The 56,731-nt window shown below is 69.0% G+C and carries 49 protein-coding genes and 1 riboswitch (1 of these 50 running past the window's edge); of the genes, 31 read left to right on the forward strand and 18 right to left on the reverse strand.

Features of this window, described 5'->3' with window-relative positions:
- Positions 1-96 precede the first annotated feature (96 nt).
- Genes V5F63_RS21530 through denD form a run of 4 tightly spaced genes read left to right on the forward strand, consistent with a single transcriptional unit; the run spans position 97 to position 3,401 of the window.
- Entirely contained in the window at positions 97-927 is an 831-nt protein-coding gene (locus tag V5F63_RS21530) for an isocitrate lyase/PEP mutase family protein (protein WP_394101141.1), read from the forward strand.
- Positions 927-1,628: a GNAT family N-acetyltransferase gene (locus V5F63_RS21535; protein WP_394101140.1), complete on the forward strand. Its 702-nt coding sequence runs from the start codon at positions 927-929 to the stop codon at positions 1,626-1,628. The genes V5F63_RS21530 and V5F63_RS21535 overlap by 1 nt, the downstream gene beginning before the upstream one ends.
- A gap of 28 nt (positions 1,629-1,656) precedes the next feature.
- On the forward strand, positions 1,657-2,403 hold the full coding sequence (locus tag V5F63_RS21540; protein ID WP_394101139.1) for an SDR family oxidoreductase: 747 nt from the start codon (positions 1,657-1,659) through the stop codon (positions 2,401-2,403).
- A 20-nt stretch (positions 2,404-2,423) separates the two neighbouring features.
- Complete coding sequence (gene denD, locus V5F63_RS21545) at positions 2,424-3,401, forward strand: D-erythronate dehydrogenase (RefSeq protein WP_394101138.1); 978 nt, start codon at positions 2,424-2,426, stop codon at positions 3,399-3,401.
- Positions 3,402-3,532: 131 nt separating this feature from the next.
- Here denD and V5F63_RS21550 read toward each other — a convergent pair whose 3' ends face one another.
- Positions 3,533-3,991 carry an arsenate reductase/protein-tyrosine-phosphatase family protein gene (locus V5F63_RS21550; protein WP_209485545.1) on the reverse strand — a complete coding sequence of 153 codons (459 nt, stop codon included), beginning with the start codon at positions 3,989-3,991 and terminating at the stop codon, positions 3,533-3,535.
- A 261-nt stretch (positions 3,992-4,252) separates the two neighbouring features.
- Between V5F63_RS21550 and V5F63_RS21555 the strand changes: the two genes are divergently transcribed.
- Complete coding sequence (locus V5F63_RS21555) at positions 4,253-5,056, forward strand: hypothetical protein (RefSeq protein WP_394101137.1); 804 nt, start codon at positions 4,253-4,255, stop codon at positions 5,054-5,056.
- Positions 5,057-5,152: 96 nt separating this feature from the next.
- On the opposite strand, the gene V5F63_RS21560 is transcribed toward V5F63_RS21555, so the two are convergent.
- The 4 genes from V5F63_RS21560 to V5F63_RS21575 form a co-directional block, all read right to left on the reverse strand.
- The gene (locus V5F63_RS21560; RefSeq protein WP_394101136.1) at positions 5,153-5,758 is read right to left on the reverse strand and encodes an OmpA family protein; all 606 of its coding nucleotides are present in this window, start codon (positions 5,756-5,758) and stop codon (positions 5,153-5,155) included.
- Between the two features lie 14 nt (positions 5,759-5,772).
- Positions 5,773-6,213 carry a hypothetical protein gene (locus V5F63_RS21565; protein WP_209485551.1) on the reverse strand — a complete coding sequence of 147 codons (441 nt, stop codon included), beginning with the start codon at positions 6,211-6,213 and terminating at the stop codon, positions 5,773-5,775.
- A 208-nt stretch (positions 6,214-6,421) separates the two neighbouring features.
- The gene (locus tag V5F63_RS21570) at positions 6,422-7,765 is read right to left on the reverse strand and encodes a multidrug effflux MFS transporter (protein WP_394101135.1); all 1,344 of its coding nucleotides are present in this window, start codon (positions 7,763-7,765) and stop codon (positions 6,422-6,424) included.
- Positions 7,762-8,262: a MarR family winged helix-turn-helix transcriptional regulator gene (locus tag V5F63_RS21575; protein ID WP_209485555.1), complete on the reverse strand. Its 501-nt coding sequence runs from the start codon at positions 8,260-8,262 to the stop codon at positions 7,762-7,764. The genes V5F63_RS21570 and V5F63_RS21575 overlap by 4 nt, the downstream gene beginning before the upstream one ends.
- Positions 8,263-8,379: 117 nt before the next feature.
- Here V5F63_RS21575 and V5F63_RS21580 point away from each other — a divergent pair, with 117 nt between their 5' ends.
- Positions 8,380-9,507 (forward strand): site-2 protease family protein, encoded by a 1,128-nt coding sequence (locus V5F63_RS21580; RefSeq protein WP_209485557.1) that lies wholly within the window; start codon positions 8,380-8,382, stop codon positions 9,505-9,507.
- A 9-nt stretch (positions 9,508-9,516) separates the two neighbouring features.
- Here V5F63_RS21580 and V5F63_RS21585 read toward each other — a convergent pair whose 3' ends face one another.
- A complete protein-coding gene (locus V5F63_RS21585; RefSeq protein WP_169124659.1) occupies positions 9,517-9,912 on the reverse strand; it encodes a DUF4189 domain-containing protein in 396 nt (131 codons plus the stop codon).
- Between the two features lie 137 nt (positions 9,913-10,049).
- Entirely contained in the window at positions 10,050-10,754 is a 705-nt protein-coding gene (locus V5F63_RS21590) for an SDR family oxidoreductase (RefSeq protein WP_394101134.1), read from the reverse strand.
- Between the two features lie 153 nt (positions 10,755-10,907).
- On the opposite strand from V5F63_RS21590, the gene V5F63_RS21595 reads away from it, so the two are divergent.
- The 11 genes from V5F63_RS21595 to cysN all read left to right on the forward strand — a co-directional run bounded on the left by V5F63_RS21595 (position 10,908) and on the right by cysN (position 26,775).
- Complete coding sequence (locus V5F63_RS21595; RefSeq protein ID WP_394101133.1) at positions 10,908-12,041, forward strand: efflux RND transporter periplasmic adaptor subunit; 1,134 nt, start codon at positions 10,908-10,910, stop codon at positions 12,039-12,041.
- Entirely contained in the window at positions 12,038-15,127 is a 3,090-nt protein-coding gene (locus V5F63_RS21600; protein WP_394101132.1) for an efflux RND transporter permease subunit, read from the forward strand. The genes V5F63_RS21595 and V5F63_RS21600 overlap by 4 nt, the downstream gene beginning before the upstream one ends.
- A gap of 124 nt (positions 15,128-15,251) precedes the next feature.
- Positions 15,252-16,277: a patatin-like phospholipase family protein gene (locus tag V5F63_RS21605; protein ID WP_209485562.1), complete on the forward strand. Its 1,026-nt coding sequence runs from the start codon at positions 15,252-15,254 to the stop codon at positions 16,275-16,277.
- Positions 16,278-16,279: 2 nt separating this feature from the next.
- A complete protein-coding gene (locus V5F63_RS21610; RefSeq protein WP_209485564.1) occupies positions 16,280-17,743 on the forward strand; it encodes a GntP family permease in 1,464 nt (487 codons plus the stop codon).
- An 18-nt stretch (positions 17,744-17,761) separates the two neighbouring features.
- A complete protein-coding gene (locus tag V5F63_RS21615) occupies positions 17,762-18,265 on the forward strand; it encodes a YqhA family protein (RefSeq protein ID WP_209485566.1) in 504 nt (167 codons plus the stop codon).
- 416 nt (positions 18,266-18,681) lie between these two features.
- The gene (gene serA / locus V5F63_RS21620; protein ID WP_348634261.1) at positions 18,682-19,941 is read left to right on the forward strand and encodes a phosphoglycerate dehydrogenase; all 1,260 of its coding nucleotides are present in this window, start codon (positions 18,682-18,684) and stop codon (positions 19,939-19,941) included.
- Between the two features lie 120 nt (positions 19,942-20,061).
- Positions 20,062-21,300 carry a serine hydrolase domain-containing protein gene (locus V5F63_RS21625; RefSeq protein WP_394101131.1) on the forward strand — a complete coding sequence of 413 codons (1,239 nt, stop codon included), beginning with the start codon at positions 20,062-20,064 and terminating at the stop codon, positions 21,298-21,300.
- A gap of 426 nt (positions 21,301-21,726) precedes the next feature.
- The gene (gene ppk2, locus V5F63_RS21630) at positions 21,727-22,791 is read left to right on the forward strand and encodes a polyphosphate kinase 2 (protein WP_445328717.1); all 1,065 of its coding nucleotides are present in this window, start codon (positions 21,727-21,729) and stop codon (positions 22,789-22,791) included.
- Between the two features lie 120 nt (positions 22,792-22,911).
- The gene (locus V5F63_RS21635) at positions 22,912-23,511 is read left to right on the forward strand and encodes a TetR/AcrR family transcriptional regulator (RefSeq protein ID WP_209485574.1); all 600 of its coding nucleotides are present in this window, start codon (positions 22,912-22,914) and stop codon (positions 23,509-23,511) included.
- 454 nt (positions 23,512-23,965) lie between these two features.
- Positions 23,966-24,865, forward strand: a complete 900-nt coding sequence (gene cysD, locus V5F63_RS21640; protein ID WP_394101130.1) for a sulfate adenylyltransferase subunit CysD — start codon at positions 23,966-23,968, stop codon at positions 24,863-24,865.
- Complete coding sequence (gene cysN, locus V5F63_RS21645; RefSeq protein ID WP_394101129.1) at positions 24,865-26,775, forward strand: sulfate adenylyltransferase subunit CysN; 1,911 nt, start codon at positions 24,865-24,867, stop codon at positions 26,773-26,775. Before cysD ends, cysN begins: the two co-directional genes overlap by 1 nt.
- Before the next feature lie 114 nt (positions 26,776-26,889).
- On the opposite strand, the gene V5F63_RS21650 is transcribed toward cysN, so the two are convergent.
- A complete protein-coding gene (locus V5F63_RS21650) occupies positions 26,890-28,188 on the reverse strand; it encodes an NAD(P)/FAD-dependent oxidoreductase (RefSeq protein ID WP_394101128.1) in 1,299 nt (432 codons plus the stop codon).
- 169 nt (positions 28,189-28,357) lie between these two features.
- Between V5F63_RS21650 and V5F63_RS21655 the strand changes: the two genes are divergently transcribed.
- From V5F63_RS21655 to V5F63_RS21670, 4 genes are all read left to right on the forward strand, one after another.
- Positions 28,358-28,921 (forward strand): YeeE/YedE thiosulfate transporter family protein, encoded by a 564-nt coding sequence (locus V5F63_RS21655; RefSeq protein WP_394028805.1) that lies wholly within the window; start codon positions 28,358-28,360, stop codon positions 28,919-28,921.
- Between the two features lie 27 nt (positions 28,922-28,948).
- Positions 28,949-29,572, forward strand: coding sequence for a YeeE/YedE thiosulfate transporter family protein (locus V5F63_RS21660; RefSeq protein ID WP_394028806.1), 624 nt, complete (start codon positions 28,949-28,951; stop codon positions 29,570-29,572).
- Between the two features lie 4 nt (positions 29,573-29,576).
- The gene (locus tag V5F63_RS21665) at positions 29,577-30,716 is read left to right on the forward strand and encodes an NAD(P)/FAD-dependent oxidoreductase (protein ID WP_394101127.1); all 1,140 of its coding nucleotides are present in this window, start codon (positions 29,577-29,579) and stop codon (positions 30,714-30,716) included.
- A 95-nt stretch (positions 30,717-30,811) separates the two neighbouring features.
- Positions 30,812-32,434 (forward strand): ABC-F family ATP-binding cassette domain-containing protein, encoded by a 1,623-nt coding sequence (locus V5F63_RS21670; protein ID WP_394101126.1) that lies wholly within the window; start codon positions 30,812-30,814, stop codon positions 32,432-32,434.
- 128 nt (positions 32,435-32,562) lie between these two features.
- On the opposite strand, the gene V5F63_RS21675 is transcribed toward V5F63_RS21670, so the two are convergent.
- Positions 32,563-33,861, reverse strand: a complete 1,299-nt coding sequence (locus V5F63_RS21675; RefSeq protein WP_394101125.1) for an NAD(P)/FAD-dependent oxidoreductase — start codon at positions 33,859-33,861, stop codon at positions 32,563-32,565.
- A gap of 281 nt (positions 33,862-34,142) precedes the next feature.
- On the opposite strand from V5F63_RS21675, the gene V5F63_RS21680 reads away from it, so the two are divergent.
- On the forward strand, positions 34,143-34,709 hold the full coding sequence (locus V5F63_RS21680; RefSeq protein ID WP_394101124.1) for a hypothetical protein: 567 nt from the start codon (positions 34,143-34,145) through the stop codon (positions 34,707-34,709).
- A 406-nt stretch (positions 34,710-35,115) separates the two neighbouring features.
- Positions 35,116-37,992, forward strand: a complete 2,877-nt coding sequence (locus tag V5F63_RS21685) for an EAL domain-containing protein (protein ID WP_394101205.1) — start codon at positions 35,116-35,118, stop codon at positions 37,990-37,992.
- 6 nt (positions 37,993-37,998) lie between these two features.
- Here V5F63_RS21685 and V5F63_RS21690 read toward each other — a convergent pair whose 3' ends face one another.
- From V5F63_RS21690 to V5F63_RS21710, 5 genes are all read right to left on the reverse strand, one after another.
- A complete protein-coding gene (locus tag V5F63_RS21690) occupies positions 37,999-38,586 on the reverse strand; it encodes a YcgN family cysteine cluster protein (protein ID WP_394101123.1) in 588 nt (195 codons plus the stop codon).
- Between the two features lie 35 nt (positions 38,587-38,621).
- On the reverse strand, positions 38,622-39,242 hold the full coding sequence (locus V5F63_RS21695) for a hypothetical protein (RefSeq protein WP_394101122.1): 621 nt from the start codon (positions 39,240-39,242) through the stop codon (positions 38,622-38,624).
- Positions 39,227-39,733: a hypothetical protein gene (locus V5F63_RS21700; RefSeq protein WP_394101121.1), complete on the reverse strand. Its 507-nt coding sequence runs from the start codon at positions 39,731-39,733 to the stop codon at positions 39,227-39,229. The genes V5F63_RS21695 and V5F63_RS21700 overlap by 16 nt, the downstream gene beginning before the upstream one ends.
- A gap of 247 nt (positions 39,734-39,980) precedes the next feature.
- Positions 39,981-41,216 carry a GGDEF domain-containing protein gene (locus V5F63_RS21705; RefSeq protein ID WP_394101120.1) on the reverse strand — a complete coding sequence of 412 codons (1,236 nt, stop codon included), beginning with the start codon at positions 41,214-41,216 and terminating at the stop codon, positions 39,981-39,983.
- A gap of 174 nt (positions 41,217-41,390) precedes the next feature.
- Entirely contained in the window at positions 41,391-41,792 is a 402-nt protein-coding gene (locus tag V5F63_RS21710; RefSeq protein WP_209485602.1) for a hypothetical protein, read from the reverse strand.
- Between the two features lie 105 nt (positions 41,793-41,897).
- Between V5F63_RS21710 and V5F63_RS21715 the strand changes: the two genes are divergently transcribed.
- A complete protein-coding gene (locus V5F63_RS21715; RefSeq protein WP_394101119.1) occupies positions 41,898-42,824 on the forward strand; it encodes a diacylglycerol/lipid kinase family protein in 927 nt (308 codons plus the stop codon).
- Here V5F63_RS21715 and V5F63_RS21720 read toward each other — a convergent pair.
- Positions 42,821-43,651 carry an alkaline phosphatase family protein gene (locus V5F63_RS21720; RefSeq protein WP_209485606.1) on the reverse strand — a complete coding sequence of 277 codons (831 nt, stop codon included), beginning with the start codon at positions 43,649-43,651 and terminating at the stop codon, positions 42,821-42,823. The two genes, V5F63_RS21715 and V5F63_RS21720, sit on opposite strands and share 4 nt — an antisense overlap.
- A gap of 30 nt (positions 43,652-43,681) precedes the next feature.
- The gene (locus tag V5F63_RS21725; protein WP_209485609.1) at positions 43,682-44,119 is read right to left on the reverse strand and encodes a hypothetical protein; all 438 of its coding nucleotides are present in this window, start codon (positions 44,117-44,119) and stop codon (positions 43,682-43,684) included.
- Between the two features lie 249 nt (positions 44,120-44,368).
- Between V5F63_RS21725 and V5F63_RS21730 the strand changes: the two genes are divergently transcribed.
- Positions 44,369-45,850 carry a replicative DNA helicase gene (locus V5F63_RS21730; RefSeq protein WP_209485611.1) on the forward strand — a complete coding sequence of 494 codons (1,482 nt, stop codon included), beginning with the start codon at positions 44,369-44,371 and terminating at the stop codon, positions 45,848-45,850.
- A 74-nt stretch (positions 45,851-45,924) separates the two neighbouring features.
- On the forward strand, positions 45,925-47,007 hold the full coding sequence (gene alr, locus V5F63_RS21735; protein ID WP_509210841.1) for an alanine racemase: 1,083 nt from the start codon (positions 45,925-45,927) through the stop codon (positions 47,005-47,007).
- Here the strand turns inward: alr and V5F63_RS21740 are convergent.
- Positions 46,992-48,179, reverse strand: coding sequence for an aromatic ring-hydroxylating oxygenase subunit alpha (locus V5F63_RS21740; protein ID WP_394101118.1), 1,188 nt, complete (start codon positions 48,177-48,179; stop codon positions 46,992-46,994). The two genes, alr and V5F63_RS21740, sit on opposite strands and share 16 nt — an antisense overlap.
- A 228-nt stretch (positions 48,180-48,407) precedes the next feature.
- Here V5F63_RS21740 and radA point away from each other — a divergent pair, with 228 nt between their 5' ends.
- From radA to V5F63_RS21760, 4 genes are all read left to right on the forward strand, one after another.
- Positions 48,408-49,901 carry a DNA repair protein RadA gene (radA, locus tag V5F63_RS21745; RefSeq protein WP_394028926.1) on the forward strand — a complete coding sequence of 498 codons (1,494 nt, stop codon included), beginning with the start codon at positions 48,408-48,410 and terminating at the stop codon, positions 49,899-49,901.
- Positions 49,902-50,009: 108 nt separating this feature from the next.
- Complete coding sequence (locus V5F63_RS21750) at positions 50,010-50,585, forward strand: CvpA family protein (RefSeq protein WP_245327250.1); 576 nt, start codon at positions 50,010-50,012, stop codon at positions 50,583-50,585.
- 146 nt (positions 50,586-50,731) lie between these two features.
- Entirely contained in the window at positions 50,732-52,267 is a 1,536-nt protein-coding gene (gene purF, locus V5F63_RS21755) for an amidophosphoribosyltransferase (protein ID WP_394028814.1), read from the forward strand.
- A gap of 54 nt (positions 52,268-52,321) precedes the next feature.
- Entirely contained in the window at positions 52,322-53,065 is a 744-nt protein-coding gene (locus tag V5F63_RS21760; protein ID WP_394028815.1) for an SDR family NAD(P)-dependent oxidoreductase, read from the forward strand.
- Between the two features lie 498 nt (positions 53,066-53,563).
- On the opposite strand, the gene V5F63_RS21765 is transcribed toward V5F63_RS21760, so the two are convergent.
- Positions 53,564-55,240, reverse strand: coding sequence for a lysine--tRNA ligase (locus tag V5F63_RS21765; RefSeq protein WP_394101117.1), 1,677 nt, complete (start codon positions 55,238-55,240; stop codon positions 53,564-53,566).
- Positions 55,241-55,397: 157 nt separating this feature from the next.
- A riboswitch (glycine riboswitch) is annotated at positions 55,398-55,500 on the forward strand.
- Between the two features lie 198 nt (positions 55,501-55,698).
- On the opposite strand from V5F63_RS21765, the gene gcvT reads away from it, so the two are divergent.
- A protein-coding gene (gene gcvT / locus V5F63_RS21770; RefSeq protein WP_394101116.1) for a glycine cleavage system aminomethyltransferase GcvT crosses the window boundary here: on the forward strand, positions 55,699-56,731 show its 5' portion. It continues 134 nt past the right edge of the window; 1,033 of the gene's 1,167 nt are visible here — the first part of the coding sequence; its start codon is at positions 55,699-55,701; its stop codon lies off the right edge, out of view.

A 56,731-nucleotide genomic window follows, 5' to 3' on the forward strand; every position in this document is an offset into this window, starting at 1 on the left:
CGCGATGCGGACGGGTGGACGGACCTTTCCCGTCCGCCCGCCCCGGCCCTAATCTCCCCCCGCCGCCATGCCCCGGCGGTGCACGGGATTGCTCTCATGACCTCGCCCACAGACAAGCGCCGCGCCTTCCGCACGCTCCACGAGAGCGGCTGCTTCGTGCTGCCGAACCCGTGGGACGTGGGCACCACGCGCTATCTGGAGGCGGCCGGCTTCAAGGCGCTCGCCACCACCAGCGCCGGCTACGCCTTCTCCACCGGCCGCCCGGATGGCGCCGTGGGGCGGGACGAGATGCTGGCCCACATCGCCGATCTCGTCGCGGCCACCTCCCTGCCGATGAATGCGGATTTCGAGGCGGGCTATGCGCCCGATCCGGCCGGGGTCGCCGAGAGCGTCACCCTGTGCGTCGGAACCGGCGTCTCCGGCCTCTCCATAGAGGATGCGACGGGGGATGCGGCGCATCCGCTCTATGATCTGGATGAGGCGGTCGCCCGGGTGCGCGCGGCGCGCACGGCCATCGACGCCTCAGGCGCGGACGTGATCCTCACCGCCCGCGCGGAATGCTTCCTGGTGGGCCGGCCCGACCTCGCCGAGGTCATCACCCGCCTGAAGGCCTATGCGGCGGCGGGGGCGGATTGCCTCTATGCACCGGGCATTCGCACGCGGGAGGACATCTCCGCCGTGGTGGAGGCGGTGGCGCCGCTGCCGGTGAACGTGCTGATGCCGGGTTCGACGGGGCTCGGTGTCGCCGACCTCGCGGGGCTCGGCGTGCGCCGCATCAGCGTGGGCAGCACCTTGAGCCGCGTCGCCTGGGGCGCCTTCATCGCCTCGGTGGAGGAGATCCGCGACGCGGGCACATTCCAGACGTTCGCGGGCGCCGTGCCCTTCGCCGAGATCAACCGATTCTTCCGCGCGGGGGGTGACAAGTGATGTCCGGCGATCCGTCCATCCCCCTCGGCGCGCCCGTGGACACCGCCCCCGCCCGCCGGCCCGAGCCGACGACGCTGGAGGGCCGCCACGTCCGCCTGGTGCCATTCGATGCGGCCAGGCATTCGACCTCGCTTTTCGCATTGTCCCACGGGCCGGAGAAGGAGGCGCTCTGGGCCTACCTCTCCCCTGCCCCCTTCCCGGATGAAGCCGCCTTCGCCGCCTTCTATGGCGAGGCCGCGAAGAAGGCGGACCCGCTGCTCTTCGCCATCGAGGAAGCGGACACCGGCCGAGCGGTTGGCCATGCCACCTACATGCGCATCGAGCCGGCGCAAAAGGTGATCGAGGTGGGCAACATCCTCTACACCCCGGCGCTCCAGCGCACGCGCGGCGCTACGGAAGCCATGTATCTCATGGCCCGCCACGCCTTCGAGGACCTCGGCTATCGCCGCTACGAATGGAAGTGCAACGCGCTGAACGCCCCCTCCCGGCAGGCGGCGGCGCGGCTCGGCTTCACCTTCGAGGGGCTGTTCCGCCAGCACATGATCGTCAAGGGCCGCAACCGGGACACCGCCTGGTTCTCTCTGCTCGACACCGAATGGCCGCGCGCCAAAGCGGCCTTCGAGGCGTGGCTGGCCCCGGAGAATGTCGATGAAAACGGCCGCCAGCTCCGGCGGCTGGAGGACATTCGCGCCGGCCTGTGACCGCGCGCGACAACACAAGAGGAACGTCATGGGTGGACGACTTCAGGGCAAGACCGCGCTGGTGACGGCGGCGGGACAGGGCATCGGCCGCGCCATCGCGGAAACCTTCGTGCGCGAGGGCGCGCGCGTCATCGCCACCGATCTCGACGCCGGCAAGCTGGCCGGCCTCGAAGGCGGTGAGACGCGGTCGCTGGACGTGCTCTCCACCGATGCCGTGACGGCGCTGGCCAAGGAGATCGGCCCGGTCAACGTGCTGGTGAATGCCGCCGGCTATGTGCACCAGGGCACCATCTTCGAGACCAGCGAGAAGGACTGGGACTTCTCCTTCGACCTCAATGTGAAGTCGATGCACCGCACCATCTCGGCCTTCCTGCCGGGGATGCTGGAGACGGGCGCGGGCTCCATCGTCAACATCGCCTCGGCGGCCTCCTCCATCCGCGGTGTGCCGAACCGCTATGCCTATGGCACCACCAAGGCGGCGGTGATCGGCCTCACCAAGGCGGTGGCGGCGGACTTCATCCTGAAGGGCGTGCGCGCCAACGCCATCTGCCCCGGCACCATCCAGTCGCCCTCGCTGGACGAGCGCATCGCCGCCGTCTCGGCCCAGACCGGCCGTTCGCTGGAGCAGGTGCGCGCCGATTTCGTCGGCCGCCAGCCCATGGGGCGCCTCGGCACGCCGGAGGAGATCGCCGCGCTCGCCCTCTATCTCGCCTCAGATGAAAGCGCCTTCACCACCGGGCAGATCCACATCATCGACGGCGGCTGGGCGCTCTGAGCGCGAGGGGATTTTCCAAGATGCACATTCTGGTCATCGGCGGCGCCGGCATGGTCGGCCGCAAGCTCATCGAGCGCCTCGCCCGCGACGGCCGCCTCGGCGGCAAACCCATCACCCGCATCACCGCCCACGACGTGGTGACACCCAAGCCGCCCGAAGCGCCCTTTCCCATCGACACCCGCGTCTCCGACCTCTCCGTTCCTGGCGAGGCGGCGGCGCTGGTGGCGGACCAGCCGGACGTGATCCTGCACCTCGCCGCCATCGTCTCGGGCGAAGCGGAGGCGGATTTCGACAAGGGCTACCGCATCAACCTCGACGGCACGCGCCATCTGTTCGACGCGGTGCGGCTGATCGAGGGCTATACGCCGCGCCTCGTCTTCACCTCGTCCATCGCGGTGTTCGGCGCGCCCTTCCCGGAGGCGATCCCGGACGAGTATTTCCACACCCCGCTCACCTCCTACGGCACGCAGAAGGCCATGGGCGAGCTGCTGCTGGCGGACTATACGCGGCGCGGCTTCTTCGACGGCATCGGCATCCGCCTGCCCACCATCTGCGTGCGGCCGGGCCTGCCCAACAAGGCGGCCTCCGGCTTCTTCTCCGGCATCATCCGCGAGCCCTTGGCCGGGCAGGAGGCGATCCTGCCCGTGTCGGAAGATGTCATGCACTGGCACGCTTCGCCGCGCTCGGCGGTGGGCTTCCTCATCCATGCCGCAACCCTCGACGGGGCCAGCGTGGGCACCCGCCGCAACCTCACCATGCCCGGCCTCGCCGTGACCGTGGGCGAGCAGATCGAGGCGCTGCGCAAGGTGGCCGGCGACAAGGCGGTGGCGCGCATCAGGAAGGTGCCCGACCCGGTGATCGAGACCATCGTCTCCGGCTGGCCCCGCAAGTTCGACGCCGCCCGCGCGACCGCGCTGGGCTTCAAGGCGGAAAGCTCCTTCGAGGAGATCATCCGCATCCATATCGAGGACGAGCTGGGCGGCAAGATCGCCGACTGAGGTCCGCGTTGCGCGGGCCTCTCAAAGCCCGCGCGGCGCCTGAGCCGAAGCAACGCGAAAAGCCCGCGCGGCGCCGAGCGAAAGCAACGCAAAACCCCCGCGCGGCGCCGGAGCGGAAGCAACGTCAACCTCTACGCCGCGACCCCTGACAGGCGGAGCGCGATGCGCTCCTCCAGCCGCGCGATGGCGGCGCCGATTTCCGGCAGGAGGCGGCGATAGGCCAAGCGGCGGGCAGGCGCGGGCAGGCTGCGCACGACTTCGGCGAGCCCCCAGGTCTCCAGCCGGAGCAGGCCGAGGAAAGGCTGGCGGCGGACGGCCCTGCGGCTCGCCTCGCCCAGCGCCACCACCACGTCGAGGCGCGGCGCGCCCGAGAGCAGGAAGACCCCCGCCGGCTTGGCTGAAAGTCCGTCGGCGGGGATGTCCTCGGCCTCCAGCGCGGCGACGAGGGCGGGGTCGACCTGGCCCGGCGTCGCGGCGGCGGCGCTGAACGGGCGCAGATCGGGATGGCGATGGAGCGCCACCGCTTCCGCCATCAGGCTGAGCGCCCCGTTGTCGGGGCACAGGAAGAGCACGGTCGGACGGCCGGGCATGCGAACCCCTTCATTTATAACAGGAATCAGCGAGCGACGCGCCCCCGCGCCCGCTTTTGATTCGGCACCCTAGACGGAGGGTGGGACGAGGGTGTGACAGCGGCGCGGGGCCCTCTGGAGGCCGGACGCGAGCCAATGGGAACGTCCTGATAAGACTGGCGTTAACCATTCCGAAAATTTTCCGGGGGATGGATCACATGCTGGCGATCGTCGTGATTCGACAATGAATTCGCGCCGGCGCGTAGAATTCGGAGAAGAGTCATGGCCAAGAAGCCGGAAGTCACCAGTGACGAAGTGAGCACCCTCGCCGCGAAGGCCCTTCGCGATCCGGGCAGCCTCACCCACGCGGAGATCAAATCCCTCGCGGCTTCGGCTCTGACCCAGTCCCCCGACAAGCCCAAGGCCCCCGCCAAGACCGCCCCCGCCAAGACGGCGCCGGCGAAGGTGGCCCCCGCCAAGAAGGCTGCTCCCGTGAAGGCGGCCGCTCCGAAGGCGGCGCCCAAGGCTGTGGCGCCCAAGGCTGCTGCAAAGACCACTGCCCCGAAGGCGGCCGCCAAGGCTCCGGCGGCGAAGGAAGCCGCGCCGAAGGCTGCGGCCGAAGCGCCCGCGAAGGCGACGAAGGCCAAGGCCACCGCGCCCAAGGCCACCGCGCCCAAGGCATCTGCGCCCGAGGCGGCTCCGAAGGCTGCACCCAAGGCGACCAAGAAGGCTGCCGCCCCGAAGGCTGCGGCGACCAAGGCGGAAGTGAAGTCCGCGCCCGAGACCAAGGCCGTCGAGACCAAGGCCGCCGAAGCCAAGGCGCCTGCCAAGGCTTCCAAGCCCGCCGCCCCGAAGGCGCCCAAGGCCACCGCTCCGAAGGCTGCTGCGCCCAAGGCCCCGAAGGCCGCTCCCGCTGCCAAGACTGCTGCTCCCAAGACCCCCGCTCCCAAGACTCCCGCTGCCAAGACTTCCGCTCCGAAGACCCCCGCCCCGAAGGCGGCCCGCGCCAAGGTGGCGGCGGTGAAGACCGCGCCCGCTCCGGCCCCGAAGGCCGCCGCCAAGCCGGCCCGCGCCAAGAAGGCGTGAGACAGGCCTGAGATCGCCCCATCACGGGGCCCGAAAACAGGAACGCCGCCGTCGGGGATGCCCGGCGGCGGCGTTCTCGCGTTCAGCGGTGGGGGATCAGGGGGTGAGGACGCCCGTGCTCCCGAGATTGAAGATCTGGACGCGCCGGTTGATGGCGGCATGCGGATTCTTCACGTCCTGCAGGTTTTCCTCGCCGAGGCCGACGGCCTGGAGCCGGCGTGGATCCACCCGGAAGGTGGTGGCGAGCGCCTGCATCACCGCGTCGGCCCGCTCCTGGCTGAGCTTGAGATTGATCTCGCGGGTGCCGGTGGTGTCGGTGTTGCCCACCACGAGGAACTTGTAGCCGAGCAGGATGGGGTTGTGCATGGCATCGGCGACGGAGCCGAGCGTGCGGTAGGACGAGGGCTTGATCATCGCGGAATTGAGATCGAACTCGATCTCCACGTTGATCTGCGCCAGCTGGTCGAGCTGGATGGCCAGCGGAGGGCGGCTCTCGGGCGGCCCGGTGTACTTCATGTGCGCGACGGCAAGGCCGCGCAGCGCCTCGGCCGAGACGTTCGGCACGTTGGCAACGCTGGCCTGGAGGCCCTGGACGATCTGGGCATCGGAGGTGACCACCTGGGCCGAGGCGGGCGCGGCGAGGAGCACCGGCGCCATCAGCGCGGCGGACAGCAGCAGGGCGGAACGCATCTGGAATTTCATCTGTCCCTCCCCCTTCACTGCTGATTGTAGCCGGCGTTGATGAGGGCACCCGTGCAGGCCTGGCTCACCACCTTGGAGGCTTCGAGCAGGCAGGAGACGATGTTGCCGTCGCCAGGCACGAGGCCGGGGCAATATTGCGCGCGGTCGCGATCGCACACCTTGTAGGCCTCGCGCTGCGCCGCGGCGCGGGCCTCGGTCATCGCGCGGATGCCTTCGTGGTTGGCGGCGCAGGCCGGCGAGAGCTTGCTCGCGTTCTGCGCGAGACAGTTGTGGATGGCGCCGTTGCCGAGGTTCTGGCCCCGGCAAAGCTTCATGATGTCCTCGCCGCAATGCTGCGCCAGAAGGCCGGCGGCCTGGGCGTAGCTCACGGTCTGCGCCTGCGCGCCCGCGCTGTGGCCGACCGTTCCCGCCCCCAGCGCGATCAGCGCCGCGAGGGCCAGTCCTCGAAGTTTCATAGATTTCCCCCATAGAGCGCGATCCGATCAAATTGAATCAATTTGATCGGTGAATCGCCCTCTAACTTGATGATAGAGAACGCGTTATCCGATCTGATTGCAGTGCAATCAGATCGGCGCGTGCTCTAGCCCGGAATCGCGAGCGTGAGGGGAATTGACCACTGCGCCTCCCGTTCGGTCAACCGGCGGGAGCGCGGCCGTGGCGTGCTCAGGATGCGCGGCGGTAGGTGCCGGCCTCGATTTCGTCGCCGGCCGCGCCCACAAGGCCAAGGGGATCGGCGGCGAGCTCCAGATCCGGCGCCTCGGGCGCCTCCGCCGCCGGCGCGGGCTCCGGAACCCGGCGCGGCGCGAGCGCGAGGTGGACGGTGAGCGCCGCCACCGCCATCGCGGGCACGAGGATCGTCATGGCCACCAGCGGCGAGGGCAGCAGCGCCGAGACGGAGGTGCCGAGGAAGCCGCTGCCGATCTGCACGAATCCGGTGAGCGCGGAGGCGGAGCCGGCGATGGAGCCGAAGCCGGCCAGCGCATTGGTGGTGCAGCCGGGCAGCAGCAGCGCGCAGCCGCAGGCCCAGAAGGAGATGGGCAGCATCACGCTGACGGTGGAGAGCGCCACCGTATGGGGGCCGACCGCCATCGCCACCGCGCCGGCGAGCACCAGCAGGAGGCCGGGCAGGATGAGCTGCTGCGCCTTGAAGCGGTTGAGCAGCGGCCGGGCGATGAGCGTGCCCGCCATGAAGGCGCCGGTCTGCATCATCATGGCGAGGCCGAACTGGGTGGGCGAGAGTCCCACCCGGTCGATCAGCACGAAGGGCAGCGCCGCCGCCAGCGTGTAGATGCCGCCCAGCGCGCAGCCGGCGGTGAGGGCGGCGCGCATGAAGCCACGGTCGGTGAGCAGGCGGCGATAGCTGGCCGCGACCGCGCGCGGCGCGGCGAGGCGCGCGTCCGGCGCGCGGTTGGTTTCCGGCACGCGCAACAGCAGCAGCGTCATGAGGGCGAGGCCGAAGCCGGTCATGGCGACGAACACCGAATGCCAGCCGAAGGCGCCGAGCAGCAAGCCGCCGATGGTGGGCGAGATGGCCGGGCCGATGGCAAGGATGGTGCCGATGAGGTTCATCACCCGCGCCGAGGCCTGCCCGGTATATTGGTCGCGCACCAGCGCGCGGGACAGGGCGATGCCCGCCGCCGCGCCGATGCCCTGCAGGATGCGCCCGGCCACCAGCCAGCCGATGGTCGGCGCCAGCATGGCCACCACCGCGCCCGACAGATAGATGCCGAAGAAGCCGAGCGCCACCGGCCGCCGGCCGTAGGCGTCCGACAGCGGGCCGCAGATGAGCTGCGAGACGGCGAAGCCGAAGAAGAAGACGGTGAGGGTGAGCTTCACCGTGGCGATGGACGTGCCGAACACCTCCACCAGCGTCGGCAGGGCCGGCGTGTAGAGGGAGAGGCTGACCGGGCCGAGCATGACCATCATGCCGCCGATGATCGACACCTCTCGCTCGGTCATGAGCGGCTTGGGCGATGTCGCGGCCTCTGCGGGATGAGGCGCCGTCATTTGCGGGCCTCCCTGATGCGGGCCTCGCGCGGGGCGGCCTCGCGGCCCGCGCAGTCGCGGGCGAGGTTGCCACGGATGCGATCGAGGAAATCGCGCAGCTGCGCGCGCTCCTCATCGGAGAAGCCGCGCGTCGCCTCCTCGCGGGCCCGCGCCGCCGCCTGCTCGATGCCATCCAGATAGGGCCGGGCGGCATCCGTGAGCGCGACAATCTTGGCGCGGCGGTCGGTGGGGTCGGTCTCGCGCACCACCAGCCCCAGCCCTTCAAGGCGATCGAGGAAGCCCACCAGGGTCATGGGCTCCACGCTCATCTTCTCGGCGAGCGCCGACTGGCGCAGGCCCGGGTTGATGTTGATGTGGGCCAGCGCCCGCGCCTCGCCGATGGTGAGGCCGAGGCCGGCGCCATCGAAGGCGCGGTCGATGCGGGCGCGGTAGAGCCGCGCGGAATCCACGAGCAGGAAGCCGAGCGGCGGCGTGGCGTGAGAGGGGGGCGATCTCATAAGGTCAATATATAATAAGCCTTCCTTACTAACAAGACCAAAGCCGCCTGATGCATGTCATTGCGCCCCCGCCGCGACGCGCTATGTGTGAAGCGACATCCCTCAGGGAGACCCGCGATGCCTTGGTCCGTGACCATCGGCCGCCTCGGCGAGACCGCCATCCGTATCCACGTCACCTTCCTGCTGTTCCTGGTGTGGATCTGGGCGGCCTATTACCGCTCCGGCGGCGCGCAGGCGGCGTGGGAGGGGGTGCTGTTCGTCGCGCTGCTGTTCTTCTGCGTGCTGCTGCACGAGCTGGGGCACGTCTTCGCCGCCCGCCATTACGGGGTGAAGACGCCGGACATCACGCTGTGGCCGTTCGGCGGCATCGCCAATCTGGAACGCATTCCCGAGAAGCCGTCGCAGGAACTGGTGGTGGCCATCGCCGGGCCGGCGGTGAACGTGGTGATCGCCCTCGTGCTGCTGGTGGTGCTGAGCCTCACCCTCACGGGCGGCGACCTGAAGGCGGAGGATCTGGCGAAGGTCGAGGACCCCGGCACGTCCATGCTGGTCAAGCTCGCGGGCGCCAACATCTTCCTCGTGCTGTTCAATCTCATCCCCGCCTTCCCCATGGACGGCGGGCGGGTGTTGCGCGCGCTCCTCGCCATGAGGATGGGTTTTGCCCGCGCCACCGCGCTCGCCGCCTCCATCGGCCAGGGCCTCGCCATCGGCCTCGGGCTCATCGGCATCTTCACCAATCCGATGCTGATGATCATCGGCGTCTTCGTCTTCCTCGCCGCCTCCGGCGAGGCCGGGCAGGTGCAGCTGAGGGAGGCTTCGCGCGGGCATATCGTGGCCGACGCCATGATCACCCATTTCGAGACGCTGGGGCCGCAATCCACCGTGGACGATGCGGCCGAGGCGCTCATCCGCTCCACCCAGAAGGAATTCCCGGTGGTGGACGGCGCCGGCCACCTGCGCGGCGTGCTCACCCGCGACGCCATGATCCGGGCGCTGAAGGAGCAGGGGCCGACGACGCCCGTCATCGAGGTGATGCAGCACGACATCCCGACCGTGGAGGCCCGCTCAATGTTGGACGCGGCGCTCAAGCTCATCACCAGTGCCCAGGTCCCCGCCGTCGGCGTGCTCGACGCCCCCGGCGGCCGGCTCGTGGGCCTGCTCACGCCGGAGAATGTCGGCGAGCTGATGATGGTGCATGTGGCACGGGACGCGCGGGCCGAGAGGACGAAGGGCACAAGTATCTGATTTAGAATATCACGGCTTCACGTAGTCATCGCAGAATGCAATTCGAATGGTACACGTCACGCCCTTGGCTTCGCAACTGTTTGCGGCCGCTGTTTCCGCATCGCCCCGAAGGAACTTCTTGGACCAGTAGCCGACAGCCTTGCCCTTGTCGGGAACGGCAAGGGCGACACACTGCTTGTTGCCGGTGACGATCAGCCGGCATTCACGCGTGCCGCCCTTCTGGCACAGGTCCATGGCGATCTTTTTCGCCTCCGCTGCTGTTTTTTTGTTTTTTGCCCATCCATGCCAAAACTGGCTGTCTCTCTGACCCCAGGCGATGGCGAATTCGGCATGTGCGGGCGCTGCTCCCAAAGGCAGGGCGCAAGTCAATAATGACAGACTGAGAAGGTAGACCACATTCTTCACGGGAAACACTCCTGCGGTCAACCAACTTAACCTTTGCCACAAGATATCGCCATGGGGACGCGCAAGGCGCGTGAGAGGCCCGGCTTCGAAGGCCGGCCCCATCGCTCACCCCTACCCCAAGCCAAATGCGCCCGCCCTCACACCGAGCGCATCAGGCCGCCGTCCACCTTCAAATTCTGGCCGGTGATGTAGCCGGCGCCTTCGGAGGCGAGGAAGGCCACCGTGGCGGCGATCTCGGCGCTGGTGCCGTAGCGGCCCATGGGCACGCCGGCGCGGCGCTCGTCGGTCTGCGGCAGGCTGTCGATCCAGCCGGGCAGCACGTTGTTCATGCGCACGTTGTCGGCGGCATAGGTGTCGGCGAAGATCTTGGTGTAGGCGGCAAGTCCCGCGCGGAACACGGCCGAGGTGGGGAACATCGCCGCCGGCTCGAACGCCCAGGCGGTGGAGATGTTGACGATCGCCCCGGCCTTCTGCGCCACCATGACGGGGGTGACGAGCCGCACCGAGCGGATCACATTCATGAGATAGATGTCGAGGCCCTGATGCCACTGCTCGTCGGTGATGGCGGTGATGGTGTCGCGCGGGCCGTGGCCGGCGCTGTTCACCAGCACGTCGATGCGACCGTAGCGTGCCATCACCTGATCCACGAACGCGGCGATGTCCTCCGCCTTCTGGTTGGAGCCGGTGACGCCGAGGCCGCCCAGTTCCGCCGCCAGCGCCTCGCCCTTGCCGGACGAGGAGAGGATGGCGACAGTGTAGCCATCCGCCGCGAGACGCCGCGCGCACGCCGCACCCATGCCCGACCCGCCCGCGGTGACGACGGCGACCTTGACCTCTGCCATGTCGATCTTCTCCTTTTGGCGCATAACGCGCCGGTCGATCACGGGAATGGCAGAAACGTCGACGTATAGGAAGGCGCTTTGAGTTAACTTGCTGGTCTAATGCGCAGATGTCCTCTATAGCCACGCTAGTTGCACTGCGAAGAGGAGCTGCTCGTGCGCGACCATCGGGTATTTCGCGGGCAGGATGCTGGCGTGGTCAAAGGTAAGCACATGCTGCTGGGCGTGCTCGGCGCGTGCTTCTTCCTTGCCGCCTGCGGCGAGGCGCAGAAGCCGCAGGCGCAGGAGCCTCGGCCGGTGCGCACGGTGGTTGCCACCAACCGCGCGGCGAGCGACGCCGTGAGCCTCACCGGCGTGGTGGAGGCGCAGAACGAGGCCACCTACGGCTTCCGCATCTCCGGCCGCATCATCGACCGCCTGGTGAACGTGGGCGACCGCGTCGCCCCCGGCCAGGTGCTCGCCCGTCTCGATCCGCAGGACGAGCAGAATGCCGTGCGCTCGGCGCAGGCGGCCCTCGGCGCGGCAAACGCCAACCTCACCCAGACACGCAACCAGTATGAGCGCCAGCGCCAGCTCCTCGCCCGCGGCTTCACCCCGCGCGCCCAGTATGAGCAGGCCGAGCAGGCGTTCCTGAACGCCCGCGCGCAGGTGGACGACGCGGAAGCGCGCCTGCAGATGGCCGAGGACCGCCTCGGCTTCACGGAATTGAAGGCCGACAGCGCCGGCGTCGTCACCCAGCGCCGGGCCGAGCCGGGCGAGGTGGTGCAGGCCGGCCAGCCGGTGATCGAGGTGGCGCGCCAGGATGGCCGCGACGCGGTGTTCGATGTGCCCGCCGCCATGCTCTCCGGCCTGCCCGGCGACCCCGAGGTGACGGTGGCGCTCGCCACCGACCCCGCCATCTCCGCCACTGGCCGGGTGCGCGAGGTGGCGCCGCAGGCCGATCCGGTGACCCGCACCTTCCGGGTGCGCGTGGGCCTCACCAATCCGCCCGAGGGGCTGCGCCTCGGCACCACGGTGGTGGGCCGGGTGATCGTGGATCGCGGGCCGGTGGTGGAAATCCCGGCGAGCGCCCTCACCCGCCTCAACGACAAGCCCGCCGTGTGGGTGGTCGATCCCAAGAGCCAGACCGTGGCGCTGCGCACCATCGAGGTGCTGCGCTTCGGCCCGGCGTCCGTCAGCGTCGGCGAGGGGCTGAAGCCCTCCGAGATCGTGGTGACCGCCGGCGTCCAGGCGCTGCATCCGGGCCAGAAGGTGCGCCTGCTCGCGGCGCCCGCGGGAGCCAGCCTGTGAGCGGCGGCTTCAACCTTTCAGCCTGGGCGCTGAAACACCGCTCCGTCATCATCTACCTCATGGCCATCTCCGTGGTGGCCGGCGTGATGGCCTTCCGCAACCTCGGCCGGGCGGAAGACCCGACCTTCGTCATCAAGACCATGGTGGTGCAGGCCAACTGGCCCGGCGCCACCTTGGAGGAGACCTTCCGGCAGGTGACGGAGCGGCTGGAGCGCAAGCTCCAGGAGGTGCCGCAGCTCAACTTCCTGGAGAGCTACACCAAGCCCGGCGTCACCACCGTGTTCGTGAACCTGAAGGGCTCCGCCACCGCCGCCGAGGTGCCGGACATCTGGTATCACGTCAGGAAAAGCATCGCCGACATCCGCCACACCCTGCCGCAGGGCATCGTGGGGCCGTTCTTCAACGACGAGTTCGGCGACACCTTCGGCATCATCTACGGCTTCACGGCGGACGGCTTCTCCCATCGCGAGCTGCGCGACTATGTGGAGGAAGCCCGCTCCGAGCTGCTGCACGTGCCGGACGTGTCGAAGATCGAGATCCTCGGCGCGCAGGACGAGCGCATCTTCATCGAATTCTCCATGGCCGAGCTGGCGAGCCTCGGCATCGACCGGCAGGCGGTGCTGGCGGCGCTGGCGGCGCAGAACATCGTGCGCCCCTCGGGCGAGATCCAGACGGGCAAGGAGAACATCTCCGTCCGCGTCTCCGGCGCCTTCGCCTCGGAAGCCGACATCGCCAATGTGAATTTCGTGGTGAACGGCCGGCTCATCCGCCTCGCCGACATCGCCACCATCCGGCGCGGCTTCGCCGATCCGCCGCAGCCCATGTTCCGGGTGAACGGCAAGGAGGCCATCGGCCTCGCCATCGCCATGCGCGACGGCGGCGACATCCTCGCCATGGGCGCCAACATCGACCGCGCCATGACGCGCATCCTCGCCAACATGCCCGTGGGCATCGACGCGACGCTGGTGGCCGATCAGGCGGTGACGGTGAAGAGCGCCATCTCCGAATTCATGGAGAGCCTGTGGCAGGCGGTGGGCATCATCCTCGTGGTGTCGTTCATCGCGCTCGGGGTGAGGGCCGGCGCCATCGTGGCGCTCGCCATCCCGCTCACGCTCGCCATCGTCTTCGCGCTGATGCAGCTCGCCCATATCGACATGCAGCGCATCTCGCTCGGTGCCCTCATCATCGCGCTGGCGCTGATGGTGGACGACGCCATGACCACCACCGACGCGACGCTCACCCGCCTCGCGGCCGGCGACGACCCGCCCACCGCCGCCTCCTACGCCTTCAAGGCCTATGCGGCAGCCATGCTGGCGGGCACGCTGGTGACGGTGGCGGGCTTCGTGCCGGTGGGCTTCGCGGCCTCCTCGGCGGGCGAATATACCTTCACCTTGTTCGCGGTGGTGGGCATCGCGCTCCTCGTCTCGTGGATCGTGGCGGTGCTGTTCGCGCCGCTGCTTCAGGTGCTCATCCTGCGCGCGCCGGCGAAGGACAAGATCCCCGATCCCGACGCCCCGCCGAAAGGCGTGATGGGGGTCTACCGGTCGTTCCTCATCCTGTGCCTGCGCCTGCGCTGGGTGACGCTCGCCGTCACCGCCGGCCTGTTCGTGCTCTCCGTGCTGGCGCTGCCGCTGATCCCGCGCCAGTTCTTCCCCTCCTCCGACCGGCCCGAGCTGCTGGTGGACCTCGCCTCGCCGCAGAACGCCTCCATCTACGCCTCGCAGAGCGTGGCCGAGGCGTTCGACAAGGTGCTGGCCAATGATCCGGACGTGGCCCGCTGGTCCACCTACGTGGGCCGTGGCGCCATCCGCTTCTATCTGCCCCTCGACGTGCAATTGCCCAACGACTTCTTCGCCCAGAGCGTGATCGTGGCCAAGGACGTGGCGGCACGTGAGCGGCTGCGCGTGAAGCTGGAGAAGGTGCTCGCCACCGACTTCCCGCAGCTTGTGGCGCGCATCTCGCCGCTGGAGCTGGGGCCGCCCGTGGGATGGCCGGTGCAGTATCGCGTCTCCGGCCCGGAGATCGAGAAGGTGCGCGCCATCGCCTTCGACCTCGCCAAGGTGATGGCCGAGAACCCCGAGGTGGAGACGGTCAATTACAACTGGATCGAGCCCGCCCGGCAGGTCTCCATCCGCGTGGACCAGGACGAGGCGCGCCTCCTCGGCCTCTCCACCGCTCAGCTCGCGGGCGTGCTCAACACCGTGCTCTCCGGCCAGCCGGTGACGCAGGTGCGCGACGACATCTATCTCGTCAACGTGGTGGCCCGCGCCACCGACGAGGAGCGCGTCTCGCTTGCCTCCCTCGCAACGCTGCAAGTGCCGCTGCCCAACGGGCGCACCGTGCCCCTCTCGCAGATCGCCACCTTCGAGTACGGGCAGGACTATCCCGCCATCTGGCGGCGCGACCGGGTGCCGACGCTGACCGTCCAGTCTGACGTGACGCGCGGCGTGCTGCCCGAGAGCGTTGTGGAGAAGCTCGCGCCGAAGATCGAGGCCCTGCGCCGCACCCTGCCCGCCGGTTACGCCATCACGCCGGGCGGCACGGTGGAGGAGAGCGCGACCTCGCTCGCCTCGGTGGTGGCGGTGGTGCCGGTGATGCTGTTCCTCATGTTCACCGTGCTGATGTTCGAATTGAAGAGCTTCCAGCGGCTCGTCATCGTGCTGTCGGTGGCGCCGCTGGGGCTCATCGGCGTGGTGGCGGCGCTGCTCGCCTCCGGCCGTCCGCTGGGCTTCGTCGCCATCCTGGGCGTTCTGGCGCTCATCGGCATGATCACCAAGAACGCGGTCATCCTCATCGGCCAGATCGAGGCGGACCGCGCAGCGGGAAAGACCGTGTGGGATGCGGTGGTCTCCGCCTCCTCCCTGCGCTTCCGTCCCATCATGCTCACGGCGGTCTCCACCGTGCTGGGCATGATCCCCATCGCCCCCACCGTGTTCTGGGGGCCCATGGCCTTCGCCATCATGGGCGGGCTCATGGTGGGCACGCTGCTCACCCTCATCTTCCTGCCGGCGCTCTATGTGGCGTGGTTCGGCCCCGATACCGGGCCGGAGCGCGTCGCGCAGCCGGTCAAGACGCAGCCGGCGTGACCGGCGCGCGGACGGCGGGCCTTCCCGCCGCCGCCAACAACACAAGAACGACCCGAGGAAACGCCCGCCACGCCAAACGGCGACAGCCCGCCCCTGAGCGGCCTGCGAGTGAATGAGGTCCAAGATGGAACGGGAACCGGTACTCGTCGATCTCGCCTTGCAGGGCGGCGGCTCCCACGGGGCCTTCACATGGGGTGTGCTCGACCGGCTGCTCGACGAGCGCTGGCTCGAGATCGAGGGCGTCTCCGGCACCTCGGCCGGCGCCATGAACGCCGCCGTGCTGGCGGACGGCTTCGCCGCCGGCGGCCGCGAGGGCGCCAGGCTCGCCCTTGAGAGCTACTGGTCCCACGTCTCGGAAGCCGCGCGCTTCAGCCCGTTCAAGCGCTCGCCCTTCGACAAGATGCTCGGCCGCTGGTCCATGGACACCGCGCCGGGCTTCCTGATGATGGATTTCATGACGCGGATGTTCTCGCCCTACCAGTACAATCCCCTGGGCGGGAACGCGCTGGCGCCGATCCTCGAAAAGCAGATCGACTTCGACCGCCTGCGCACCTCCCCCATCAAGGTGTTCATCACCGCCACCAACGTGCGCACCGGCCGCCCGCGCGTGTTCCGCAATGCCGAGATCACGCCCGACGTGCTGATGGCCTCGGCCTGCCTGCCCACGCTGTTCCAGGCGGTGGAGATCGACGGCGAGGCCTATTGGGACGGCGGCTATTCCGGCAACCCGACGCTGGCGCCGCTGGTGAGCGAACTGAAGTCGGACGACACCATCCTCGTGCCCATCAACCCGCTGGAGCGGCCCGGCACGCCCAAGACGCCGGGCGAGATCCTCAACCGCCTCAACGAGGTGTCGTTCAATTCGGTGGCGATCAAGGAGCTGTACATGATGGCGCTGCTCCAGCGCCACGTGAACGAGCTGTCCGGCGATACGGAAGCCTGCAACTGGGCGCGCATGCGCGTGCATGTGGTGCGCAACCCCATCATGAACGAGCTGGGCTTCTCTTCCAAGCTCAATGCGGAATGGGACTTCCTCACCTGGCTGAGGGACGAGGGCCGCAAGGCCGCCGATGTGTTCCTCGCCGAGCACGGGCACGACATCGGCAAGGCCTCCACGGTCAATTTCGACCAGCTGATGGCGGAGCTTTGAGAATGGGTCTCATCGGCATCCTGGTCGGCCTCGCCGTCCTCATCTTCCTCGCCTTCCGCGGCTCCTCCATCCTCATCCTCGCGCCCATCGCGGGGCTGATCGCGGCCGCCTTCTCGGGCGAGCCGCTGCTGGCGAGCTGGACACAGACCTTCATGCGCAACGCGGCGGATTTCGTCGCGCAATTCTTCCCGCTTTTCCTGCTCGGCGCGGTGTTCGGCAAGCTGATGGAGGATTCCGGCTCGGTCACCTCCATCGCCAACTACATGACGGAAAAGCTCGGCCCCAGCCGCGCCATTCTCGCGGTGGTGCTGGCAGGCGCCATCGTCACCTATGGCGGTGTGTCGCTGTTCGTCGCCTTCTTCGTGCTGGCCCCCATGGGCGTCGCTTTGTTCCGCGCGGCCGGCGTGCCGCGGCGGCTGATGCCGGCGGCCATCGCGCTCGGCACCTCCACCTTCACCATGTCGGCCATGCCCGGCACCCCCTCCATCCAGAACGCCATCCCCATGCCCTTCTTCGGCACCACGCCGTTCGCGGCGCCGGGGCTCGGCATCATCGCCTCGCTCATCATGCTGGGCTTCGGCATGTGGTGGCTGAAGCGGCGGGAGAATGCCGCCCGCGCCGCCGGCGAGGGCTTCGGCTCGCTCATCGCGGCGCCGGACGAAAGCGCGGACCTCGCGGCGGACGACCCCATCGTGCGCGAGCGGGCCTCCACGGCCGGCCCGTTCGACCCGTCCGAGATCCATTCCAGCGACGAATCCCCCCGCGCCCCGCCCATCCTCCTGGCGGCGCTGCCCATCGTGGTGGTGATCGTCGTCAACCTCCTCATGTCCTTCGTGGTGCTGCCGCGCATGGATGTGAGCTTCCTCGCCGATCCGCAGTGGGGCGGCGTCACGCTGTCGGCGGTGGGCGGCGTGTGGTCGGTGATCGTGGCGCTGGCGGCGGCCATCGTCACCTGCATCATCATCAACTTCACCACCGTGCCGGAGCTGCGCGCCACCATGACGGCGGGCGCCAACGCCTCGGTGCTGCCCATCCTCTCGGTGGCGAGCCTCGTGGGCTTCGGCGCCATCGTCGCGGCGCTGCCCGCCTTCGCGGACGTGCGGGACTGGGTGCTCGGCATCGGTGGCGGGCCGCTGGTGTCGCTGGCGGTGGCCACCAACATCCTCGCGGCACTGACCGGCTCGGCCTCCGGCGGCCTCACCATCGCCCTCGACGCGCTGGGGCCGACCTACATGAAGATCGCCGCGCAGATCGGCATGGACCCGTCCCTCATGCACCGTGTCGCCGTCATCGGCTCCGGCACGCTGGACAGCCTGCCCCACAACGGCGCGGTGGTGACGCTGCTCTCCGTGTGCGGCGTGACCCACAAGGAAGGCTACCTCGACATCGTGATGGCCGCCGTGGTGGGCGCCCTCATCGCGCTGGCCGTGGTGATCGGGCTCGGCACGCTCGCCGGCAGCTTCTGAGCGGGAGGGGACGAAGCGATGCGCAAGGCGATCGTACGGCTGGTGACGCTGAGCCGCTGGGCCATGGTGCCGCTGTTCGCGGGGCTCTCGGTGGCGCTCGCCTTGCTCGTCGTCGCCTTCATTCTGGAACTCGTGCGCTTCGCCATCGCCCTGCCGAGCATGAACGAGACGCACGTCATCATGGGCATCCTCACCCTCATCGACCTTGCCCTGGTGGGCGGGCTGCTGGTGGTGGTGATCTCCTCGGGCTACGAGAACTTCGTCGAGAAGATCGACCGCGCCGATACCCCCTCCTCGCCGGTCTGGATGACGCGCATCTCCTTCTCGGGACTGAAGCTGAAGCTGTTCGCCTCGCTCATGGCCATCACCGGCATCACGCTCCTCAAGGCGCTGATGCGGCTGGAGACGGACGTGAGCGAGACGCAGGTGAAGTGGCTGGTGGTCGCCAACATCATCTTCGTCGCCGCCTATGGCGTGCTGGCGGTGACCGACCGCTTCCACCCCTCCTCGCGCGAGGATTGAGGGGGCGATCCTCTTCCCTCACCGCCGTCATGCCCCGGTTCATCCGGGGCATCCACCCCGTCGCCCGTGCGGTTTTGGAGCGGGGAGAGCCGGCCTTGCCGTTCCGTGGTTCGCCCGGAACCCGGCTGCTGCCGGGTTCCGTCTTGCGCACGGAAGTCGGCTGCCGCCGGCTTCCGACGAGCCGGGCGATGACGGTCCTGCGAGGCTGGCCGAGCCGCCCCGCCACTTCCCCATCGTCAAGCCCCAGCCGCGGCAAAGGCGCGCGATCTCTGGACTGGGGCGGCAAAATCGCTACTTTCGCGCCGCCGCCGGGCCGCGACCGCCGCCCGGCAACCGCCATTTCAAGCCGAGCCTCATGTGCGGCAGCTCATGTCCGCGCGGGTTCGCCTGCTGATCGCCGAAGGACGTCGCGCCCCGTGACCCAAAACGCCCCCCAGCTTTCCCTGTCCCGCGACAAAATCAAGGTGCTGCTCCTCGAAGGCGTCAACGACAGCGCCGTCGAGATGATGCTCGCCGCCGGCTACACCAACCTGACCCGCCTGCCCAAGGCGCTGGACGGGGAGGCGCTGAAGGAGGCGCTGAAGGGCGTCTATCTGCTCGGCATCCGCTCGCGCACCCAGATCACCGCCGACGTGCTGGAGGCGGCCGACCGGCTCATCGCCATCGGCTGCTTCAGCGTCGGGACCAACCAGGTGGACATCGACGCCACCCGCATCGCCGGCATCCCGGTGTTCAACGCGCCCTTCTCCAACACCCGCAGCGTGGCGGAGCTGGTGATCGGCGAGATCGTGATGCTGCTGCGCCGCATCCCCAACCGCTCCGCCGCCGCCCACGAAGGGCTGTGGGACAAGTCGGCCACCGACAGCCACGAGGTGCGCGGCAAGACGCTCGGCATCATCGGCTACGGCAATATCGGCTCGCAGCTCTCCAACCTCGCCGAGGCGATGGGCATGCGGGTGATCTATTACGATCACACCGACAAGCTCCGCCACGGCAACACCGAGCCGGTGGCGACCATGGCCGACGTGCTCTCCCAGAGCGACGTGGTGAGCCTGCACGTGCCCGAGACCCCCGCCACCCACGGGATGATCGGCCGCGCCGAGATCGCCGCCATGAAGAAGGGCGCCTATCTCATCAACAACAGCCGCGGCACGGTGGTGGACCTCGACGCCCTCGCCGACGCGCTGAAGGAAGGTCGCCTGCGCGGTGCGGCGGTGGACGTGTTCCCCGTGGAGCCCAGCGCCAACGGCCAGAAGTTCGTCTCTCCGCTGCAGGGCCTGCCCAACGTCATCCTCACCCCGCACATCGGCGGCTCCACCGAGGAGGCGCAGGAGCGCATCGGCGCCGAGGTGGCGCGCAAGCTGCTCGATTATTCGGACACCGGCTCCACCATGGGCGCGGTGAACTTCCCGCAGGTGCAGTTGCCGGCGCGCCCCACCGGCACCCGTTTCATCCAGGTGCAGCGCAACCTGCCGGGCATGCTCGGCCGCCTCAACGAGGTGCTGGCCCGCCACGCGGTCAACATCGCCGCCCAATATTACGAGACCAATGCCGACATCGGCTATGTGGTGCTCGACGCGGACGCCTCGGCGGTGGACAGCCAGGCCATCCTCGCCGACATCCGGGCGCTCGAAGGCACCATCCGCGCCCGGCTGCTCTACGAATACAAGGCCTGATCGAGCGGCCCGACCTTTCCCCTCCCGCCCAATGGCCCCCTTGCCAAAAGGGGGCTCCGCCTGCGTTGATACGGCAACGCTTGGCCGCTTCGACGGTGGGGCACCACGGGGGAAACGGGCATGGGTATCGGGCGGTCGGGATCGGTCTTCTCTCACCCGTTGGGCCGGCTCGCGCTGGGGCTTCCGGCGCTCGCTTTCCCCGCCGCGCTCGCTTTCGCCGCCGCGCTCGCCTGCGCCGCACCTGTCCGGGCGGCGGAAAACCTCGACAGCTATCTTGAAGGCGTGCGCGCCAAATACGGATTGCCGGCGCTGGCCGCCGCCGTGACCCGATCGGGCGAGATCGTCGCCTCGGGCGCGGCGGGCAAGCGGGCCATCGGCATCGATATCCCTGTGACGGTGGAAGACCGCTTCCACCTCGGCTCCGACACCAAGGCCTTCACCGCCACCGTCGCGGGGACGCTGGTGGAGGAAGGCAGGATCAAGTGGTCGAGCACCCTCGGCGAGGTGCTGGGCGGCAGGGTGAAGGACATGAACCCGAAGCTCGCGGCGGTGACGCTGGAGCAGCTCCTGTCCCACACCAGCGGCATCCCCTCCGACAATGCGGACACCATCGCCATCTATTTCAATGCGGTGGGCTTCGAGAAAACCCCCACGGCCCTGCGCCTCGACGCGCTGGAGCGGTGGAAGACGCACGCGCCGGAGGTGCCCAAGACCGGCTCGCCGTTTCAGTATTCCAACCTCGGCTACACCTTCGCCGGCGCCATGCTGGAGGAGGTCTCCGGCAAGCCGTGGGAGCGCCTGGTGGAGGAGCGCATCTATGCGCCGCTCGGCCTGAAGAGCGCCGGCTTCGGCCCGCAGGCGACCTTCGGCAAGTATGACGCCGCCATCGGCCACATGCTGGACGACAAGGGCACCCCCACGGCCATGGCCTGGGGCCCCTCGGCGGACATTCCGCCCGTGATCGGCCCGGCCGGCATCGGCCACATGTCGGTGCTGGACTTCGCCCGCTGGGGCGACTGGAACGCCGGCCAGGGCAAGCGCGGCCCCAAGATCGTCTCGCCGGAGACGCTGGCCGTCATCCACAAGCCCCACGTCACCACCCCGCCCTTCAAGAACCCGCCCCCCGGCACCCCCTCCGCCGGCGACTATGCCTTCGGCTGGGGCGTGGTGAAGCTCGACTGGACGAAGACGCCTGTGCTCACCCACAACGGGTCCAACAGCATGAACTTCGCCAAGATCCTGGTGGAGCCGGCGAGCGACCTCTCGGTGGAGGTGGTGGCCAATTATCCCGGCCAGACCGCCGAGGACGCCGCCACCGAAGTGGTGAAGCACCTCTACGGGCAGTTCGCCCCGAAGTGAGGGGATGAGGGGCGCCCCGTTCCCCGGACAAGCGACGGCGCAGCCGCAGCGCTGATCCGGGGTCCAGAGCAGGGCTCCCACGCAGCGTCATCGCCCGGCTTGTCCGGGCGATCCACGGTTGGGCCGTGTCGATCTTTCGGTCATAGCTCACGCGGCTCGGTGGATCGCCCGGACAAGCCGGGCGATGACAAACGGATAGGATTGTGCCGGACCCGCCGGCGCCGCATGCCTCCGGGACGCTCCCACGCCGCCCCCTACCTCCCCCGCTCCTTGATCTCAATCAACGCTCTTCAGCCGGCTAAGGCTCATGTTTTGACGCGGTTTTTCAGCCGCGGATGGCGCGCGCCTCCAGCGCCCAAGGAGCCCAGCATGGCCAGCATTGACGACCTCTCGCCCGTGACCGGCGCCGACGCCATTCCCGCCGAGATGGAGCGCTCGCTGGCCGAGGAGCGCCAGATGGCGGCGCAGGAGGCGGAGCTGTCCGCCGTCGCCGCCCTCTCCGCCTCCCTCGAAGAGCCCCAGCCTGCCGCGTCGGCGGGCGTGGACGAGGTGAAGGCCGGCATCGCCGCCATTCTCGCGGGCGCCGCGCCGGACGACGCCGTGCGGCTGCGCAAATCGCTCGGCCTGCCCAAACCCGCGGGCACCCCGGCCGGCCAGCCGCGCGTGACCAGCGACGAACTCTCCGACGACTGGCGCACCGGCGGCTATCCCTTCAAATACAAGATGCTGCGGCGCGACTACGAGCAGCAGAAATTCATCCTCCAGACCGAGCTTCTGAAGCTTCAGTCGTGGGTGAAGGAAAGCCGCCAGCGGGTCATCATCCTGTTCGAGGGGCGCGACGCGGCCGGCAAGGGCGGCGCCATCAAGCGCTTCATGGAGCACCTCAACCCCCGCGGCGCGCGGGTGGTGGCGCTGGAAAAGCCGAGCGAGGTGGAGCGCGGCCAGTGGTATTTCCAGCGCTATGTGGAGCACCTGCCCACCACCGGCGAGATCGTGATGTTCGATCGCAGCTGGTACAACCGGGCCGGCGTCGAACGGGTGATGGGCTTCTGCTCGGATGACGAATATCGCGAGTTCCTGCGGCAGGCGCCGGAGTTCGAGCGCAACCTCGTGCGCAGCGGCATCCACCTCATCAAGTTCTGGTTCTCGGTGAGCCGCGACGAGCAGCGCCGCCGCTTCAAGGAACGCAAGGTGCATCCGCTGAAGCAGTGGAAGCTCTCGCCCGTCGATCTCGCCTCGCTGGACAAGTGGGACGACTACACCCGCGCCAAGGAAGCCATGTTCTTCCACACCGACACGGCGGACTCGCCCTGGACGGTCATCAAGTCCGACGACAAGAAGCGCGCCCGCATCAATGCCATGCGCTATGTGCTGCATTCCCTGCCCTACAAGGACAAGGACCAGAAGCGCATCGGCCCGCTGGAGACCCTGCTGGTGGGACGCGCCAACACCGTGCACGAGCGCGGCGAATATGTGATGGGCGGGCGCTAGACAACGGGCCACGGCCTGTTTGCGGTGGTGTCGGAATGACTTGTCTCGCCGGCGGCATCGACGGTATGTCCTGTTGTGGCGATGTATTTTCGCGCCACGACAGGGGCGGCAGCCTGAGGCATGGATAACGCCACGCGTTCGGAGCGCACGAAGTCCGCCGTCATCGCGGCGGCGCTCGCCATCATCGCCCGCGACGGCGCCGGCCGCCTGACCCTCGATGCCATCGCCCGGGAGAGCGGCGTCAGCAAGGGCGGGCTGCTGCACCAGTTTCCCACCAAGCGGGCCGTGCTCGCGGCGCTGCTGGAGCAGCAGGCGGACCATTACGACAGCTTCGCCCAGGCGTTCCGGGAGGCGCATGGGGCGGACTATGCCGAGCCGGCCCTGGCCGCGCAGATCGCCGCCTATCGCGAGGTGATGAAGGGAGCCAATTCCATCACCTCCGCCATCCTCGCCGCGGTCGCCGAGGATCCGACCTTCCTCAACCCGCTGCAGGAGCGCGAGCAGCAGTCCCTTGCGCTCATCCGCGAGCAGGCGGCGGACCCGGAGCAGGCCCTCAGCCGCCTCTATTCGGCTCAGGGACTCGCCCTTTCCACCATTCTGGGGCTCTGCCCGCTCAGCGCAGACGCCCGCGAGCGGATGTTCGAGCACCTGCTCGACGAAAGCCGCTGGCTGAATGCTCCCGGAGATGGGCGCAAGTCCCGGCAGCTTCCCTCCCGCTGAGCGACCGCATCCGGGCCCGTGCGAACGGGCGGCATGTCAACGTCATCTTATGAGAGGAATCATTCTTCAACAAACCGTCTGGTCAGTTTGTTTTTCACGGCACAGTCGGATAATGTGATCCCATAGCGCAGTCGGACTTCAGGCCGACTGTCCGCTACTCCGTCGGTCTCGCCGCAACGAGACCGACGGGAATGGAACTGCGGACGGAATTTCCGCCCCCTTAAACCGTCCGCAGTTCCCCTTCCCCCATCACACACTGATAATGCCCCGCAGATGCCGGCCCGGCCGGCTGCGGCGCGTCGCCTCCGCGCGCGCCGACCTGCGCCCGCGCGGGCGGCTCGCCTTTTGTCGGAATGTGGAGTAGAAATAAGATATCCACATCTCACAGATGCGGAATAGGGCGGTGCGCGGTGCCGCCCTGTGCGTCGTGTTGGGACCGAAGAGCGAAGAACCGATGAGCCTGACCCATCTCCAGCGCCTCGAGGCGGAGAGCATCCACATCATGCGCGAGGTCGTCGCCGAGGCCGAGCGCCCGGTGATGCTCTATTCGGTCGGCAAGGATTCGGCGGTGATGCTGCATCTTGCCAAGAAGGCCTTCTTTCCCTCCCCGCCGCCCTTCCCGCTGCTCCACGTGGACACCACCTGGAAGTTCCGCGCCATGTACGAACTGCGCGACCTGGCCGCGCGCGAGGCCGGCATGGACCTTCTGGTGCACCAGAACCCGGAAGCGCTGGAAAAGGCCATCAACCCGTTCGACCACGGCCCGCTCCACACCGACATGTGGAAGACGGAAGGCCTGAAGCAGGCGCTGGACAAATGGGGCTTCGACGCGGCCTTCGGCGGCGCCCGCCGCGACGAGGAGAAGAGCCGCGCCAAGGAGCGCGTCTTCTCCTTCCGCTCGCAGAACCACCGCTGGGACCCGAAGAACCAGCGGCCGGAACTCTGGCACCTCTACAACGCCCGCAAGAACAAGGGGGAGAGCATGCGCGTCTTCCCCATCTCCAACTGGACCGAGCTGGACATCTGGCAATACATCCACCTCGAAGGCATCCGCATCGTGCCGCTCTATTTCGCCGCCCCGCGCCCCACGGTGGAGCGCGACGGCCTGATCCTGATGGTGGATGACGAGCGCTTCCCCCTGCGCCCCGGCGAACAGCCGCAGATGCGCTCCGTGCGCTTTCGCACGCTCGGCTGCTACCCGCTCACCGGCGCGGTGGAGAGCACGGCCGACACCCTGCCGCAGGTGATCCAGGAAATGCTGCTCACCACCACGTCCGAGCGCCAGGGCCGCGCCATCGACAAGGACGCCGGCGGCGCCGGCATGGAGAAGAAGAAGCAGGAGGGGTATTTCTGATGAGCGCGCCCCTCGACCCCGTCTACAAGACCGACGCCCTCATCGCCGAGGACATCGACAAGTATCTCGACGTGCACCAGCACAAGACCATGCTGCGCTTCATCACCTGCGGCAGCGTGGACGACGGCAAATCCACGCTCATCGGGCGGCTGCTCTACGATTCCAAGATGATCTTCGAGGATCAGCTGGCCGCGCTGGAGGCCGACTCGAAGAAGGTCGGCACGCAGGGGCAGGAGCTGGATTTCGCGCTGCTGGTGGACGGCCTCGCCGCCGAGCGCGAGCAGGGCATCACCATCGATGTGGCCTATCGCTTCTTCGCCACCGAGAAGCGGAAATTCATCGTCGCCGACACCCCCGGCCACGAGCAGTACACCCGCAACATGGTGACGGGCGCCTCCACCGCCGACCTCGCGGTGATCCTCGTGGACGCGCGCAAGGGCGTGCTGACCCAGACGCGGCGCCACTCCTACCTCGCCCACCTCATCGGCATCCGCAACATCGTGCTGGCCGTGAACAAGATGGACCTCGTGGGCTACAACCGCGAAGTCTTCGAGAAGATCGTCGCCGACTACCGCGCCTTCGCCAGCTCCATCGGCATCACCGATTTCGTCGCCTTGCCCATCTCCGGCTTCAAGGGCGACAACATCACCACCCTCTCCCCCAACACGCCGTGGCATGCTGGCCCGACGCTGATGGCGCATCTGGAGAGCGTGGAGATCGACGCCGCCCATGATGCGGCTAAGCCGTTCCGCATGGCCGTGCAGTGGGTGAACCGGCCCAATCTCGACTTCCGCGGCTTCGCCGGCCTCATCTCCTCCGGCACGGTGAAGCCGGGCGATGCCATCCGCGTGCTGCCCTCGGGCAAGACCAGCACGGTGTCGCGCATCGTCACGCTGGACGGCGACCTTCAACAGGCCCTGGCCGGTCAGTCCGTCACTTTGTGCCTCGCCGACGAGATCGACTGCTCGCGTGGCGACGTGATCGCGGCGGCGGAGGCCCCCGTGCAGGCGGCGGACCAGTTCGAGGCGGTGATCGTGTGGATGGACGAGCAGCCCATGCTGCCCGGCCGCCCCTACTGGCTGAAGCTCGGCACCCAGACGGTGTCCGCCACCATCACCGAGCCCAAGTACCAGGTGAACGTCAACAACATGGATCACCTGGCGGCGAAGACGCTGGAGCTGAACGCCATCGGCGCCTGCAACATCGCCACCGACCGGCGCATCCCGTTCGAGCCCTATGCCGAGAACCGCGAGCTGGGCGGCTTCATCCTCATCGACAAGATGACCAACGCCACCGTCGGCGCGGGCATGATCCACTTCGCGCTCAGACGGTCGGACAACGTCCACTGGCAGGCCACCGACATCTCCCGCGAGCACCATTCGGCGCTGAAGAACCAGAAGCCGGCCGTGGTCTGGCTCACGGGCCTTTCCGGCGCGGGCAAGTCCACCATCGCCAATCTGGTGGAGAAGAAGCTCGCCCGGATGAACCGGCACACCTTCCTCTTGGACGGCGACAATGTGCGCCACGGCCTCAACAAGGACCTCGGCTTCACCGCCGCCGACCGGGTGGAGAACATCCGCCGCGTGGGCGAGGTGGCGAAGCTGATGACGGATGCCGGCCTCATCGTCATCACCGCCTTCATCAGCCCGTTCCGCGCCGAGCGCGACATGGTGCGCGGCATGATGCAGCCGGGCGAGTTCTTCGAGGTCTTCATCGACACGCCGCTGGCCGAGGCCGAGCGGCGCGACGTGAAGGGCCTCTACAAGAAGGCCCGCGCCGGCCAGCTCAAGAACTTCACCGGCATCGACAGCCCCTACGAGGCCCCCGCCGCCCCCGAGCTGCGCGTGGACACCACCGCCATGGACCCGGAGGCCGCCGCCGAGGCCATCGTGCGGATGCTGGTGCCGTAAGGCGGGGACGGGTCACTCCCTCGGCCCGTTCCTTGAACGGTGCCGGGTGGGTTGGCGCTCAAGCGCCGCGCGGGCTTGGCCTAAGGCCCATGAGTGATCTCATGGGCTTTAGGCTCACACCGGCCCCGCCTCCTCCATACGGACTTCCTTGAGCTTCTTGATGCCGAGCAGGCTCAGGGCGGCATTTTCATAGAAGGTCTCGCTCACGCCCTGCCGCACCTTGTGCAGGAAGTAGCGCTCGAAGCCGACCTTCGCGGTATGCACCCAGGCGCCTTGCGACGACCAGTTGACGTTGCGCGGCGGGATCTGCGGCTGGGCGATGAAGGCGATGCCGCCGTCGCCGAAATCGGCGAGGCACACCGCGTTCCACGTCGCCACCGCCCGCGGCTTTTCCCCGGCGAGCAGCGCGGCGATGTTGGCGGCGGTGGCCGTGACCATGGATTCGATCATGAAGCCGGTCTTGGGCACGCCCACCGGCAGCGGCGTCTTGCCCATGGGCGGGATGGCGACGCACACGCCGATGGCGAAGATGTTGGGATAGGCCGGGTTCTGCTGGTGCCGGTCCACGATGACGAAGCCGCGGGGATTGGACAGGCCCTCGTGGCCGGACACCGCCGGCACGCCACGGAAGGCGGGCAGGATCATGGAGAAGGCGAAGGGCAAATCGTGGGTGGCCTTCGGGCTTGCGTCCTCGTTCACCTCCTCCACGCTCATCCGGCCGGCCTCCACGCGGGCGACGCGGGCATTGGTGATCCATTTGATGTGCTTCTCGCGCAGCGCGCTTTCCAGCAGGCCCTTGGTGTCGCCCACACCATCGAGGCCGAGATGGCCAACATAGGGCTCGGGCGTCACGAAGGTCATGGGCACCTGGTCGCGGACCTTGGCCTTGCGCAAGGCGGCATCGAGGATGAAGGCGAATTCGTAGGCCGGCCCGTAGCAGGAGGCGCCCGCCGCCGCGCCGACCACGATCGGCCCGGGTGAACGCACCAGCGCATCGAAGGCGGTGCGCGCGTGGGCGGCATGGTCGGTGAGGCAGACGGAATGGGTATGGCCAGCGGGGCCGAGCCCCTCCACCTCGTCGAAGGCGAGGTCGGGGCCGGTGGCGATGACGAGGTAATCGTATTCGAGCGTCTCGCCGTCGTTCAGCTCGATGACGCTGTTTTTCGGATCGAGCCGTTTCGCGCCCATGGGCATGAGGCGGATGCCGCGCGACTGGAAGACCTTGGTGAGGTCCACCGTGATCTCCTCCGGCTTGCGCCAGCCGACGGCGACCCACGGATTGGAGGGCACGAAGGTATAGGTGGTGCCCTTGTTCACCACCACCACCTCGTGCTTCGACCCCACCTTCTCCTTCATCTCATAGGCCATGATGACGCCGCCGAGCCCGGCGCCCAGGATGACGATCCGCGACATTGCTACCTCCCATTGTGCGCCCGCCGGTGCTGCCGATGGACGCGGGGCGCGCTCGGGATCTGTTGACCGCCCGCCGCGCCTCTTGACATTCAAGAATTAGAATTTCATTTTTTTGAATGTCAAGGGATTTGGCCGCGCGGGACGCGGCGCCCCGTCACGGAGGAAACCCATGAGCGAAATCGCGCAGCGCGCCGGGTCCGGTTCAGGCTTCGCCTGTTCCCTGAAAGCCAAGGCGTGGTCGCCCTACGTGGCCGGCATTCTCATCGGCCTTCTGCAGGTGCCGGCCTTCCTGCTCATCGAGACGGCGCTCGGTGCCTCCTCGTCCTACGTCACCATCGGCGGCATCGTGGCGGCCTGGATCGATCCGGGTGTGGCGCAGATCGACTATGTGGCGAAGCACATCGCCGCCACCGGCAAGAACTGGTGGCAGGTAGCGCTGGTCGTCGGCGTGGCCATCGGCGCCTTTCTGTCCATGCGCATCTCCGGCGCCCGTCGCAAGCCAATCTCCCCCATCTGGTCGCGGGCGCTCGGCACATCGAACCCCGGCGTGCGCTATGCGGTGGCGTTCGGCGCCGGCTTCGTGATGCTGTTCGGCGCCCGCATCGCCGATGGCTGCACCTCCGGCCATGGCCTTTCCGGCATGGCGCAGCTCGCCGTCTCCTCGACGGTCGCCGTCGCCGCCATGTTCGCCGGCGGCATCGCCACCGCCCTCCTCCTGCTGCGCCGCATCTGACGCCGAACCCCGGCAAGGAGAACCGCCATGTCTCTCGTCCAATCCATCGTCATCGGCCTGCTCATGGGCACGGTGTTCGGCGTCGCTCTCGAAAAGGCCCGCGTGTTCGAGCCGGGCATGATCGTGGGGCAGATGCAGCTCCGCAATTTCATCATGCTCAAGGTCTTCCTCACCGCCGTCGCCACCGGCGCGGTGGTGATCGCCGCGCTCCACGGCTTCGGCCTGGTGAAGCTCGCGCCCAAGGCCACCTTCTATGCCGCCGATGTGGTGGGCGGGCTGATGCTCGGTGCCGGCATAGCGCTGGCCGGCGCCTGCCCGGGCACCGTCCTCGCCCAGGTGGGCGTCGGCTATCGCGACGCTTTGTTCACGCTCCTCGGCGGCCTCGCCGGCGCCACCGCCTTCGGCTATGCCGAGCCGGTGCTGAAGCCGGTCCTGATGGCCTCCGGGCCGGGCAAGATCACCTTCATGGATCTCACCGGCCTCTCCTATCCGGTGCTCGCGGTCGGGCTGGCCGTGGTGCTGGTGCTGATCCTTGTGGCGCTGGAGGTGTGGCGGCCGTGGCGCGCCGATCTCGGCGCGGACGTGGACGGCGATTTCGGACCCGCAGCGCCCGCGAAGGCCGCCCGCGCCCATCTCGAACCGGCGGAGTAACGCGATGGCCCTCCCGCGCATCGTCATCCTGGGTTCGGGCTTCGCGGCGCTGACCGCGGTGCGCGAGCTGCGCCGCAAGCGCGTCTGCGCCGACATCACGGTGGTGTCGCCCGCACCCATGCTCACCTATCTGCCGAGCCTCATCTGGGTGCCGGCCGGGCTGCGGCGGGCGGAGGACCTCACCATCCCCCTCGCGGGCTTCTTCGCCCGCCACAACGTGCGGCACGTGGCCGCGACGGTGGAGCAGGTGACGGACGGCGGACGGCGCGTCCACACCAGCGGCGGCGTCATCGAGAACGACATGCTGCTCATCGCCACCGGCGGGCGCTACATCCGCAAGCTGCCGGGCATCGAGCACGCGTTCATCCCGTGCGAGGGCATCGCCGTCGCGGACGCCCTGCGCCAGCGCATCGCCGCCCTCGAACGCGGCACCATCGCGGTGGGGTTCGGCGCCAACCCGCAGGAACCGTCCGCGGTGCGCGGCGGCCCCATGTTCGAGTTCCTGTTCGGCCTCGACACGCTGCTGCGCCGGCAGGGCCGGCGGGAGGCGGTGGATCTTGTCTTCTTCAACGCCTCCACCCAGCCCGGTCAGCGGCTCGGCGCCAAGGCGGTGGGCGGGCTGCTGAAGGAGATGGAGCGGCGCGGCATCAGGACCCATCTCGGCCACAAGCCGCTCAGCTTCGCCCCCGACAAGGTGGTGACGGAGGGCGGCGAGATTCCCGCCGACCTCATCCTGTTCATGCCCGGCCTCACCGGGCCGGCATGGCTGGCGAAGAGCTGCCTGCCGCTCTCGCCCGGCGGCTTCATCGCCGCCGACGCCACCTGCGCCGTCCATGGTCTCGACGATGTGTATGTGGCCGGCGACGCGGGCTCCTTCCCCGGTCCGGACTGGATGCCGAAGCAGGCCCACCAGGCCGATCTCCAGGCCCGCGCCGCCGCCCGCAACATCGTCGCCGCCCTCGCCGGCCGGCCGGAGCGGGAGACCTTCCGGCCCGAACTCGTCTGCATCGTCGATACGCTGGACGCGGGCATGCTGGTGTTCCGCGACGCGCGGCGCAACTTCGCCTTGCCCCGGCTCGGCCCGCTGCACCATGTGAAGCGGATGTTCGAGGCGCACTATCTGCGCGCCTATCGCGCCGCCTGAGCGAGGCGCCCCTTTCGCACCGCAACAGGATGGATTAAGCCCCCGGGAAAGCGCGCCACGCGCACGACCTCCAATTCTACGGGTGCCCCTGTCCCATGATCCGCCTCGACAACATCAGCAAGCAGAACGGCCGGCAGCTCGTCTTCATCGAGGCGTCCGCCGCGCTGCTGAAGGGGGAGAAGGTGGGTCTCGTCGGCCCCAACGGCGCCGGCAAGACCACGCTGTTCCGTATGATGACCGGGCAGGAGACGCCGGACGAGGGGCAGGTCTCGGCCGATCGCGGCATCACCATCGGCTATTTCAGCCAGGACGTGGGCGAGATGGCGGGCCGCTCCGCCCTCGCCGAGGTGATGGACGGCGCCGGGCCGGTGAGCACCGTCGCGGCGGAGCTGAAGGAGATCGAGGCGGCGCTGGGCGATCCCGAACGCATGGACGAGATGGATGCGCTCGTCGAGCGCTACGGCGAGGTGCAGGCCCGCTTCGAGGAGCTGGGCGGCTACGCGCTGGAGGGCCGCGCGGCGGAGGTTCTCGCCGGCCTCGGCTTCTCCCAGGAGATGATGGACGGCGACGTGGGCAAGCTCTCCGGCGGCTGGAAGATGCGCGTGGCCCTCGCCCGCATCCTCCTCATGCGCCCGGACGTGATGCTGCTCGACGAGCCCTCCAACCATCTCGACATCGAGAGCCTCATCTGGCTGGAAAGCTTCCTGAAGGGCTTCGACGGCGCGCTGATGATGACGTCGCACGACCGCGCCTTCATGAACCGCATCGTCAACAAGATCGTCGAGATCGACACCGGCAGCCTCAACTCCTATTCCGGCGACTATGAGTTCTACGCCGGACAGCGGGCGATGAACGAGAAGCAGCAGCAGGCGCAATACGAGCGCCAGCAGGCCATGCTGGCCAAGGAGATCGCCTTCATCGAGCGCTTCAAGGCCCGCGCCTCCCATGCCGCGCAGGTCCAGAGCCGGGTGAAGAAGCTGGACAAGATCGACCGGGTGGAGCCGCCCCGCCGGCGCGAGGCGGTGGCCTTCGAATTCGCCCCCGCGCCCCGCTCCGGCGAGGACGTGGCGAGCCTCAAGGGCGTCCACAAGCGCTATGGCAGCAAGGTCATCTATGAGGGGCTGGACTTCCACATCCGCCGCCGCGAGCGCTGGTGCGTGATGGGCGTCAACGGCGCCGGAAAGTCCACCTTGCTCAAGCTCATCGCCGGTTCCACAGAGCCGGACGACGGCACGGTCAACGTGGGCGCCAGCGTGAAGATGGGCTATTTCGCCCAGCACGCCATGGACCTGCTGGAGGGCGAGCGCACCGTGTTCGAGACGCTGGAAGACGCCTTCCCCCAGGCCGGACAGGGCGCCCTGCGCACGCTGGCCGGCTGCTTCGGCTTCTCCGGCGACGACGCGGAAAAGCGCTGCCGGGTGCTCTCCGGCGGCGAGAAGGCGCGGCTCGTGATGGCCAAGATGCTGTTCGACCCGCCGAATTTCCTGGTGCTGGACGAGCCCACCAACCATCTCGACATCACCACCAAGGAGATGCTGGTGGCGGCGCTGGCCGATTACGAGGGGACCATGCTCTTCGTCTCCCACGACCGGCATTTTCTGGCCGCCCTCTCCAACCGCGTGCTGGAGCTGACGCAGGACGGCATCCACCAATACAATGGCGGCTACACCGAATACGTCGCCCGCACCGGCCAGGAAGCGCCGGGCCTGCGGAACTGAGGGGGCTGGGGGTGAGGGGGCGGTCCTGACCGCCTCGCCACGGCCGCCAAAAGGCACCACACCCCTCATCCGTCTCGCGGCTCCGCCGCGATCCACCTTCTCCCGCAAGGGGAGAAGGGAACGGCGCCTCACCCCATTCCCCGCTCCCCCACCAGATGCGCGGCGGCCGATCCCGCCGCATAGAAGGCCGCCTGCGCGGCCCGCCACCGGGGGACGGCAACCTCCCGCTCCGGCAGCGGCACGTCCTCCGCGCGCGACCGCCCGAGCACCACATCCGCCAGCAGCCGGCCGAACACCGTGCCCGGACCGATGCCCCGGCCGTTGTATCCACTGATGGACACCACATTTCGCGCCAGCCGGCGGAAGCGCGGCAAGGCATCGTCCGTCATGCCGATGGTGCCGTACCAGGCGGCCTCGAACGGCGCCGGCGGCAGCTCCGGAAAGAGCCGCGCCAGCGCGCGCCGGGAAAAGGCCTCATGCACCCCCGCCAGAGCGCCGAGCGCGCCGATGCTGCCGAACACCAGCCGCCCGGCCGCGTCGTAGCGGAGCGAGGTGAGCACCTGCCGCGTGTCCCAGATGCCCTCCCGGCCGGGCAGGATGCGCGTGCGCAGACGCTCGGGCACCGGCGGGGTGGCGAAATTGAAATAGGGCAGCGGCACCTGCTCGCGGGCGAGGCGCTCCCACGGCCCGAAGCTGTAGGCGTCGGTGGCGACGATGATCCGGTCCGCCGCGAGCGTGCCGCCATCGGTGCGCAGCAGCCAGCCGCCGGCCGTCTCCTCCGCCGCCCCCACGGGGCTCGCCGTATGGAGGACCGCCCCGGCCGCCATCGCCGCGCGGGCAAGTCCCCGGGCATAGGCAAGGGGCTGGATGGTGCCGGCCCGTTCGTCCAGCAGGGCACCGCGATAGGTGCCACCGCCGATCGCGACGCGGGCCGCGTCCGCATCCAGGAGGCGCACCGGCGCACCGCGCGCCTGCCACTGGGCGGCGCGGGCTTCGATCTCGGCCTGCCCGGCCCGGCCGACGGCGCAATGCAGCGTGCCCGCGGGCGTCGCCTCGCAGGCGATGGCGTGGCGGGCGACGAGGGCGAACACCTCCGCCGGCGCCCCGCCGAGGAGCGCGAGCAGCCCCTCCCCCTTCTCGGCGCCGAGGGTGGCCACGATGTCGTCGGGCATCACCCAGAGCCCGGCGTTCACCAGCCCCACATTGCGCCCCGCCCCGCCGGAGCCGATGCCGGCGGCCTCCAGCACCACCACCCTTGCGCCCGCCTCGGCCAGCCGCAGCGCGGCGGAAAGCCCGGTATAGCCGGCGCCCACCACGGCGATATCGGCGCGCGCCTCGCCACTCAGCGGCGCGGTCTCGGGCGCGGGCGGGGCGGTCATGGCCCACAGGCCGTGGCTTCTGGGATCGGTGCCGGGAGGGGGAGGCATTTGCATGGCCTCCTTTCTACAACATCGCCGGACGGCGGGAATGACCTTGCGTCCGCCGCACGGAAACGAAGAATTAACCATGCCGGCCGCACGATGGTCCGCGATCCGCTCAGATGGAACGGACCTCCGCCGCCAGTGCGTACCTCCTCCCGCAAGGAGAATCGAGCGCCGGCCTAGTTGCCGCTCAACCGGCAGGGCGCATGCTCTTTGGACGCACTTTTGTGTTTCCTGGGCTCCTTTGATATGAGGGGCGCCCAGTAGAGATTATTCGGAGCTGCGTGATGGCTAATCCGCGCGTCTATGTTTACCAGTTCGCCTCCGGCTCCCAGTGGGCGGCCGGCGACAGCGTGGAGGCGTATCTGCGCCGTCTTCTGGATGTGGACTTCACCCAGTCGCTCCGCGCCGACCGCCTCGCGGCGGTCACCGCCTTCCTCGACGAAGCCTTCCAGCTGGCCCACACCATCGGCTGGAGCGGTTCCGCGCGGGAAATCCCGCAGATGTTCTCACTCCCCGGCATGCCGGCCGAAGAGGCCGTGCACATGATCGCCTGGGAGCAGGAAGACGGCGTGGCCTTCATCGCCTCGCCCTATCCGCTGCCGTGGCTCGACGCCAAGGCCAGCCGCACCACCGATTCCGACCGCGCCGTGCCGGTGGAGGCCGCGCCCGTGGCTCCCGTCGCCCGCCCCGTGCAGCAGCCGCTGGAAGTGGTTTCGGCCCAGGCCGAGGAAGCGGTGGAAGCCGCCCTCGACCCGTTCTCCGAATATGTGCGCCGCGAGGAGGCCGCCCGCCTCTCGCGCGAGCCCGCGCCCCTCGCCGAGGACCGCGACGCCGCCCGCCGCTTCTTCTGAGCGAAAATCTCCCGATCTTCGATGCGCGCCCCCCAAAGGGCGCGCATTGTCGTTCCGGGAGCCCCTTTCGGCCCGTCTGGAACGATGCCAGGGCGCGCGTGCGCCTTGCTCCGGCCGCAACGCTTGGATAGATGATTCAGGGTGTGGACCGTGGCGCGGCCTCTTCGCAACGAGCCGGCGCGGTTGACCTTAAGTTATGTTCGTGATGCGTGGTGGCGTTTTCCCATCCTGATGGCCCCAAGGTGAAACCAGCGTCCGTCGCCGTGTCGCGCGCCACCCCTGCGCGGCGCATCCGGCTTCGGGCATGTTCCAAGGCTGATCGGTCCGGTTCGATGCCGGATGCGGAGACCTGAATTTGCGGTCGTTTCTCGCCGGCGTCCTCGCTCTGCCCGTGGCGCTCCTCCTCATGCTCTGCGCGCTCACCGGCAGCGCCCAGGCGATGGAAGCGATCGCGCTCCGGCTCGATGCCAAGGTGGTGGACCTGCTGCCGGCCGTCGAGCGCCAGACCACCGAGGACGGCCGCTTCCAGATCTCCACCGCGCCCGATGCCGAGGGCGTCGTGCGCCGCATCGAGGTGCCGACCTCCGACGGGCGCAGCCATGGCGACTGGATCGCCTTCGCCCTCACCAACAACACCGACGAGCAGGTGGACCGCCTCATCGTCGCGCCGCATTACCGCATGTCCGGCTCCGGCCTGTTCTGGCCGGACCTCGGCAACCGCCGCATCATCTCCCTCACGCCCAGCCAGGGCTTCAAGCCGGAGCGGCAGTCGGCGCCGGATGCGGATGTCTTCCTCATCACGCTCGATCCCGGTTCCACCGTCACCTTCGTGGTGGAACTCGGCTCGGCGGGCCTGCCCCAGCTGCAGCTGTGGGAGCCCGACGCCTACAAGGACCGGGTGAACGCCTTCACCCTCTACCACGGCATCGTCATCGGCATCGCCGGCCTGCTCGCGCTGTTTCTCACCATCCTGTTCGTGGTGAAGGGCTCGGTGATGTTCCCGGCGGCTGCGGCGCTGGCCTGGGCGGTGCTTGGCTATATCGGCCTCGACTTCGCCTTCTGGTCGAAGGTGTTCGGCCTCTCCCCCATCGCCGAGCAGTTCTGGCGGGCGGCGGGCGAGGCGATCCTGACCGCGACGCTGCTCGTGTTCCTGTTCGCCTACCTCAACCTCAACCGCTGGCACGTGCGCTACGTCCACGTCGCCGCCGGCTGGCTGGTGTTCCTCGCCGCCCTCGTGGTGGTGGCGCTGCTGGATGCGCCGGTGGCGGCGGGCATCGCCCGCCTCTCGCTGCTGGCGGTGGCGGTGGCCGGCTTCGGCGTGGTGATCTGGCTGTCGCAGCACGGCTTCGACCGCGCGGTGCTCATCATCCCCACCTGGTCGCTGCTGGTGGTGTGGGTGATGATGGCGGGCCTCACCGTGGCCGGCTTCGTCACCAACGATCTCGCCGCGCCGGCGCTCTCGGGCGGCCTCGTGCTCATCGTCATGCTCATCGGCTTCACGGTGATGCAGCACGCCTTCGCCGGCATCGGCGGCATCCAGGGCTCGACCTCGGAGCTGGAGCGCCGCGCGCTGGCGCTGGCCGGCTCCGGCCTCATCGTGTGGGACTGGGATGTGGACACCGACCGCATCTACACCTCCCCCGAGGCCGAGGAGGCGCTGGGCCTGAAGCGCCATTCGCTGGAGACCGAGGCCGCCGGCTGGCTGGAGGTGCTGCACCCCGCCGACCGCGACCGCTTCCGCGCCACGCTGGACGGCATCATCGACCAGCGCCGCGGCCGCATCGACCAGGATTTCCGCCTGCGCGCCATCGACGGCCACTATCTCACCTTCAACCTGAAGGCGCGCCCGGTGGTGGGCGCGGACGGCGAGGTGGTGCGCTGCATCGGCACCCTCACCGACGTGACCGGCGAGCGCATCGCCGCCGAGCGCCTGCTGCACGACGCGGTGCGCGACAACCTTACCGGCCTGCCCAACCGCGAGCTGTTCCTCGACCGCCTGCACCAGGCCCTCGTCACCGCCCGGCTCGACGACAAGGTGAAGCCGACGGTGATGGTGATCGACCTCGACCGCTTCAAGCTGCTCAACGTGCAGGTCGGCATGGCCGTGGCGGACTCGATCCTCCTCACCGTCGCCCGCCGCATGACGCGCCTCTTGAAGCCGCAGGACACGCTGGCCCGCATCTCCGGCGACCAGTTCGGCATCATCCTGATGTCCGAGCGCGACGCCGAGCGCATCACGACCTTCGCCGACACCCTGCGCCGCTCGCTGCGCGCGCCCATCGCCTTCGCCGACCGGGAGGTGTTCGTCACCGCCTCCATCGGCCTCGTCCTGTCCGGCCCGGACCAGGTGAAGCGCGACGAGGTGCTCAAAGACGCTGAATTGGCCATGTATTACGCCAAGCGCATCGGCGGCGACCGCATCGAGGTGTTCCGCCCGGCCATGCGCCAGCAGAAGATCGACCGCGTGGTGCTGGAGCAGGAGCTGCGCGAGGCGCTGGAGAAGGAGCAGATCTCGGTCCGCTACCAGCCCATCGTCCGCCTCGGCGACCGGGCCATCGGCGGCTTCGAGGCCTATATGCGCTGGAACCACCCGCGCCTCGGCGAGCTCGCCGCCTCCGAATTCATCCTGCTCGCCGAGGAGACCGGGCTCATCCTCGACCTCGGCCTGTTCGTGCTCGACCGCGCGGCGCGCCAGCTCGGCCAGTGGCAGCGCCTGCTGCGGGTGGACCCGCCGCTGTTCATGCACGTCAACGTCTCGTCACGGCAGCTGCTGCGGCACGATCTGATCCAGGATCTGAAATCGGTGCTGGCCCGCAACACGGTGGCGCCCGGCTCGCTGAAGCTGGAAGTCACCGAAAGCCTGGTGATGGAAAACCCGGAATATGCCGCCGTGGTGCTGGGCCGCATGCGCGAGCTGGGCGCCGGCCTGTGCCTCGACGATTTCGGCACCGGCTATTCCTCCCTCGCCTATCTCCAGCGCTTCCCCTTCGACAGCGTGAAGATCGACCCGCGCTTCGTGCGCTCGGTGGCCAAGGGCCCATCCCGCGCCGCCCGGCCGGTGATCGTCGGCGCCATGATCGACCTTGCCCACGACCTCGGCATGGACGTGATGGCCGAGGGGCTGGAGAAGGAAACGGAAGCCGCCGAGATGACCCGCTTCGGCTGCGAATACGGGCAGGGCGTGGTGTTCGGCGAGCCGCTCACCGCCGAGGAATGCCGCAGCCTCATCGAGCCCGCACCGGCGGACGCCCGCAAGAAGAAGACCGGCGCGGCGGCGGAATAGGCCCGTTCAGGCGCCCGTTTCGGACAGTCGCGGCTTGACCCGCGCGCGGGCGCGCTTCGCGGGGGCCTCGCTCCCCTGCTGGCGCCCTTTGGCGCCGCGCGGCCAGCGGGCCGGCCAGTTGACGATGTGGTCCACCAGCTCGAACAGCCCGAACTCGCTTTCCAGCCCCGCCACCCGGCCCTTCACCGAAATGCCGGCGCTGACCACGGTGTCCGGCGTGCCCGACACCAGGGGATGCCAGAACGGCAGATCCTTGCCCTCGCGCACCAGCCGGTAGGCGCAGGTGGGCGGCAGCCAGCCGATGCTCTCCACCGCCTCGGGGGTGAGCCGCACGCAATCTTCCACGATCTGAGAGCGGTTGGGATAATCGGCGCAGCGGCAGGAGCCGGCGTCGAACAGGCGGCACGCCACGTCGGTGTAGGCGACGGCGCCCGTGTCCTCGTCCTCGAGCTTCACGAGGCAGCAGCGGCCGCAGCCGTCGCACAGGCTCTCCCATTCCTCGACCGTCATGGTGGCGAGGGTCTTCGTCCGCCAGAACGGCGCGGTCGCCGCGTCGGCGGGCCGGTCGGGACGGGGTGGGGCGGGGGGCGACATGCCGCCCCTTTAGCACAGGGCGGGCGTGAAGTCGCTCATTCGCCGCCGTAAGACAGCACCATCTGGTAGACGACGGGCTTTGCCGCCCGCATGGCCGCGTCGTCGGAGCGGAACTCCCGGTCGCCGTCCACGTCGCCCTCATAGGCGCCGGGCGGCGAGAACCGGAGCAGCAGGCGGCAGCCGTTGCCATTGGCGAGCTTATTCGGGGCGAGACGGCCGCCTTCGAAGTCCAGCACCGAGCCGCCATAGTCCCAGCCGAAGCCGGAGAGGGTGAAGGGCTTGCCGTTCGCCCGCTCCACCTCGGCGAGGGTCGCGCCGATGCCTATGCCCTCGGGCGTGCGCCACGGGCCGGGATCGTAGACCAGCACATCGCCTGGCCGCCGCCGCTTCTTCTCATCCAGCCAGATGATCTCGACCCGGCGCGACCGGTCCTGCGGAAACAGCACGGTGGCTTTCACCATCTCGCCCTCGGCGGCTGGCACGGTGCGGAACACCACGTTGGCGCGGCCGAACTGGCGGATCAGCGCCGCCTCGTCGGTGTCGGCGGCGAACGGCCCGGTGCAGGCGAAGGGCGGCAGCGTCTCCGGGCCGGCGGCCGAGAGTGGCGAGACCATCGCGCCGGCGAGGACGAGGCCCATCATCAGCCGGCGGAGCATGTGGCCCGTCCCTTCAGCGTGCGGGTTTTTTCCGTCCCGGCCGCATCGATGGCGGTGAGGGTGAGGACATAGCGGCCGGCGAAGCTCTCCGCTTCCTTGCCTTTGCCCTTGGTCTCGATCACCAGCTCGGCCGAGCCGGCCTTGGGGTCGGGCAGCTCGTGATAGAGGTGAAGGCGCACCTCGCTGCCGTGGAACCAGTGGTGGACAAGCGCCTCGCCATCCAGCTCCAGCTTTTCGAACGGTGGCGCGCCCTTGCCGGCCGGCTTCACCTCCAGCACGGCGCGGAAATTGTTGAAGCTGCCGCCCATGCCGTGGGAAAACGCGGTCTGCGCCGCGAAGGAGACGGCGGCATCGTCGATGCTGCAATCGAGCGTGCCCGTGGCGTGGGCCGGGGCCGCCACGACCAGCCCGAGCGCGGCGAGCCCGCAGGCCACGACGCCCGCCCCCCGTCGAGGGGACGCGGGAGAATATCCCGTCGAAAATCCGGACATGGCGAGGCTCCCGGCGCAGTTGCCGGAAGGGAGCTTAAAACACCCGCCGACCCACCCGCAACGCGAGCGGAGCCGGGCTCAGCGCTTGCCGGCGGTGTAGTGATCGGCCCAGGCGAGGGCAAAGGCGAAGCCGCCGAAGGCGGTGACGATGGCGGCGAGCCAGATGGCGGTCTGTGCAGGCATGGTTTCCCCCGTGTTGGTCAGGGGAAAGGCTAGGCAGCGTTCCGGGCCGGCACGTTGATCCAGATCAAGCGGTGCGGCTCAGGTCGTCCACCTCGGGCGCGTCGCCGGCAGAGGGGGCGTCAGTGGCGAGCGCGCCGCGCCCCTCCTGCTTGGCCATGGCGACCAGCGCGTCGGCGCGCGCCAACAGCCGGTCGAGGTCTTCCCCCTCCCGCTGTTCGACCACGCCGAAGCTGGCGGTGACCACCGCATGGGGCGGCAGCACGGTGAGGCGGGCGAACTCCAGCTCCGCGCGCAGCCGCTCGGCGACCCGCGAGGCGCCGACCCGGTTGGTCCGCGCGAGGAGCATGGCGAACTCCTCCCCGCCCATGCGCGCGGTCGCGTCGCGGGGCGAGGTCTCCTGCAGGATCAGGCCGCCGATGACGGAGAGCAGCCGGTCGCCGGAGCCGTGGCCGAAGCCGTCGTTGATCTCCTTGAACCGGTCCATGTCGAAGGCGACGAGCGTCACCGGCTGGGCGCCGGGATCGGCGAGGATCTCCGCCGCCCGCTCCATGAAGGCGCGGTGGGTGCCGAGCCCGGTCAAGGGATCGATGCGCCCCTCGCGGCGGATCTCGTCGATGGCGTCCGCCGCGATGGAGGCGAGCAGGGCCAGGGCCAGCAGGAGGCCGCTGATGAGCAGGCTGAAGTTCAGCACCTGCCAGAACGGCGTCGCCCGGAACAAGGCGGCGAGATCCGAAGGGTCGGCGCCGCTCTCGCGCAGGCGGTCGATCTCGAACAGATCGCCGGAGATGTGCATGGTCAGCACGGTGCGCACGAAGAAGTGCAGGCCGAAAACGAGGAAGACCCAGGACAGCAGGCGGTCGATGGGGCGCCGCCGCTGGATGGCGAAGATCTGCAGCGCCGCGATCACGAACATCAGGCCGTAGCCGAAATTCTGCGCATAGATGCGGGCGACGACATCGCGGTCGACATAGAAGAAATAGAACACCAGTGCGACGACGCCGCAGGCGATGACGAGCAGCAGCCGTCCCGATCCGGCGCGGCCGAACCGCACCAGCACGCCCTCCACCAGCGTCAGCACGGCGAAGGTGTAGACGATGGCCGAGACCACGGCGTTCGGACCCGCGCCGCGAGGGAGGCCGGTGATCTGCATCAGCGCGGCGAGCGCGTAGGCGCAGAAGGCGGACGCGAAATAGAGCCCGCAGCGGCGCTCGCGATCGTGCAGCCAGACCAGCAGGAACACGAGGGCGATCAGCAGCGAGATGATGGGTCCGGCAAAGATGTAAAGGCGTCCCTCCGACATGCTTCGCCCACAGTCGCCCGCACCCTAGGGTCATCCGGAGGCGGCACAGCCGCCCGCCACCCTAGGTCGCATCTGTCGCCCGGCACCTACTTGAACGGTTCAGTCCGGAAAAAGTCAAGCCTGAGCCCTTGCGTGGCGCCAAGTCAACCTGCTGCAATGCAACAGGAAGTTGCCTCAGCGACGATAGGCCCACAGGCGCAGTTCGTGCTTCAGCCGGCGGAAATCGTGGAAGGTGAAGGCCAGCAGCGCGCTCGCCAGCACCGCCAGCGTGAGGGCGACGCCATTCGACCAGTCCAGCGCCGAGCGGGTGAAATCATAGACGAGGTAGGCGAGCAGCAGCGTCACCGCGAGCGCCACCGCATAATAGATCCGGGTGTCCAGCCGGGCGATGAGCATGCCCACGCCCACCCAGATGGCGAGCGCGATGAGGATGGCCCAGCCGAGGCCGAGGCCGAACTGGCGGGCCACGAAATGTCCGCCCACCCAGCACAGCAGCACCGAGACCGCGAGCACCAGCAGCCCGGCCCGCAGCCGGAAGATATAGGAGCCCTTTGCTCCGGTCGGGGCGGTGGACATGATGCACCTCGGATCGGCACCCGCGGCACGAAAGTGGCGGGACGGAAGGGAACCACCCGGCTGCGCCAACGCTTGTGCCGGTCTGGAGGATGCACGATGCGGCGAATGCGGGTCGTACTCAATGCCAAAGCGGGGACCGTCCACGACATGGGCCCCGACAAGGTGCGCGGTATCGTGGACGACGCCCTAACCCGGCCCGACCTCGACGTGGACGTGGTGGTGGCCGAGGGCAACGCCATGGCGGCGGCCATCGATTCGGCGGCACGCGACGGCTACGACACGGTGGTGGTGGGGGCGGGCGACGGCACCGTCTCCTACGCCGCCTCCGTGCTCGCCAACACGGACGTGACCCTCGGCGTGCTGCCGCTCGGCACCATGAACCTGCTCGCCTACGACATCGGCCTGCCGCGCGACCTGATGGGCGCGCTCGAGGCGCTGCATGATGCCAAGCCCATGCGGGTCGATCTCGGCACCCTCAACGGGCGGGCGTTCCACAGCGTGTCCGGGGTGGGCTTCTTCAGCCAGATGGCCATGGCCCGCGAGCAGATGCGCGATCGCGGGCGCGCCTTCGGCTGGTTCATGGCGCTGGGCCGGGCGATATTTCGATCCGGGAGACTGTCGCTGGAGGTGGAGGTGGCCGGCGCCCGCGAGCCCATCGACGCCTATGCCGCCCTCGTCACGGTGAACGCCTTCGACGCCTCGGGCTGGCACCGCTCGCGGCTCGACGGGGGCCAGCTGGAGGTGCTGGTGGCGGAGGATCGCGGCACGCTCGCGAAGCTGCGCACAGGTGCCGAGGTGGTGGTGGACGCATGGCGCGGCGCGCCGGGCATCCATGCCTTCTCGGCGCGGCGCGTCACCATCCATGCCCGCCGCCGCCGCGCCTGGGTCGCGACCGACGGCGAGGTGACGCGCGAAAGCCTGCCGCTGCGCTACGCCGTCGCCCCCGCCGCGCTGAGCCTTCTCGTCCCGCCCTCGGCCCTGCAATGGCAGGCCCATGAACGGGAAGCGCAGGCGCGGGACAACGTGACCTAGAGGGGTGACGCCGCCGGCAGTTCCTCCACCGGACGGCCGCGATAGCGGATGAGAAGGGGGACGGTGAGCGTCATCGGGTGGGCGATGCCGTGTTCCCACAGGCCATCCTCGCCCCAGCAATCCCCATGGTCGCCGCACAGCACGATGGTGGCGCCGGCAAAGCGCTCCAGCAGGGGCGCGAGCTTGCGGTCCACATATTCGCAGCACAGCCGCTGGCGCTCGCGGCAATCGGCGGCGCGGTCCACGCTCTGGAACGGCAGGCAGGGATTGTCCGTGCGCGGCCAGGGCGCGCCCTCGAAATGATAGGGCACGTGGGTCTCACCCACGTTCAGGAACACGAACAGGTCGCGCCGGGTCTCCCGCGCCGCCTGCTTCTCGATGAAGGCGAGCTGCGTGGCGATGCCCTTGTCGCCGGTGAAGAGGAACTGCTCGAAGCTGCCGGTGAGCTTCTTCGACACCGGCGTCTTGGGATCGAACCAGCCCATGGCCGCCGCGCCGATGGTGGCGTAGCGGGCATTGCGAAAGCCATCCACGATATCCGCGCCGCTCACCGAGAAGCCCGGCCGTGCATGCCCCGCCGCCCCCGCCCGGTCGAGCCGGAAGAGGCGCGCGAACTTGGGGTTGAGGAACGGCACCGCCAGTTCCGCCACGCCGGGGGTGAAGCCCGCGAACATGGCGGCGTGGGAGGCATAGGTGAAATGCGCCGGGGCCTGCGCCTTGTAGAGGGCGGAGACCTGCTTCATGGCCGGGGCGTTCGCCGCGACGAACGTGTCGTAGCGGCAGGAGTCGATCGTGATGAAGAGCACGCTGTCTGGGGTGACACGCATGGGCGGCGGCGCTTTCGGGATCAGTCGGCGTCAGTTGCCGCCGTCGTTGTTGCTCTCGCCGCAGGTGTAGCCGACGAAGCAGCGGGGATTGTCGGAGGTCGGCATCCAGGCCGGCTTGGTGGTCTGGTCGTCCTGGCAGAATCGCTGGTCGCGCACATAGCGCTGCGCATTGCCGCCGCCGGTGGGAACGAGGATGAAGCCCTGGGAGGTCACCACCTGCCGCACGCCGGCGCAGGTGGAGGGCGGCACGGGAACCGCCATGTAGCCTGCCGGCGGAGCCTGGTTCTGGCCGTAGATGGCGGTGCCGTCGATGGGAACGGGCAGCCCGCCGGCGCCGAGATCGGACGGCGGGGCGAGCGGGTCGCCCTGGGCGAGGGCGCCCGACGCGATCGACGACTGCGCAAGGACAAGGAATGCCAGCGCGGTGAGCACGGAACCCCGTGACGCTCCGGATCGGTCAGAACGCATCACTTCTCCCCTCGGTGCCGCCGCGGCAAGCCTGTAGCGTACCTTACGTCCGCTGGCAAAGCGCAAGACCATGCGTCGCCGACCCGCAGTGGCCGACGGGCAGCGGGACGCACAATTCCCGAAATCCCCGCTTTCCCGCCTGTGGATAAGTGCTTGGGCGGCGTGGGTCCGTGCCGCCGCAGAATTGGGCTGGTCCCGACGCTGCGGAACTTGCTACACCACCTCCCCAACCAGGGGATTGCCGGCTTCATGCTCGATCTGTCGGACAAGGGCGACCTCGAACCCACCTATCGGCAGGCGCCGCACAATGTGGAGGCGGAGCAGGCGCTGCTGGGCGCCATCCTCGTCAACAACGAGGCGTTCTATCGCGTCTCCGACTTCCTCGAGCCGCGCCATTTCTACGAGCCCATCCACGCCCGCGTCTTCGAGCTGGCGTCGGCGCTGATCCGTGCCGGCAAGCTCGCGACGCCGGTGACCATCAAGACCTTCCTGCCCGCCGACCTCGATGTGGCCGGCCTCACCGGCCCGCAATATCTCGCGCGGCTGGCGGCGGAGGCGACCACCGTCATCAATTCCGAGGACTACGGCCGCACCATCTACGACCTCTCGGTGCGGCGCGACCTGATCCGCATCGGCGAGGAGATCGTCAACGAGGCCTATGACGCCCCGGTGGACGCGACCCCGCAGGACCAGATCGAGGAAGCCGAGAAGCGCCTCTACGAGATCGCCGAGACGGGCCGCTATGACGGCGGCTTCCAGCGCTTCGGCGAGGCGCTGCGCGAATCGGTGGACATGGCCTCCAAGGCCTTCCAGCGCGACGGCCATCTCTCCGGCATCGCCACCGCCCTCGACGACCTCGACCACCAGATGGGCGGCCTCCAGCCCTCGGACCTTGTGATTCTCGCCGGCCGACCGGCCATGGGCAAGACCTCGCTCGCCACCAACATCGCCTTCAACATCGCCGCCGCCTATCGCGGCGAGACCCGGCCGGACGGATCGACGGAAACCGTCTCCGGCGGCGTCGTGGGCTTCTTCTCGCTGGAAATGTCGGCCGAGCAGCTCGCCACCCGTATCCTTGCCGAGCAGGCGGAGATCGCCTCCTACAAGATCCGGCGCGGCGACATCTCGGAGAGCGAGTTCTCCAAGCTCGCAGCCGCCGCCCAGACCATGCAGACCATCCCGCTCTATATCGACGACACCGGCGGCATCTCCATCGCCCAGCTGGTGGCGCGGGCGCGGCGGCTGAAGCGCCAGCGCGGGCTGGACTTCATGGTCATCGACTATCTCCAGCTGCTCTCCGGCTCGTCCAAGTCCTCGTCCCAGAACCGCGTGCAGGAGATCACCGAGATCACCACGGGCCTGAAGGCGCTGGCGAAGGAGCTGCAGGTGCCGGTGATGGCCTTGTCCCAGCTCTCGCGTCAGGTGGAATCCCGCGACGACAAGCGGCCGCAGCTTTCGGACCTGCGTGAATCCGGCTCCATCGAGCAGGACGCCGACGTGGTCATGTTCGTTTACCGCGAGGAGTATTATCTTAAGAACAAGGAGCCGAAGCCCGGCACAGAGGAGTGGTTCAAGTGGGAGATCGAGATGAAGGCGGCCGAGAACACGGCCGAAATCATCATCGGAAAGCAGCGCCACGGCCCGACCGGGACGGTGAAGGTGCATTTCGAGCCCCAGTTCACCCGCTTCTCCAACCTGGCGCGGGAGGACCACCTGCCGGAGCGCCACTGACCGGCGCACCGCAGGCGGCCGAAAGCCGGGAGGACGAAGAGCGTCAGGCGCGCGAGGAGCGCGAGGCCGGTGCCATCCTCACCGTCGATCTTTCGGCCGTCGCCGACAATTGGCGCACCCTCGCGGCGCTCGCCGCCCCGGCCGAATGCGCGGCGGTTGTGAAGGCGAACGCCTACGGCCTCGGCATCGCCCGCGTCGCCCCGGCCCTGTGGCAGGCGGGCGCCCGCACCTTCTTCGTCGCCCATTTCAAGGAAGCGCTGGAGCTGCGCGCGCTCCTGCCCGAGGCGATGATCTACGTCCTCAACGGCCTGCTGCCGCAGACCGCCCCGGACCATGCCGCGGCGAACCTGCGCCCGGTGCTGGGCTCTGTGCCCGAAATCACCGAGTGGAGCGACTTCTGCCGCGATCAGGGCGCGGACCTGCCCACCGCCATTCATGTGGATACCGGCATGAACCGGCTTGGCCTGTCGGTGGACGAGGCGGTTCAGCTCGCCGGCACGCGCAGGATGCTCGGCTTCACGCCGAGCCTCGTCATGAGCCACCTTGCCTGCGCCGACACGCCCGGCCACCCGCTCACCGCCCGCCAGCGCGCGGTGTTCGCGGACGTGATCCGCCGCTTCCGGGGCGTGCCGGGCTCGCTGGCCAATTCCGCCGGCACCCTGCTGGGGCGGGATTTCCGCTTCGAGCTGGTGCGGCCGGGCATCTTTCTCTATGGCGGCGTCGCCATCACCGGCGTGCCGCCGCTGCGGCCCGTGGTGCGGCTGGAAGCCAAGATCATCCAGGTGTCGCGTGTCGCGGCCGGCGAAACGGTCGGCTATGGCGCCGCCGAGCGGCTGAAGCGGCCGAGCCGCATCGCCACCGTCTCCATCGGCTATGCGGACGGCCTGTTCCGCGCCGCCGGGTCTTCCGACCTCGCCAAGGGCGTGGAGGCCATCGTTGCCGGCCGGCGCTGCCACCTCGTGGGGCGCGTCTCCATGGACCTCGCCACCCTCGACATCACCGACCTGCCGGAAGGCTCCGTGCAGCGGGGCGACGTGGCGGTATTCCTCGGCGACGGCATCAGCGTGGACGACCTCGCCGCCCGCTCCGGCACCATCGGCTACGAGGTGCTGACCTCCCTCGGCGCCCGCTACGCCCGCCGCTACATCGGCGGCTGAGGCGCGAGGGGCTGGCGCGCGGCGGCGAGTTCCGCCGCATAGGTCTCCTCGAACCAGCCGATGCGCGTCTCGAAGGCGGGGCTCAGGCGCTGGTCCTCGGTGATCTGGCGGGCGACGGTCTGCTGGCCCTCGCATACCGCATTGTCCTCGGCCAGGACCCGGCGGGCATAGAAGGGCACGATGCGGGCGACGACCTTCTGCGCGAACCGGTCGAAGACGCCCAGAAGCCCCGGCCGCGGCGGCGCGATCGGGCCGTCGATGAGCCAGGCCTCCAGCCGCGAGCGGTCATGGGCCAGCGGCGCATAGCGCAGCACCATCACCGAATAATAGGCGCGGCCGAGCAGAGTGATGGTGTGGAACTGGGACGCCCCGAAGGTGGGGAACAGGTTCATGATGAAATAGTCGCGGGCCCGGTAGGTGCCGGCCCGGCAATCCGCGAGCACGCCGGCCACCGGGTCGTCGCCGGGCTCGGTGGTATAGGCGCTGTGCCGGCCGAAGCGGGCATAGGTGACATCCTTCGCCTTCAGATAGCCGTTGGCGCCGAAGGTGGAGGGGTGGACGGCGACGATATGGTAATCGTCCAGCGTCACGTGGGTGAGGAACTTCCAGTTGGCCGGCACCTCGGCGCAGAAGCGCGTGAACGCCTGCCCCGGCGGGCAGAGCGCGGCGAGGATGGGCGCGGCATCGCCCAGAAAATCCGCGAGGCTCTCGCCGCCGGGATGGGGGAAGCGCCCGAACACGAGCCCGGCGAACGCCTCCACCTCGATGGACTTCAGCCGCGCGCCGAGCTGCTTGGGCAGGCAGCCATAGGCCTCGTCGCAGACAGGAATGCCCAGCGCCTGACCCTCGGCGTTGTAGCGCCAGTGATGGAAGGCGCAGACCACCGCGCCCTTGCCGCTGCGTTCGCGGCGGATGGGATGGAAGCGGTGGGCGCAGACATTCTCGAAGCCGCGCAGCCGGTCGCCGAAGCGCTGGATGAAGACCGAGCGCCCGCCGAGATCGGTGCGGAACCACTGGCCATCCTCCGCCACCTCGGCATCGAGGCACAGGAAGGTCCACACCCGCCCCAGCGCCTGCTGCTCCGCGGCGAAGGCCGCCGGATCGGACGCCGCGCGCGCCCATGCGGCCACTTCGGCCGGGCCGGGGGCGGGTGCGTTCGGCGCAGCAGGCATGGGAGCCGGTTGGTCTCGGAACACGGGCAATTCCCTGAATGCGCAAAAAGGGCTGCACGCTGATTAGCAGAGGTGCCCTGATCCTGCCACTTGGGGATGCTCCGCAGAAAGGGCGCAACCGCGCACCTTCCCCGGCGTGCGCGGGGCCGATGGGATATATAGAGAACATCGCCCGAGATTCGGGCTTCTCAAGACCCGGCCGGCCCGCCCGCGCCGAGGGTGATGCTCATGGCCCGGCGCGACACGTCCTTCATCTGCCAGTCCTGCGGCGCGGTCTATGCGCGCTGGCAGGGCAAGTGCGAGGGGTGCGGCGGCTGGAACACCATTTCCGAGGAAGTGGCGGTGGCCGCCAGCGTCCCCGCCGCCCAGCGCTCCGGCCGGAAGGGCCGCGCGGTGGTGCTGGAGAAGCTGGAGGGCACGGCCAAGCCCGCCCCGCGTCTCGTCTCAGGCATCGGCGAACTCGACCGGGTGGCCGGGGGCGGCTTCGTGCCCGGCTCCATCCTGCTCATCGGCGGCGATCCCGGCATCGGCAAGTCCACCCTGCTGGTGCAGGCCTCAGCCGCGCTGGCCCAGCGCGGGCTGCGCGTCGTCTACGTCTCCGGCGAGGAGGCGGTGGACCAGGTGCGCCTGCGCGCCCAGCGGCTCGGACTGGAAAAGGCCGAGGTCGGCCTCGCCGCCGAGACCAATGCGGAGAACATCATCGCCACGCTGTCGGGCGGGCCACCCGTTCACATGGTCGTGATCGATTCCATCCAGACCATGTGGTCGGACAGCGTGGAGAGCGCGCCAGGAACGGTGACGCAGGTGCGCACCTCGGCCCAGCTTCTCGTGCGCTACGCCAAGCAGACCGGCGCCTGCGTCATCCTCGTCGGCCATGTCACCAAGGACGGGCAGATCGCCGGCCCGCGCGTCGTGGAGCACATGGTGGACGCAGTGTTCTCCTTCGAGGGCGACGGCGGCCACCAGTTCCGCATCCTGCGCGCCCAGAAGAACCGCTTCGGCCCCACCGACGAGATCGGCGTGTTCGAGATGACGGGGCGCGGCCTCTCCGAGGTGGCCAACCCCTCCGAGCTGTTCCTCTCCAACCGCGACGCCGGCGCGCCGGGCACCGCCGTGTTCGCCGGCATGGAGGGCACGCGCCCGGTGCTGGTGGAGATCCAGGCGCTGGTCGCCCCCTCCTCCCTCGGCACGCCGCGCCGGGCGGTGGTGGGCTGGGACCCCAACCGCCTCTCCATGGTGCTGGCGGTGCTGGATGCCCGCTGCGGCGTGCGGCTCGGCGGGCACGATGTCTATCTCAACGTGGCGGGCGGGCTGAAGATCGGCGAGCCGGCGGCGGACCTCGCGGTGGCCGCCGCCCTCGTCTCCTCGCTCACCGGCGCGCCTTTGCCGGCGGATGCGGTGCATTTCGGCGAGGCGAGCCTCACGGGGGCGGTGCGCCCCGTCTCGCAGGCGCAGGCGCGGCTGAAGGAGGCGGCGAAGCTCGGCTTCGCCAGCGCCATCATCCCCTCCGGCGGCCTCGACGGGCTCGACCCGCCGGTGTCGGTGCGGCCGGTGTCGTCTCTGGCGGAGCTGGTGGCCGGCATCGCGGCCAGCGCCCCCCGCCGGCCAGCCGGGCGCGAGACGCGCGACTCTGCCATGCGCGAGGCGCGGGGCAGCCATGACCGCAATCCCCCACAAAGGGCCGTGGAACATGCGGAATGGGGCGACGACGAGGAAAGGTGACGCGGGCGGGCGCGCAAGCTATATCACCCCCGCGGCCGGGCCTCCGGGGGAGGGGCATGTCGCGCGCATGCGCGCTTGGCGGTGCGCCTATCACGGATCGATGCGCCGATGCCCATAACCTTGCTCGACATTATCGTTCTCTCTGTGATGCTGATTTCCGGCATCCTGGCGATGGTCCGGGGCTTCCTCCGGGAGGTCTTCTCCATCCTCTCGTGGGTCGTCGCGGCCGGTGTCACGGTGTATTTCTACAAGTCGGCACTGCCTGTGGTGAAGCAGTACATCTCGCAGGATTCGGCTGCTCTTGCCGTGACGGTGGCGTTGCTGTTCCTCGGTACGCTGCTGATTGCCTCCATCATCACCGCGCGCATCTCGGACCTGGTGCTCGACAGCCGAATCGGCGCCCTCGACCGCACGCTCGGCTTCGCCTTCGGCCTCGCCCGCGGCCTGCTGCTGATGGTGATCGCGCTCCTGTTCTTCAACTGGCTGGTGCCGCCGGAGAAGCAGCCCCCGTGGGTCGCCAACGCCAAATCGCTCCCCGCCATCACGAAAGCGGGGGAGTGGCTGAAGGCGCAGTTGCCGGATGACCCTGAAAACACCATCTTGAGCAAGTTGAAGAAGCCGCCCGCCGCTGAGGAGGGCGACACGCCTGCCGCCCCGGCCGCCCCGACGGGGGGACAGCGGTAGGTTCTTTTTGGGGGCAGCAACAGGCCGGCCGGTCGGCCGGGGCAGTCACGCGGGGGCGCTTCGCCTTCCGCGCTATGGGTGCTCCCGGTCCAACCTTCCCGGCGCAAGCTCGCACGGTGCCGCCTGACCGGCCCTGCGGAGGGTGCATGATGGACTTGGGATGTGACGGGCCGATCTCAGCGGCCGGCGAAGACGGCGCTTCGATCGCGGACGGCCATGGCCGCCCCGGCAACCTCGATCTCGACCTGAACGGCGATCGCCTCCGCGAGGAATGCGGTGTCTTCGGCATCTACAATCACCCCGAGGCGGCGGCCATCACCGCCATCGGCCTCCACGCCCTCCAGCATCGCGGACAGGAAGCCGCCGGCATCGTCTCCTATGACGGCCGCCGCTTCCATTCCGAGCGCCGCCTCGGCCTCGTGGGCGACGCCTTCTCCGACGCCGCCGTCATCGCCCGCCTGCCCGGCGACAGCGCGGTGGGCCATGTGCGCTACTCCACCACCGGCGAGACCCTGCTGCGCAACGTGCAGCCGCTCTTCGCCGAGCTGGATGCCGGCGGCTTCGCCGTGGGCCACAATGGCAACCTCACCAACGGCCTCACCCTGCGCCGCCAATTGGTGCGCGAAGGCGCCATCACCCAGTCCACCACCGACACCGAGGTGATCCTCCACCTCGTGGCGCGCTCCCGGAAGCCCCGCTTCGTGGACCGCTTCATCGATGCCATCCGCACCCTGGAAGGCGCCTATTCGCTGGTGGCGCTCACCAACAAGAAGCTCATCGGCGCCCGCGACCCCCTCGGCATCCGTCCGCTGGTGCTGGGCTCGCTGGAGGGCTCGCCCATCCTCGCCTCCGAGACCTGCGCCCTCGACATCATCGGCGCGCGCTACGTGCGCGACATCGAGAACGGCGAGGTCATCGTGATCGACGAGGAGGGCGTGCAGTCCTTCAAGCCGTTCCCGGAGATGGCGCCGCGCCCCTGCATCTTCGAGTACATCTATTTCGCCCGGCCGGATTCCGTGGTCGGCGGGCGCTCCGTCTATCAGGTGCGCAAGAACATGGGCCGCGTGCTGGCCACCGAAAGCCCGGCCAATGCGGACGTGATCGTTCCGGTGCCGGATTCCGGCGTGCCGGCGGCCATCGGCTTCTCCCAGACCTCGGGCATCCCCTACGAGCTGGGCATCATCCGCAACCATTACGTCGGCCGCACCTTCATCCAGCCCACCCAGTCCATCCGCGACCAGGGCGTGCGCATGAAGCATTCCGCCAACCGCTCGGTGGTGGAGGGCAAGAGCATCGTCCTCGTGGACGACAGCCTCGTGCGCGGCACCACCTCGGTGAAGATCGTGCAGATGATGCGTGATGCCGGCGCCAAGGAGGTGCATTTCCGCATCGCCTCCCCGCCCATCACCCACCCGGACTATTACGGCATCGACACGCCGGACCGGGACAAACTGCTCGCCGCCACCCATGATCTGGAAGGCATGCGCCGCTATATCGGCGCGGATTCGCTGGCCTTCCTCTCGGTGGATGGTGTCTACCGCGCCATGGGCTTCGAGGGGCGCGACCCGGTGCGGCCGCAGTTCACCGACCACTGCTTCACCGGCGATTATCCCACCCCCCTCACCGACCGCGCCGGCGCGGTGGGCCAGCAGCAGCTCTCGCTGCTCGCCGAAGCGAGCTGAGCTCCAACGCCTTCCCGGGCCGGGAGGGCGCCCCTCCCGACCACAGGACCCCGCATGACCGACCGGCCGCTTGCCGAAAAGATCGCCCTCGTCACCGGCGCCACGCGCGGCATCGGCGCCGCCACCGCGGTGGCGCTGGCGAAAGCCGGCGCGCATGTGGTGTGCGTGGGCCGCTCGGAAGGCGGGCTGCAGGAGGTGGACGACGCCATCCGCGCCGTCGGCGGCAGCGCCACCCTGGTGCCGTTGAACCTCAAGGATTCCGACGGCATCGACCGGCTCGGCGGAGCGCTCTACGAGCGCTATGGCCGGCTCGACATCTATGTGGCCAATGCCGGCGTGCTCGGCCCGCTCTCCCCCCTCGGCCACGTCTTCCCGAAGGACTGGGACGATACGGTGGCGGTGAACCTCACCGCCAACTGGCGCTGCGTGCGCTCCTTCGATCCGCTGCTGAAGCTCTCCCCGGCGGGGCGGGCGGTGGTCGTTACCTCCGGCGCGGCCAGCAAGGCGCGCGCCTATTGGGGGCCCTACGCCATCACCAAGGCGGGGCTCGAGGTGATGGCCCGTACCTGGGCGGACGAAAGCGTATCGGGCAACCTCAAGGTCAACCTCTTCAACCCCGGCCCCATCCGCACCCTGATGCGCGCCAAGGCCTTCCCCGGCGAAGACCCGTCCACCCTCCCCGCCCCGGAAGACGCGGCCGAGGCCATCCTGCCCTTGTGCCTGCCCGCCTTCATGGAAACCGGCAAGCTCTACGACTTCCCGCAGAAGAAGCTGCTCAGCTTCCAGATGCCGGCGTAGGTGGGCTTGGAGGGCGGCTTTCGTCGTCCCACCCTGCCGTCGTGCTCCGGCTTGACCGAAGCACCCATCGCGCCGAAAGCGCAGGGTGCGGAAGCACTTGCATAACATTCCCGCGCGGCGCCCGGACGGGCCATGGGCCCTCCGGTCAAGCCGGAGGGCGACGGCGGTGTGGGGACAAGCCCCGGCCATGACTGTGGCGCCAATACTTCGACCGTTGCGTTGCCGGGCTACGGCGCCTCCCCTCTCCCCTTGCGGGAGAGGGGCAGGGGGTGAGGGGGCTGCCTCCACCTTCAATGCGTTCGGACGAAGGGCGCGACACCCCTCACCCCGACCCTTTCCCGCAAGGGGAGAGGGGGCAAGACCGCTCAAGCCAACTTGCCCGTCATCCCCCGGTTTATCCGGGGGATCCACCCATCCGCCAGCGCTCTGCCTCAAGACCCAGCCCGACCCAACGGTGGATCGCCCGGATAAACCGGGCGATGACGGCTCTTGGTCTCCTCACGCCGCCGCCAGCTCTCCGGCCAGCGCCTTGCGGATCAGCTCGCGCGTCTCGGCCACGCCGTAGATGGCGACGAAGGAGCCGAAGCGGGGGCCGCGCTCCAGGCCGAGGAGCACCTGATAGAGCGTGTTGAACCACTCCACCGAGACGCCCGGCCGCTCGGGCGTGGCGCCCTTGGCCTTGAGGTCCTGGTAGCGCGGGATGGGGCGGGCGACGTCGTAGAGCACGGTCTGGATGTCGTCGGCGCTCGCGCCGGCCGGAAGCGCGGCCAGCGCCGCGTCGAGCGTCTCCAGCGCGTCGCGCTCCACCTCGTCGGGGACGCGGAAGACCTTGTTGGGCTTCACGAAGTCATGGAAATAGCGAACGGCATAGCCCACCAGCTCATGCAGCTTGGGGTGCGTCTGGTCCGACACGCCGGGCACATGGCGCTTGAGGAAGCCCCACAGCACGCTCTCGTCCTCGGTGTTGGAGGCGGAGGCGAGGTTGAGGAGCATGGTGAAGCTCACCGGCATGTCCACGTCCGGCGGGTTGCCGGCATGGATGTGGTAGACTGGATTGCCGAAGCGCAGCTTCCAGTCCTGCTGCGGATAGCGGGCGAGGAAGTTGAAATATTCGTCCACCGCCTTCGGGATCACGTCGAAGTGCAGCTTCTTCGCCGAGCGCGGCGACTGGAACATGTAGAGCGCGAGACTCTCCGGGCTCGCATAGGTCAGCCACTCGTCGATGGTGAGACCGTTGCCCTTGGACTTGGAGATCTTCTGGCCCTTCTCGTCCAGGAACAGCTCATAGACGAAATGCTCCGGCGCGGTGCCGCCGAGGATCTGGCAGATCCTGTCGTAGATCGGCGCGTTGGTCTGGTGATCCTTGCCGAACATCTCGAAATCGACATCGAGCGCCGCCCAGCGGGCGCCGAAGTCCGGCTTCCACTGCAGCTTCACCCTGCCGCCGGTAACGGGGAGCGTCGTCTCCGTGCCGTCCTCGTCGTCGAAGGTGATGGTGCCGGCCTTGGCGTCCACGTTCTTCAAGGGCACGTAGAGCACGCGGCCGGAGGTGGGCGAGATGGGCAGGAAGGGCGAATAGGTCGCCTGCCGCTCCTCGCCGAGGGTGGGCAGCATGACGGCCATGATCTCGTCGTACTTCTCCGCCGCCTTCAGCAGCACGGCGTCGAGCTTGCCGGAGAGGTAATAGTCGGTGGCGCTGGCGAACTCGTAATCGAAGCCGAAGGTGTCGAGGAAGCGCCGGAGCATGGCGTTGTTGTGCGCGCCGAAGCTGGGATAATCGCCGCCGAACGGGTTCGGCACGCGGGTGAGCGGCATCTGGAGATAGGGGCGCAGCGCCGTCGGGTCCGGGACGTTCTCGGGGATCTTGCGCATCCCGTCCATGTCGTCGGAGAAGCACAGGAGGCGCGTCTTCACCTTGTCTTGCGTGAGGATGCGGAAGGCGTGGCGCACCATGGTGGTGCGCGCCACCTCGCCGAAGGTGCCGATGTGCGGCAGGCCCGAGGGGCCGTAGCCGGTCTCGAACAGCACCTCATCCTTGGGGCGGCGCTTGAGCCGCTCCACCAGCTTGCGCGCCTCCTCGAACGGCCAGGCGGTGGCCGTTTCCGCGACCGTCTTCAGCTCGGCGGCAAGCTGAGCGGGGTCGGCGGCGGCAGGCGAGGCTTCGGACGAGGACATGACAGGCTCCGGAAAAGGAGCGCGAACTTAGAAATCGCGCGTCGCGGCGTCAACGCGAGGCTGGTCCGCGCCGCGCGTTGACGCCGGGCCGCAAACGCCTATGCTGCACCTGCGTTCGCGCTGCCCCGGCGAAAGGGTGGCGCTTCCGCAACATCGGACGATCCCTGCGGGAGAGACCGGCAGCCTCATGGGGAGGTGTGCCGGCGCCGAAGGCGCAACCGCCCCGGAACCGCTCAGGCACCAAGGGCCGCAGGGGGACGAAACTCTGGAAAGCAGCCCCTCCGCGCCTTCAGGGCCGGGGACGGGCTCACCGAAGGAGTAAGCCGTGCCCTTCCACGAGGCGCGGTGAAATCTCTCAGGTCGGCAGACAGAGGGGGCGCCGCGCGGGCCGCGCAGGACCACCGGGAACGGGGTTCGGCAGGTCCGGACATTGGCGCCGTTCGTCCGGGAGTCCCCCTTTGGCCTCGTCCCCCGATTCGCATTCCGAGTCCGAGCCCTTGCTCGAAACCCCGCTCGCCGCCGCCCATGTGGCGCTCGGCGCCCGCATGGTGCCGTTCGCGGGCTATCTCATGCCGGTCCAGTATCCCGAGGGCATCCTCGCGGAGCACAACTGGACCCGCACGAACGCCGGCCTGTTCGACGTGTCCCACATGGGTCAGGCGCTACTCGTCGGGCCGGACCACGAGACCACCGCCCGCGCGCTGGAAGCCCTCGCCCCGGCGGATTTCGTGAACCTCGCCCCCGGCAGGCAGCGCTATTCCCAGCTGACAGCCGATGACGGCGGCATCCGCGACGACTTCATGGCCACCCGCCCGGCGGACCCGTCCGCCGACGGCACCCTGATCGTCGTGGTCAATGCCGCCTGCAAGGGCGCCGACTTCGCGCACATCGAAGCCAACCTGCCCGCCACGGTAAAGCTGGTGCAGCGCCCCGAACGGGCACTCCTCGCGCTGCAAGGCCCGGAAGCCGCGGCGGTGATGGCCCGTCACTGCCCGGAGGCGGCGGACCTCGACTTCATGACCGCCCTCCCCCTCGCCTTCGACGGCGTGCCGGTGGAGGTCTCCCGCTCCGGCTATACCGGCGAGGACGGCTACGAGATCTCCGTCGCGGCGGAGGACGCGCCCGCGCTCTGGGCGGCGCTGCTGGCCGAGCCGGAGGTGAAGGCCATCGGCCTCGGCGCCCGCGACAGCCTGCGCCTTGAGGCCGGGCTCTGCCTCTATGGCCACGACATCGATCTGACGACCTCGCCCATCGAGGCGGCGCTCAACTGGTCCATCCAGAAGCGCCGGCGCCTCGAGGGCGGCTTTCCCGGCGCCGCGCGCGTGCAGCACGAGCTGGCGGAAGGCTCCGCCCGCGTGCGCGTCGGGCTGAAGCTCGAAGGCCGCGCGCCGGCCCGCGAGGGCGCGGAGATCGCCTCGGGCGGTGAGATCGTCGGCCGCGTCACCTCGGGCGGCTTCGCCCCGACGCTGCAGGCGCCCATCGCCATGGGCT

The sequence above is a fragment of the Xanthobacter wiegelii genome (assembly GCF_043193855.2).
GTDB classification, from domain to species: Bacteria; Pseudomonadota; Alphaproteobacteria; order Rhizobiales; family Xanthobacteraceae; genus Xanthobacter; species Xanthobacter flavus_A.

Bases quoted from the DNA above. Each gene is read 5' to 3' on its own strand.
- V5F63_RS21635 (WP_209485574.1), top strand. From the start codon at position 22,912: ATGGATAACGCCACGCGTTCGGAGCGCACGAAGTCCGCCGTCATCGCG.
- V5F63_RS21695 (WP_394101122.1), bottom strand. From the start codon at position 39,242: ATGCTCCGCCGGCTGATGATGGGCCTCGTCCTCGCCGGCGCGATGGTC.
- cysN (WP_394101129.1), top strand. From the start codon at position 24,865: ATGAGCGCGCCCCTCGACCCCGTCTACAAGACCGACGCCCTCATCGCC.
- V5F63_RS21715 (WP_394101119.1), top strand. From the start codon at position 41,898: ATGCGGGTCGTACTCAATGCCAAAGCGGGGACCGTCCACGACATGGGC.
- V5F63_RS21670 (WP_394101126.1), top strand. From the start codon at position 30,812: ATGATCCGCCTCGACAACATCAGCAAGCAGAACGGCCGGCAGCTCGTC.
- V5F63_RS21535 (WP_394101140.1), top strand. From the start codon at position 927: ATGTCCGGCGATCCGTCCATCCCCCTCGGCGCGCCCGTGGACACCGCC.
- radA (WP_394028926.1), top strand. From the start codon at position 48,408: ATGGCCCGGCGCGACACGTCCTTCATCTGCCAGTCCTGCGGCGCGGTC.
- V5F63_RS21625 (WP_394101131.1), top strand. From the start codon at position 20,062: ATGGGTATCGGGCGGTCGGGATCGGTCTTCTCTCACCCGTTGGGCCGG.
- V5F63_RS21690 (WP_394101123.1), bottom strand. From the start codon at position 38,586: ATGTCGCCCCCCGCCCCACCCCGTCCCGACCGGCCCGCCGACGCGGCG.
- V5F63_RS21725 (WP_209485609.1), bottom strand. From the start codon at position 44,119: ATGCGTTCTGACCGATCCGGAGCGTCACGGGGTTCCGTGCTCACCGCG.
- V5F63_RS21590 (WP_394101134.1), bottom strand. From the start codon at position 10,754: ATGGCAGAGGTCAAGGTCGCCGTCGTCACCGCGGGCGGGTCGGGCATG.
- V5F63_RS21660 (WP_394028806.1), top strand. From the start codon at position 28,949: ATGTCTCTCGTCCAATCCATCGTCATCGGCCTGCTCATGGGCACGGTG.
- V5F63_RS21720 (WP_209485606.1), bottom strand. From the start codon at position 43,651: ATGCGTGTCACCCCAGACAGCGTGCTCTTCATCACGATCGACTCCTGC.
- V5F63_RS21560 (WP_394101136.1), bottom strand. From the start codon at position 5,758: ATGAAATTCCAGATGCGTTCCGCCCTGCTGCTGTCCGCCGCGCTGATG.
- V5F63_RS21750 (WP_245327250.1), top strand. From the start codon at position 50,010: ATGCCCATAACCTTGCTCGACATTATCGTTCTCTCTGTGATGCTGATT.
- V5F63_RS21685 (WP_394101205.1), top strand. From the start codon at position 35,116: ATGCTCTGCGCGCTCACCGGCAGCGCCCAGGCGATGGAAGCGATCGCG.
- V5F63_RS21650 (WP_394101128.1), bottom strand. From the start codon at position 28,188: ATGTCGCGGATCGTCATCCTGGGCGCCGGGCTCGGCGGCGTCATCATG.
- ppk2 (WP_445328717.1), top strand. From the start codon at position 21,727: ATGGAGCGCTCGCTGGCCGAGGAGCGCCAGATGGCGGCGCAGGAGGCG.
- V5F63_RS21700 (WP_394101121.1), bottom strand. From the start codon at position 39,733: ATGTCCGGATTTTCGACGGGATATTCTCCCGCGTCCCCTCGACGGGGG.
- V5F63_RS21710 (WP_209485602.1), bottom strand. From the start codon at position 41,792: ATGTCCACCGCCCCGACCGGAGCAAAGGGCTCCTATATCTTCCGGCTG.
- V5F63_RS21730 (WP_209485611.1), top strand. From the start codon at position 44,369: ATGCTCGATCTGTCGGACAAGGGCGACCTCGAACCCACCTATCGGCAG.
- V5F63_RS21550 (WP_209485545.1), bottom strand. From the start codon at position 3,991: ATGCCCGGCCGTCCGACCGTGCTCTTCCTGTGCCCCGACAACGGGGCG.
- V5F63_RS21570 (WP_394101135.1), bottom strand. From the start codon at position 7,765: ATGACGGCGCCTCATCCCGCAGAGGCCGCGACATCGCCCAAGCCGCTC.
- V5F63_RS21655 (WP_394028805.1), top strand. From the start codon at position 28,358: ATGAGCGAAATCGCGCAGCGCGCCGGGTCCGGTTCAGGCTTCGCCTGT.
- V5F63_RS21760 (WP_394028815.1), top strand. From the start codon at position 52,322: ATGACCGACCGGCCGCTTGCCGAAAAGATCGCCCTCGTCACCGGCGCC.
- purF (WP_394028814.1), top strand. From the start codon at position 50,732: ATGATGGACTTGGGATGTGACGGGCCGATCTCAGCGGCCGGCGAAGAC.
- V5F63_RS21765 (WP_394101117.1), bottom strand. From the start codon at position 55,240: ATGTCCTCGTCCGAAGCCTCGCCTGCCGCCGCCGACCCCGCTCAGCTT.
- V5F63_RS21705 (WP_394101120.1), bottom strand. From the start codon at position 41,216: ATGTCGGAGGGACGCCTTTACATCTTTGCCGGACCCATCATCTCGCTG.
- V5F63_RS21580 (WP_209485557.1), top strand. From the start codon at position 8,380: ATGCCTTGGTCCGTGACCATCGGCCGCCTCGGCGAGACCGCCATCCGT.
- denD (WP_394101138.1), top strand. From the start codon at position 2,424: ATGCACATTCTGGTCATCGGCGGCGCCGGCATGGTCGGCCGCAAGCTC.
- V5F63_RS21530 (WP_394101141.1), top strand. From the start codon at position 97: ATGACCTCGCCCACAGACAAGCGCCGCGCCTTCCGCACGCTCCACGAG.
- V5F63_RS21665 (WP_394101127.1), top strand. From the start codon at position 29,577: ATGGCCCTCCCGCGCATCGTCATCCTGGGTTCGGGCTTCGCGGCGCTG.
- V5F63_RS21575 (WP_209485555.1), bottom strand. From the start codon at position 8,262: ATGAGATCGCCCCCCTCTCACGCCACGCCGCCGCTCGGCTTCCTGCTC.
- V5F63_RS21605 (WP_209485562.1), top strand. From the start codon at position 15,252: ATGGAACGGGAACCGGTACTCGTCGATCTCGCCTTGCAGGGCGGCGGC.
- V5F63_RS21555 (WP_394101137.1), top strand. From the start codon at position 4,253: ATGGCCAAGAAGCCGGAAGTCACCAGTGACGAAGTGAGCACCCTCGCC.
- V5F63_RS21615 (WP_209485566.1), top strand. From the start codon at position 17,762: ATGCGCAAGGCGATCGTACGGCTGGTGACGCTGAGCCGCTGGGCCATG.
- V5F63_RS21610 (WP_209485564.1), top strand. From the start codon at position 16,280: ATGGGTCTCATCGGCATCCTGGTCGGCCTCGCCGTCCTCATCTTCCTC.
- V5F63_RS21740 (WP_394101118.1), bottom strand. From the start codon at position 48,179: ATGCCTGCTGCGCCGAACGCACCCGCCCCCGGCCCGGCCGAAGTGGCC.
- cysD (WP_394101130.1), top strand. From the start codon at position 23,966: ATGAGCCTGACCCATCTCCAGCGCCTCGAGGCGGAGAGCATCCACATC.
- V5F63_RS21675 (WP_394101125.1), bottom strand. From the start codon at position 33,861: ATGCCTCCCCCTCCCGGCACCGATCCCAGAAGCCACGGCCTGTGGGCC.
- V5F63_RS21680 (WP_394101124.1), top strand. From the start codon at position 34,143: ATGGCTAATCCGCGCGTCTATGTTTACCAGTTCGCCTCCGGCTCCCAG.
- V5F63_RS21565 (WP_209485551.1), bottom strand. From the start codon at position 6,213: ATGAAACTTCGAGGACTGGCCCTCGCGGCGCTGATCGCGCTGGGGGCG.
- V5F63_RS21540 (WP_394101139.1), top strand. From the start codon at position 1,657: ATGGGTGGACGACTTCAGGGCAAGACCGCGCTGGTGACGGCGGCGGGA.